Origin of the sequence: Pseudomonas sp. BBP2017, assembly GCF_003024385.1 — a bacterium.
Classification (GTDB): Bacteria; Pseudomonadota; Gammaproteobacteria; order Pseudomonadales; family Pseudomonadaceae; genus Aquipseudomonas.
In genome coordinates this window covers 284445-341623 of sequence record NZ_PVZN01000001.1, presented here as the reverse complement: position 1 = coordinate 341623, position 57179 = coordinate 284445, and the positions used below count along the sequence as shown (strand labels likewise).

Sequence of the window (57179 nt, the reverse complement as noted above, 5' to 3'; positions counted from 1 at the left end):
ATCGTGGCCGGCGGCGAGGAAGAAACTGGTCAGGTAGGTGGTGGGCAAATTCTGCAAAGTGCCGGGCTGGAAGATCATGTAGAAGTTCGGCTGGAAACTGTCCCAGTTGACGGTGCGCAGGCTGCTGACCACGGCCTGGCGTTGCTGGCCACCGATGCTGAAGGTGAGCTGGTCGCCAAGTTTCAGCTTGAGGCTCTGCGCCAGCTCGCTCTCTACCGACACGCCGGGCAGACCGTTGCCACCGCTCGGGCTGGTCTGCCACCACTGGCCCTCGTTCAGGGCATTGCCCAGAGGCAGGTCGGCGGCCCAGGTCAGGCTCAGGTCGCGTTGTACGGCGCGATCACCGGTAGATTCCTTGCTGACAATCTGCTGCACGGCCTGGCCGTTGATTTCGGTCAGGCGCCCGGGGATGACCGGGTAGAGCGGTGCGGCTTCGGCGGAAAATTCGTTCAGGCGTTGGGCGAAGGTGTTTTTGTCGTCGGGCAGAATGTTCAGTGCGAAGTAGTTCGGCGCGTCTTTGGGTAGCTGGTTTTGCCAGGTGTCGAGCAGTTCGGCACGCAGTAGGGCAATCAGTGCCATGGCCAACAGGATCAGGCCAAAGGCCAGGGATTGTCCGGCGGCTGCCAGCGGGTGGCGTAGCAGTTGGCCCAGGCCCAGGCGCCAGGCCAGTGGCGAACCAGCAAGCAAGCGCCGCAAGCTGCGCAGGCCGAGCAGCAGCAGGCCGCCGAGCAGCACCGCGGCAACCAGACCGCCGCCAAGCAGGGCAAAGGTCAACAGCAGGTCGAGGCTCAAGCGCCACATGATCAGGCCCAGGGTGAGCAAGGCGGCGCCATATACCAGCCAACTGCTTGGCGGTACCGGCAGCAAGTCGCGGCGCAGCACGCGCAGCGGTGGCACCCGGCCCAATGCGGCCAGTGGCGGGAGTGCAAAACCGGCCAGCGCTACCAGGCCGGTAGCGATCCCGGCCAGCGCTGGTGCCAGGCCACCGGGTGGGATCTGCGCGGGCATCAGGCCTTGTAGCAGTTTGAACAGGCCCAGTTGCGCCAGCCAGCCGAGCAGGGCGCCACCGAGAGCGGCCAAGCTGCCGAGTATGGCCAGCTGCAGGCAGAACAGGCTCAGCGCCTGGCGGCGCGACAAGCCCAGGCAACGCAGCAGGGCACTGGCATCGAAGCGACGGGTAGCAAAACGACTGGCCGACAAGGCTACGGCCACGCCAGCCAGCAGCACGGCAACCAGGCTGGCCATGTTCAGGTAGCGCTCGGCCTTGCCCAGAGCGCCGCCGATCTGGCGGTTGCCGTCGCGCGAATCCTGCAGGCGCTGGTTCGGTGCCAGGCCTTTGTTGACGCTGTCACGGTAATTGGCCAGGGCTTCGGCTTCACCGCGCCAAAGGTCGCGGTAACTGACCCGGCTGCCAGGTTGCACTACGCCAGTGGCGTCAAGGTCGGCAAGGTTGATCAGCACGCGAGGGGTCAGACTGTAGAAATTGCCCGCGCGGTCGGGTTCGTAGGTCAGCACCCGGCTCATGCGCAGGGACTTGCTGCCGACATCAATGCTGTCGCCGATCTTGAGGTCGAGGGCGGCCAGCAGTCGCGGTTCGACCCAGGCCTCACCCGGCGCCGGCCCGCTGCCGCTGGTTTCGCTGGCATAGGGTTCGGCAGCGCTGCGCAGCTCACCGCGTAGTGGATAGGCGTTGTCGGCAGCCTTGATGCTCGACAACTGGATGCCTTTATCGGTGGCAATCACGCTGGAGAATTCAACCACCTGGGCGTGCAGCAGCCCTGCGGACTTGCCACTGGCGATCTGTTCGGGCCGGGCTGGCGAGCTGCCTTGCAACACCAGGTCAGCGCCGAGGAACTCAGTGGCGCGCAGCAGCATGGCGCCGTTGAGGCGGGCCCCGAAATAACCGATGGCGGTACTGGCAGCTACCGCCACCAGCAGGGCAAAGAACAACACACGCAGCTCACCGGCACGGGCGTCGCGCAGCAACTGGCGCAGGGCCAGGGCGAACAGGCGGAAAAACGGCAGGCGGGCCATCAGGGCTCCAGCGGCGCGACCAGGTGGCCGGCGTCCAGGCGGATCAGACGACGGCAGCGTTGGGCCAGGCGTTCGTCATGGGTGACCAGTACCAGGGTGGTACCGCGTTCCTTGTTCAGCTCAAACAGCAGATCGCTGATGCGCTCGCCGGTGTGGCTGTCGAGGTTGCCGGTCGGCTCGTCGGCGAACAGCACCGCAGGTTCAGCGGCAAAGGCCCGGGCGATGGCCACACGTTGCTGCTCGCCACCGGACAATTGACGCGGCGAGTGGCTCAGGCGCTGGCCCAGGCCGACCCGCTCGAGCAGGCTGCGAGCATGTTCGCGAGCGTCGCGGCGACCGTCCAGTTCGAGGGGCAGCATGACGTTTTCCAGGGCATTGAGGCTGTCGAGCAATTGAAACGACTGGAACACAAAACCCACATGCTCGGCACGAACCCGTGCCCGTTGGTCTTCGTCCAGTGGACCGAGGTCATGGCCTGCCAGGGTCACCGAACCTGCACTGGGCAGATCCAGGCCGGCAAGCAGGCCGAGCAGGGTCGACTTGCCCGAGCCCGAGGCGCCGACAATGGCCAGACTGTCGCCCTGTTTCAATTCCAGTGAGAGTTGGTGCAGGATGGTCAGGTCGCCTTCCGCGCTGGGAACCACTTTGCTAAGGTTCCGCGCAGTGAGAATGCTGGGGCCCATGGAGAATCCGATGCGAGTGTGGTTATTGAGTGCTGGCCTGGCCTTGATGTGCATGGCCCAGGGCGCAGCTGCGGGTACCGTGCTGATTGTTGGCGATAGTATCAGTGCCGCTTTCGGCCTGGATACCCGCCACGGCTGGGTTGCCTTGCTGGAACAGCGCCTGAAAACCGAAGGATTTGACGCCAAAGTGGTCAATGCTTCGATCAGTGGCGACACCAGCGCAGGCGGTCAGGCGCGGCTGCCAGCGCTGCTCGCAGAGCATAAGCCGGAGTTGGTGGTGTTGGAACTGGGTGGCAATGATGGCCTGCGCGGGCAGCTTCCAACACAATTGCAACAAAATCTTGCCTCGATGATTGATCACTCCCGCGCAGCCGGTGCCAAGGTGCTGTTGCTGGGCATGCGTTTGCCGCCCAATTACGGCAAGCGTTACACCGAGGCGTTCGCCCAGGTATATGAAAATCTTGCGACGCAAAAGCAGGTGCCGCTGGTGCCGTTTTTCCTCGAAGGCGTGGGCGGCGTGCCCGGGCTGATGCAGGCCGACGGTATCCATCCGGGCCAGGACGCCCAGGCCCGCTTGCTGGAAAATGCCTGGCCGCAGCTAAAACCGCTGCTTTGATGCTTTTATACTGACCGGCTTTCGGCTAATGTGGCGCCCCCGATTTGGAGCCCTCGATGCCGCGTCCCGCCTGGTCCCTGTTTGCCTATCAATTGATCGAGCCTGACGAACAGCTTGACCTGTTCGCCTGCCAGGAGATCCGCGTCCATCTTGTGGCCCGTCAGCTTGAGCTGGGGGGCTCGGCCGACCGTACCCTGTGCGGTACCTTGTTGCCGGCGCAGCCGCGCTGGTCCACGGTCGAACGCGGTATCTACCGTGATCGGCGCCTGTGCACACTGTGCCGGGCCATTCTCGATGCCCAGCGCCGTGGTACGCGGCCTGTGTGGCCGGAACTGTAACGCGTCGATATAGCCTTTCATCCCCTGTAACGCCTTCCTCCGTCCGGATCACTCCCGATTGTGCTGGGGGCGGTGTACAATCGTTGTCTTGACCTCACTGAATTAGCGAAGGATTTCCCGGATGTTGCCGCGCTTTCCCGCCGTCACCCGTTGCCTGTCCCTTGCCGCCCTGCTGGCGGCAGGTCCTGCTGTTGCGCTGGAGTTTCCCCTGCCACCGCCCGGCGAAGATGTCATTGGTCAGGTTCAGGTGATCAAAGCCAAGTACGAAGACACCTTCGCCGATATCGGCACGGCCAACGACCTGGGCTATCTGGAAATGATCGCCGCCAACCCGGGCGTCGACCCCTGGCTGCCGGGCGCCGGCACCGAGATCATCCTGCCGACCCGTTTCATCCTGCCGCCTGGCCCGCGTGAAGGCATCGTCATCAACCTGGCTGAGTACCGCATGTACTACTACCCGAAAGGGCAGAACGTGGTGCACACCTATCCGCTGGGTATCGGCCGTGAAGGCTGGGGATCGCCGATCGCCAACACCAAGGTCACGGCCAAGACGCCGAACCCGACCTGGACCCCGCCGGCCTCGATCCGCAAGGAACACGCCGAAGACGGTGACATTCTGCCAGCCGTGGTGCCGGCCGGCCCGGATAACCCGTTGGGGCCGTACAAATTCACCCTCGGCGTGCCGGGTTACCTGATCCACGGCTCGAACAAAAAGTTCGGTATCGGCATGCGAACCAGCCATGGTTGCTTCCGCATGTTCAACAATAATGTGCTGGAACTGTCCAAGATGGCCCCTGTCGGTGTTGCGGTGCGCATCATCAACGAGCCATACAAGTTCGGTATCAGTGCAGGCAAGGTCTACCTCGAAGCGCATACGCCATTGGATGACAAGGGCGATCCGTCAGTGGTCGACAAGCACACCGCAGTGATCAACGCCTTGCTCAAGCGCGAAGACCTGGCCAACAACCTGCGCATGAACTGGGATATGGTGCGTGACGTGGTTGCCGCTGAAGACGGCATGCCGGTGGAAATCGCAGTGCCAACCACTGGCCAGCAGCCATTGGTTTCAAGCGTACCGCTAGACATGCAGTAACCGCTGGGGTTGTTGCATCCGAGGCCTGCCATTGTGCAGGCCTCGTCGTTTCTGCCGGTTACTTTCTTGCAGGCAATAAAAAAGCCGACCCACAAGTGGGTCGGCTCCAAATAAAAATCCCGAGGGATAATTACTTACGGCTGGCTTTGTCCAGCATACGCAGAGCGCGCTCGTTAGCTTCGTCAGCGGTCTGTTGTGCTTTTTGAGCAGCAGCCATAGCGTCGTCAGCTTTGCGGTAGGCTTCGTCAGCGCGAGCTTGTGCACGAGCAGCTGCGTCTTCAGTAGCAGTCAGGCGAGCTTCGGTTTCTTTGGATACGCTGCTGCAACCGGTGGCCAGAACTGCGGCCAGAGCCAGAGCAGAAAATTTCAGAACGTTGTTCATCGTGTTCCCCTTCAAGGACTTTCTATTAAATAGCCATCTCTCAGCAAAGAGAAACTAGCCGGTGTACATAGTACCCATTACTTGTAGTAAGTAAACTGACAGAGCGCAAGAACTGCAAAAAAATACGCCTGTCCCGGGGCCGCCACAGCCTTTGTAGAAAAACTGTGAAGGCGCCGCCGCGGCGGCTGTAGTCTAGTGTAGCAAGTGTGTTTTTTTGTTGAACTAACGGTGACTTAAAATGTCATCCAGCGTCTCAGCTCTACAACATCCGGCAAGTGTTCAGGCGCTGCCCGCTGCCTGGTTCGCTGGCTGCTAGTGCGCGATTTTTGCGACCAGACACCTTGAGCATTCGGGCTCAGGACGCCTACTATTTGTACGTGCTCTTTTGCCAGAGAACGACCAAGCTGTTCTTGCTGTCCAAACGGGCACGGGGTGGCGTAGAGGTTCCTTCGCCGGATAAACATCGGTAAGGTAGGGGTCAAATCATAAGACCCGCGAGGAGTAGTGATGAGCGAGGCGTTGTCCATCCACCATGACCAGGCTGGTCATCAATTCGAGACCAGTGTGGACGGTCATCGTGCCTACCTGACCTATATGGACCTGGGTAAGCAGACTCTGGATATCTACCGCACCTTTGTTCCCAATGCGTTGCGGGGCCGGGGTATTGCTGCGGCGCTGACCGAGAAGGCGTTGCAGTACGCAGAAGACATGGGCTACACCGTGATCCCGTCATGCTCGTACGTGGAACGTTACATGGAGCGCCAGCAGCGGCACTCCACCAAAGCCTGAGAATCGCGGAAGACAGCCTGCTGCTGCCATTCAACGCAGATACAAAAACGCCGGGCTATGCCCGGCGTTTTTGTATCTGCCGTCAGGCGCGGTTGCGCTTGGGCAGCACGTCCTTGAGTTTGGTGTGCATGCTGCGCAGGGTCTTCTCGGTGGCGTCCCAATCGATGCAGGCGTCGGTGATGGAGACACCGTACTGCAGGTCGTTGAGGTCCTTCGGAATCGCCTGACAGCCCCAGTTCAAGTGGCTTTCGACCATCAGGCCGATGATCGACTGGTTGCCTTCGAGGATCTGGTTGGCGACGTTCTCCATCACCAGCGGCTGCAGGGCTGGGTCCTTGTTGGAGTTGGCGTGGCTGCAGTCGACCATGATGTTCGGCTTGATCTTGGCCTTGGCCAGCGCCTGTTCGCACAGGGCGACACTGACGGAGTCGTAGTTCGGTTTGCCGTTGCCGCCGCGCAGTACCACGTGACCGTAGGCGTTACCTTTGGTGGTGACGATGGACACGCCGCCTTCCTGGTTGATACCGAGGAAGCGGTGAGGGCTGGAGACCGACTGCAGGGCATTGATTGCCACGGTCAGGCCGCCATCGGTGCCGTTCTTGAAGCCGACGGCCGAAGACAGGCCCGAAGCCATTTCGCGGTGGGTTTGCGATTCGGTGGTGCGCGCACCGATGGCCGACCAGCTGATCAGGTCCTGCAGGTACTGCGGCGAGATCGGGTCTAGCGCTTCGGTCGCGGTAGGTAGGCCCATTTCCGCCAGATCCAGCAGCAACTGGCGACCGATGTGCAGGCCGTCCTGAATCTTGAACGAGTCGTCCAGGTACGGGTCGTTGATCAGGCCTTTCCAGCCGACCGTGGTACGTGGCTTCTCGAAGTACACGCGCATGACCAGATACAGGGTATCGGACACTTCAGCAGCAAGGGCCTTGAGGCGCTCGGCATATTCGTGGGCCGCTTTGATGTCGTGGATCGAGCAGGGACCGATCACCACGAACAGGCGGTGATCCTTGCCGTCGAGGATGTTGCGCACCACTTCACGGCCCGCAGTCACGGTCTTGAGCGCGGTGGCGCTCAGGGGAATTTCCTTCTTGAGCTGATCGGGGGTGATCAAGGTCTCGTTGGAGGCAACGTTTAGGTCATCGATCGGTAAATCAGCCATCGTGTTACTCGTCAGGTCACGGGTGCCGGCCGCCAGCGATCCCCGTGCGGCGGAACAGCGAAAATTGTACGCAGCGGGGAGCTGAACCTTAGCGCGTTACACCGTGGCTCGACAATGGGTAGCGCCCGCTTTCCTGCGTGTGAAAGCCAGCTGGCGCAGGGTTTTTGCGGTTAAACGAGAATCTGGCGGGTATGGGTGGCCTCAAGGCTGGCTTCGGAGAATTCGCTGGCATGCAGGCTGACCCATTGCTCGGCAAGGGCATTGAGGTCGGGCGGGGTACTTTCGTTGAGCGTTTGCTGCTGGTAGAGGTGCTGGATCTGGCAAACCTGCTCACTCATTCTCGCCCCGAACAGTGCCTGTTCATCAACAAAGGCGATACCGACCCGGTAGCCGTCCTGCTGCTTTTGGCACCAGGCCACGTAGCCGGGGTAACGGGCCGACTCACCGAGAGAGGGGATGATCATTTCGATGGCCATGCCGCGGCGGTAGGCGCGGGGGTGGTTGCAAGCGATACCGCCCAGGCTGATAGTGTGCAGGCGCTGGCGAAACAGGCTGGGCGACCGACGCAGCGCCAGTTCGACCGGAACATCGTCCGGGTGAGGCAGGTATCCACGCATGATCGACTCCGTGTCGATTTTTTGACCTTGTTCGCCTCAGTATAGTGAAGGAGCGTAAAGCGGTTGATTTACGTGTAAAAATATTGAACAAAAGATCAGCGGTTGAGGAGCGTAGGATGAACACCAGCAGGAGCGCTGGGGTTTTTTGATCGGCATAATCATTGGTGAAGCAGAAAATGAGCAAGACTCTCGGCGATAAACTGGTCGTCGCCATCTCCTCGCGGGCGTTGTTCGATCTCAGCGAAAGCCATCGCCTCTACCTGGCGCAAGGCGTTGAGGCCTACCGCCAGTACCAGATCGAGCACGAGGACGAAGTGCTGGAGCCCGGTGACGCGTTCCCGCTGGTGCAAAAGCTGTTAAGGCTCAATGCCCACCTTGGGCAGCCGCGGGTCGAGGTGGTGCTGGTGTCGCGTAACAGCGCCGATACCGGTCTGCGGGTGTTCAATTCCATCGAGCATCATGGCCTGGGCATCTACCGCGCAGCTTTTGTTGGCGGGCGCAGTCCGTATCCGTATCTGGCAGCTTTCGGCTGCCATTTGTTTCTCTCCACCGATGCTGACGATGTGCGCAGCGCCCTTGAAGCCGGATTTGCCGCAGCGACCATTCTCTCCGGCGGTGCGCAGCGGGCCGCCAGCGACGAACTGCGTATAGCCTTTGATGGTGACGCCGTGCTGTTTTCCGACGAATCGGAACGGGTCTATCAACTGGGTGGGCTGGAGGCGTTCCAGGCCAGCGAGCGCCAATCGGCCCGCGAGCCGTTGCGGGGCGGGCCGTTCAAACCGTTCCTCGCCGCACTGAACCTGCTACAGAAGGAGTTCCCTGAGGGCGCCTGCCCGATTCGTACGGCCTTGGTGACCGCGCGCTCGGCGCCCGCGCACGAGCGGGTAATCCGCACTCTGCGCGAATGGGACATCCGCCTGGACGAGTCGCTGTTTCTTGGTGGCCTGGATAAATCGGCGTTCCTTGAAGCGTTCGCCGCCGATGTGTTTTTCGACGACCAGGCCGGCCATTGCGAGCGGGCGCGCACGGTGGTGGCAACCGGTCATGTTCCTCACGGCATCAGCAACGAACCGACCCTGGGCTAAGCCGCCGCTGCCGGGAGCCAGACGGAACGGCGCGTCATCGGTGCGCTGCTAAGCTGAAGCTTGGTCTGCCCACGTGGCAGTCGAGGAGGTCGAATGATCCATTCCATTCTGTACGCCACTGACCTCGGTGTGTACGCGCCTTTTGTCATGCAACACGCGCTGGCGTTGGCGCGCACTTTCAATGCAGAGCTGTATGTGATTCATGCTGTCGAGCCCATGGGGCAATTCGCCGAGTCGCTGCTGCAAAGCTACCTGGACGAGCAGACATTGGACCAACTGCACAGCCAGGGGGTCAACAATGTCATGGCTAATATCGAACGGCAGGTCTTGGAAAACTTCCGAGACGAATTAGGCGAAGAAGCCGATCTGGCGCTGATCAAGGCGGTACGTGTGCGCCAGGGTGATCCGGCCCAGGTGATTCTTGAGCAGGCGCAGCGTCTGAGTGTCGATCTGCTGATCTTTGGCAGCCATAGCCAGGGGGCGGGTGTTGATATCCCTATCGGCCGCACAGCGGTGCGATTGTTACAGCTTTCGCCAGTGCCGGTGTACATGGTGCCGTTAGCTCAGCACCTGGGGCGTCGGAAGGCTTAACACTGCGTTGTCGGAGGATTCCCACCAGACTGCTAAAATAGTTCTAGATTTATTCTTCAAACCACTAATATAGTTATAAATCGTCGCTGCTGCCGGTGGCGCCCCAGCTGATTTGAGGGATACCTATGAAGCTTCAACAATTGCGCTACATCTGGGAAGTGGCGCACCACGACCTCAACGTCTCCGCGACAGCGCAGAGTCTGTATACGTCTCAGCCGGGCATCAGCAAGCAGATCCGCCTACTCGAGGACGAATTGGGCGTTGAAGTGTTCGCCCGCAGCGGCAAGCACCTGACCCGCGTTACCCCGGCCGGTGAACGGATCATCACCACCGCTGGCGAAATCCTGCGCAAGGTCGAAAGCATCAAGCAGATTGCCCAGGAATTCTCCAACGAGAAGAAGGGCACCCTGTCGATTGCCACCACCCACACCCAGGCGCGCTATGCCCTGCCGCCGGTGATCAGCAGCTTCATCAAGCAGTACCCGGAAGTGGCCCTGCACATGCATCAGGGTTCGCCGATGCAGATCGCCGAAATGGCTGCCGATGGTACCGTGGATTTTGCCATTGCCACTGAAGCCCTGGAGCTGTTCGGTGACCTGGTAATGATGCCGTGCTATCGCTGGAACCGTTGTGTGGTGGTGCCGCAAGGCCACCCGCTGACCAAGTTGCCCAAGCTTACCCTCGAAGCCCTGGCCGAATACCCGATCGTTACTTATGTGTTCGGTTTCACCGGTCGTTCCAAGCTCGACGAAGCTTTCAGTCACCGCGGCCTGACCCCGAAAGTGGTGTTCACCGCCGCCGACGCCGACGTTATCAAAACCTATGTACGCCTGGGGCTGGGCGTGGGCATCGTGGCCAAGATGGCGGTCGACACCAAGCTCGATAATGACCTGGTAGTGCTCGATGCCAGTGAGCTGTTCGAGTCCAGCGTGACCAAAATCGGCTTCCGTCGCGGTACCTTCCTGCGGGGCTTCATGTGCGATTTCATCGAGAAGTTTGCCCCGCACCTGACCCGTGAAGTGATGGCCAAGGCTATCCAGTGCCACAACAAGCAAGAGCTTGAAGAACTGTTTGCAGATGTCGAGTTGCCAGTGCACTAACGCTTCAAGTTCCAAGCATTAAGCTGTAAGAGAAAGCAGTCCGCGTGCGGGCTGCTTTTTTCTTGTGGCTTGAAGCTTGCCGCTTGCAGCTCAATTTTTTGCGATCAGATTGCCAGCATGCAGGCCGCATTCCTTCTGGGTGGACTCTTCCCACCACCAGCGGCCTTCGCGTTCGTGCTGGTTCGGCAGCACCGGGCGGGTGCAGGGTTCGCAGCCGATGCTGATGAAACCGCGCTCGTGCAGGCTGTTGTACGGCAGCTCGAGCATGCGGATGTAGCCCCAGACCTCTTCGCTGCTCATTTGCGCGAGCGGGTTGAATTTGTACAGCGTGCGTTCCGGGGTAGAGAATGCACTGTCAATTTCCAGTGCCGCCACCTGGCTGCGGGTCCCCGGGCTCTGGTCGCGGCGCTGGCCGGTGGCCCAGGCGCTGACGGTGCTCAGCTTGCGGCGCAATGGCTCGATCTTGCGGATGCCGCAGCATTCGCTGTGGCCATCTTTGTAGAAGCTGAACAGGCCTTTCTCTTTGACAAAAGGATCAAGCTTGCTGCGATCGGGAGTGAGGATTTCGATCGGCAGGTTGTAGTGCTCGCGCACTTGGTCGATGAAGCGGTAGGTCTCCGGGTGCAGGCGGCCGGTGTCGAGGCTGAACACCTTGACGTTCTTGTTCAGCTTCCAGGCCATGTCCACCAGCACCACGTCTTCGGCGCCGCTGAAGGAGATCCACAGGTCATCACCAAAGTGCTCAAAGGCAAGCTTGAGGATGTCCTGCGGGGACTTGTTGGCATAAGTCGCGGCCAGGGCGGCGACGTCGAAGGGTTGGCTCATCAGGCGGCTTCCGGTCATTGAATGGCGCTTGGCGCTCGTAATACACCGATCTTAACAAAAATTGCCGGGGCAGACGCCGCGCATGTAGAGTGCGGCTTCCCATTTTTGGCGTTGTTCGAGGAGTGTGCTGTGGAAATTGCCTGTCTCGACCTGGAAGGCGTGCTGGTCCCGGAAATCTGGATCGCCTTTGCGGAAAAAACCGGAATCGAATCGTTGCGGGCCACCACCCGTGATATTCCCGATTACGATGTGCTGATGAAACAGCGCCTGCGCATTCTCGATGAGCATGGGTTGAAGCTTTCCGATATCCAGGCGGTAATTGCTACGCTCAAGCCGCTGGACGGCGCCATCGAGTTCGTTGACTGGTTGCGCGAGCGCTTCCAGGTGGTGATTCTCTCTGACACCTTCTACGAATTCTCTCAGCCGCTGATGCGCCAGCTGGGCTTCCCGACCTTGCTCTGCCATCGTCTGATCACTGATGCAACGGATCGGGTGACCGGGTACCAATTGCGCCAGAAAGATCCCAAGCGCCAGTCGGTGCTGGCGTTCAAGAGCCTGTACTACCGGGTGATTGCTGCCGGTGACTCGTACAACGACACCACCATGCTGGGTGAGGCTGACGCAGGGATTCTGTTCCATGCGCCGGAGAATGTGATCCGCGAGTTCCCGCAATTTCCGGCGGTGCATGATTTCGAGGCGTTGAAGCAGGAGTTTATCAAGGCTTCCAGTCGGTCGCTGAGCCTGTAAGGGCCTCATCGCGGGGCAAGCCCGCTCCCACCGGAGTTTGAATAGCCGGTGGGGGCGGGCTTGCCCCGCGATGCTTGTCAGAGGCTCTGCAAGGTCTCGAGCAGCACCTTCACCTTGGTAATCGACTCTTCATACTCAGCCTGCCAATCCGAATCGGCCACCACCGCACCACCACCCCAGCAGCACACCTGCCCATCCTTGACCAGCAAGCTGCGAATGGCGATCGAGCTGTCCATTTCGCCGCGCACGTCGATGTACAGTAATGAGCCGCAATACAGCGCCCGACGACTGGGTTCCAGCTCGTCGATGATCTGCATGGCGCGAATCTTCGGTGCACCGGTGATCGAGCCGCCGGGGAAGCTGCCGGCGATCAGGTCCAGGGCGTCCTTGTCGGCAGCCAGGTGGCCGGTGACGCTGCTGACCAGGTGGTGCACGTTGGGGTAGCTTTCCAGGCTGAACAGCTCTGGCACTTTCACTGAGCCGATCTCGCAGGTGCGGCCGAGGTCATTGCGCAGCAGGTCGACGATCATCAGGTTTTCCGCGCGGTCCTTGCTGCTGGCCAGCAGTTCTGCGCCGTTGCGTGCGTCTTGGGCCGGATCTGCGCTGCGTGGCCGGGTACCTTTGATCGGCCGGGTCTCGACCCGGCCCTCACTGACCTGAATGAAACGCTCTGGCGAGAAGCTCAGCAGGGTGCTGCCATCGGCCAGCGTCTGGAAGCCGGAATAGGGCGTAGGGCATGCTTGGCGCACCGCCAGGTAGGCATGCCAGGGATCGCCCTGGCACGGCGCGCGAAAACGCTGGGTGAGATTGATCTGGTAGCAGTCACCGGCATGGATGTATGCCTGCACCCGGTCAAAGGCCTGGTGATAATCCTCGGCGCTGATATCGCCGCGCATCGGTGCCAGCAGCGAGAAGTGCGTCTCGCTGTCCGGCACGGGGGTGTCGAACAGCGCAATCAGTCGTTGACGCTCGGCCTCGGCCAGGCTCGGGTGAAACAGCAATTGGCTGCACCCGAGCTGATGATCGCTGATCAGTGCCCAGGCATACAGTCCGAGACTGGCGTCGGCCAGGCCCAAATCGTCGGTGGCGTGGGTTGGCAGGTTCTCCAGGCGCCGCCCGAAGTCGTAACTGAGGTAACCGATCAGACCGCCGGCAAAGGGTAGTTCGACGCCCTCAGGCAGTGTTGCCCGTCCCAATTGCGCAAGGCTGGCGCGCAGGCGCTGCAGGTAGGCTTCACCGCTTTCGCTAGCCTGCGGTGCCAGGGTTTGTACTGGCCAGGCGCTGAGCAGGTCGAAACGGCCGCGCTCGGCGCTTGGGCGGGCGCTGTCAAGCAGCACGGCACCGGGTGCCTGGCGGATACGCGCAAAGTAGGCCGCAGGGTCGGCCAGGTAGGGCAGGGGATGGAGCGTACAGGTCGGCATGCAAGTAACAGCTATGAATGCGGGGGAGGCGATTGTAGTCCTGTGCAGGAAATGCGCCTAGCGCAGACTACGACCTTGAGTGCCTTGCCTGCGTCAGCCAGGGCTGGCTGACGCAGGCAAAGTGCTTGCACTCAGTTGGACGGTACGTGGCCGAACAGCTCCTGAGCGAAGCGTACGCGCTCTTCGACGGTCTCCTGGCGACCGTCTTTGGCCAGTTGCTCCAGGTGTGCTTCTACGGCATGAGTACGCTTGGTCAAGCCGCAGTCGTTGGCGATCTGGATGTTCAGGCCGGGGCGCGCATTGAGTTCGAGGATCAACGGGCCCTTGTCCTGGTCCAGGACCATATCGACACCGATGTAACCCAGCCCGCACAGCTCGTAGCAGCCGGCTGCCAGCTTCATGAAGCCGTCCCAGTTCGGTAGCTGCACGCCGTCCACCGCGTTGGTGGTGTCCGGGTGCTTGCTGATGATGTTGTTCAGCCAGGTGCCGCGCAGGGTCACGCCGGTCGCCAGGTCTACACCGACACCGATGGCGCCCTGGTGCAGGTTGGCCTTGCCGCCCGACTGGCGGGTCGGCAGGCGTAGCATGGCCATCACCGGGTAGCCCATCAACACGATGATGCGGATGTCCGGCACGCCTTCATAGCTGATGCTTTTGAAGATCTGGTCGGGGGTCACCCGGTACTCGATCAGGGCGCGGTCACGGTGACCGCCCAGCGAGTACAGGCCGGTGAGGATGCTGGAGATCTGGTGCTCGATCTCCTCGTGGCTGATGATCTTGCCCGAGACCGTGCGATAACGGTCCTCGAAGCGGTCGGCCACCACCAGGATGCCGTCGCCGCCGGCACCCTGAGCGGGTTTGACGACGAAGTCGTTGCGCTGGCCGATGATCTCGCCGAGTTTGTCGATCTCTTTCTCGGTGGAGATGATCCCGTACATTTCCGGCACGTGAATGCCGGCCTTGATCGCACGCTCCTTGGTGATGATCTTGTCGTCGACGATCGGGTACAGGTGGCGCTTGTTGTACTTGAGGACGTAGTCCGCATTGCGCCGGTTGATACCCATGATGCCCCGGGCCTCCAGGGCTTTCCAGGTTTTCCAGAGACCGAACATCAGGCGTCAGCCTTCACGAAAGCTTTGAAGCGCACCAGCTCCGTCAGGCGGTAGCCGCGGTAGCGACCCATCGCCAGCATGAAGCCCACCAGGATCAGCAGAACTGCCGGGAAGGTGAAGACGAAGTACACCAGCTCCGGCACGCTCATCAGCAGGTGCGCCAGGGTGGCGGCGAACAGGGTGCCGACGGCGACTTTCATCGCATGGCCGCCGCCACGCTCTTCCCAGGTGATCGACAGGCGTTCGATGGTCATGGTCAGGATCACCATCGGGAACAGCGCCACCGACAGACCGCGCTCCAGGCCCAGCTTGTGGCTGAACAGGCTGATCGCGGCGATCAGCACCACGACGAAGGTCAGCACCACCGACAGACGCGGCAGCATCTGCAGCTTCAGGTGTTCAAGGTAGGAACGGAGTGACAGGCCCAGTGCCGTGATCACCGTGAACAGGATGATACCGAAGCCCAGTTGGGTTTCACGGAAGGCCAGGGCGATCAGGACCGGGGTGAAGGTGCCCAGGGTCTGCAGGCCGATCAGGTTGCGCAACACCAGGATTACCAGCACGCCGATCGGGATCATGACCATGATCATGAAGGTTTGCTGGGTCTGCAGCGGCAGGCCGTAGAGCGAGTATTCGAGGAAGTCGGCGTCGGTGTTCTCGTCGGTCAGCTTGGCCAGGCGGATGGCATTCATCTCGCTGTTGTTCAGACTGAAGCTGACGTTGGCTTTTTTGCCGCCATCGACAGTGATCAGGTTGTCATCGCCGGTCCACCACAGCAGGCGGTCGGTGGGCAGGCCCTGTTCGCCGGTGTCCGGATTGAAGTACAGCCAGTCGGTGCCGTTGAAGCTGCGCAGCCACAGTTCAGGGGTTTGCGGCTGGTCGGCGATCAGGCGGATGGTGTGGACCTTTTCCACCGGTACGTGGGCGATCGACAGCAGCAGGTCAATAACCTTGGCTTTGTTCAGCGACGAGGCATCGCCAGCCAGCAGCAGCTTGACGTTATCGTCATTGAGGTTGTTGACCCGCTTGATGGTTTCGCTGACGAAGGTTTCGACGTCGGCCGAGTGCTGGCGGATCGGCGCCATCAGGGCTTCGGCGGCGATTTTTTCCGGGCCTTCTACGGCCAGGCTGTCGCGGAAGGTCGGGCCCTTGATCTTGGCTTTTTCGGTGCTGTAGCGCTTGGTCAGGACCAGGCGGTAGTACAAAGTCTGGTTGCCGCTGGCGCGACGGGCCGACCAGGTGACCTTGCGGTTGCCGTCGACGCGGTTGACGCTGACCCCGTAGTTGTTGGAAATGAAGCTCTCATTGAGGCTGACGTAATCGCGGTTCAGCGGCGGTACGAACATCTGGACCTTGATCGGGTCCTTGGGGTTGGCGACGAACTCGACTTTGGCGTCGATGTTCCACAGGTCGTCGGTCTCGTCTTCGGTCACCGGGATCCCGAGAAAGAAGATCTGATAGGCCGTGACGATGATGCCCAATAGCACCAGTACGGTGATCAGGACTTTCAGATGAAGGGTAAGAGAGCGCATCGGGATTACTCTGCGGTGTGAGCGTCAGGGGCGCAGGCAGGTTTGCCGGCCGCGTATTTAAGGCTTGGGTCGACCAGCGCATCAAAGTGCTTGAGTGCCTCGGAGCCGATCAGCAGTGGGTACTGGAACGCGCTGCGGTCGGTCAGGTTCACTTCGATCACGCGTTGGGCCGTGCCCATGCAGATGTTCAGTTCAATCACCGGGCGGGCAGTGTAGGCCTTGCCCTCATCCGGGTTGTAATCGCCGGCGCGCCGCTTGATTTTGCTGACACGGGCCAGCGGTCGTTCTATCGGATGCGCGTGGGCGGCGTCAATCGCCAGGTAGAAGCGTACCCATGACTCACCATTACGCTTGAAGCGCTTGATGTCGCGGGCGCTGAGCGAGGCAGTCTTGGCCCCGGTATCGAGCTTGGCGGCAACCTCCAGGTCGATATCGGCGAGGCGGGCGTATTCATTAAGGCCGTACACGGTCTTTTCCGCAGCCTGGCCAACGGCAGGCAACAAAAACAGGCTGAGCAACAGTAGAAGGGGCGTAAGTCTCATAAATCCTGGCGCGGTGCTGTGCGGTGTTCGGGTCAAGGCCACTGGCAGTACTGCGCAAGCTTCCTCGTTTATCTGTCATCACCACGAAATGATGACAAGCACACTGTTCATGCCCTGTGTGGGGCGCGGCATTCTATCACGCTGGTGTGCTGGCGCCAGCGGCTGCACTCAGACAACACCTTGGCATGTGAAGTTCGTTCTTAGACGATTGTCGACAATATTGATTTTGTCTTTGACTATGTCAGTCGATTTGGCTAGTTTTGGCCTCACTGGTTTACGAGGTGTCGACAATATGCTGGACGCAGCCCAAGCCCCCGGCGCAATCGCAGAGGATTCCGAAACCCTCTCGGAAAACGTCTTTCGGCGCATCCAGGCGGCTATCGTCAAGGGCGAAATCGCCCCAGGCAGCAAGATCTCCGAGCCTGAGCTGGCGCGCACCTACGGCATCAGCCGCGGGCCGCTGCGCGAGGCGATCCATCGCCTGGAAGGCCAGCGCCTGCTGGTGCGCGTGCCGCATGTCGGCGCGCGGGTGGTATCGCTGAGCCATGCCGAGCTGATCGAGTTGTACGAGATCCGCGAGTCCCTGGAGGGCATGGCCTGTCGCCTGGCTGCCGAGCGTATGAGCGTAGCCGAGATCGATGAGCTGCGCCGGGTCCTCGATACCCACGAGCGTGACGCCACCTTTCAGGCCGGCCTGGGTTACTACCAGCAGGAAGGTGACTACGACTTCCATTACCGGATTATCCAGGGTAGCGGCAACCGCACCCTGGTGCAGATGCTCTGCGGCGAGCTGTATCAACTGGTGCGCATGTACCGCATCCAGTTTTCCGCCACGCCCAACCGGCCACACCAGGCGTTCGCCGAGCACCACCGGATTCTCGATGCCATCGCCGACCGTGACGGCGAACTGGCCGAGCTCTTGATGCGCCGTCACATCGGCGCTTCCAAACGCAATATCGAGCGTCACTATCTGGACGCTACCAGCCCACGAGGTGAGTCATGAGTCAGAAAAGCAGTCCCGGCCAGCGCTTTCGCGATGCAGTTGCCGCCGAACACCCGTTGCAGGTGGTCGGTGCGATTAACGCCAACCATGCCCTGTTGGCCAAGCGTGCCGGCTTCAAAGCCATCTACCTTTCCGGTGGCGGCGTAGCTGCGGGCTCCCTGGGCCTGCCGGACCTGGGCATCACCGGGCTGGATGACGTGCTGACCGACGTCCGTCGTATCACCGACGTCTGCGACCTGCCGCTGCTGGTGGATGTCGACACCGGTTTCGGTTCCTCGGCGTTCAACGTCGCCCGTACCGTCAAGTCGATGATCAAGTTCGGCGCGGCGGCGATCCACATCGAGGACCAGGTCGGCGCCAAGCGATGCGGCCATCGTCCGAACAAGGAAATCGTCTCCCAGCAGGAAATGGTCGACCGCATCAAGGCGGCGGTGGACGCTCGTACCGACGACAGTTTCGTGATCATGGCGCGTACTGACGCCCTGGCCGTCGAAGGCCTGGAATCAGCTCTGGAGCGTGCTGCTGCGTGTATCGAAGCGGGTGCCGACATGGTCTTCCCGGAAGCGATTACTGAGCTTGCGATGTACAAGACCTTCGCCGACCGCATCAAAGCGCCGATCCTGGCCAACATCACCGAATTCGGTGCCACCCCGCTGTACACCACCGAAGAACTGGCTTCGGTCGACGTATCGCTGGTGCTCTACCCGCTGTCGGCGTTCCGCGCCATGAACAAGGCAGCCGAGAATGTCTACACCGCGCTGCGTCGCGATGGCACGCAGAAAAACGTCATCGACACCATGCAGACTCGGATGGAACTGTACGACGCCATCAACTACCACGCGTTCGAGCAAAGCCTCGACGCCCTGTTCGCCCAGAAAAAGGGCTGAACACCTGCTTCAACCCGTGATGAGTTGCCGTTTCCCATAACAAATTCAAGAGTGGAGAAAGACATGGCCGAAGCAAAAGTACTCAGTGGAGCCGGCCTGCGTGGTCAAGTGGCCGGGCAAACTGCACTGTCGACCGTAGGCCAGGCCGGGGCCGGCCTGACCTATCGTGGTTATGACGTCCGCGACCTGGCCGCTGGTGCCGAGTTCGAAGAAGTGGCCTACCTGCTGCTATACGGCGATCTGCCCAGTGCGGCCCAGCTGGCCGAGTACAAGGGCAGGCTCAAGACCCTGCGTGACTTGCCACAAGCGCTGAAGGAAGTGCTTGAGCGCATTCCGGCAGATGCCCATCCGATGGATGTGATGCGTACCGGTTGCTCGATGCTTGGCACCCTGGAGCCCGAGCTGACCTTCGAACAGCAGCGCGACAAGACCGATCGCCTGCTGGCACTGTTCCCGGCGGTGATGTGCTACTGGTACCGCTTCACCCACGATGGCGTACGTATCAACTGCACCAGCGATGAAGACACCATCGGCGGCCACTTCCTGCACCTGCTGCACGGCAAGAAGCCGAGCGAGCTGCATGTGAAAGTGATGAACGTCTCGCTGATCCTCTACGCCGAGCACGAATTCAACGCGTCGACCTTCACTGCCCGCGTGTGCGCATCGACCCTGTCGGACCTGTACTCGTGCATCACCGCAGCCATCGGTTCGCTGCGCGGCCCGCTGCATGGCGGTGCCAACGAAGCGGCGATGGAACTGATCGAGCGCTTCCAGAGCCCGCAGGACGCGGTGGCCGAGCTGCTGCAAATGCTTGAGCGCAAAGACAAGATCATGGGCTTCGGTCACGCGATCTACAAAGAGTCCGACCCGCGTAACGAAGTGATCAAGGGCTGGTCGAAGAAGCTCGCTGACGAAGTTGGTGACACGGTGCTGTATCCGGTGTCCGAAGCGATCGACAAGACCATGTGGGAACAGAAGAAGCTGTTCCCCAACGCCGACTTCTATCACGCCTCGGCGTATCACTTCATGGGCATCCCGACCAAGTTGTTCACCCCGATCTTCGTCTGCTCGCGCCTGACCGGCTGGGCGGCCCATGTGTTCGAACAGCGTGCCAACAACCGCATCATCCGTCCGAGCGCCGAGTACACCGGCGTTGAACAGCGCAAGTTCGTGCCAATCGAACAACGCTGAGCCTGGCCGCAAATTCCTGGCTTGCCCCCTGACCAAGGACAGGGCAAGCCAGGATTGCCAGATACCGACCTTACCGTGATCGAGTCCCTGTGCCATGAATACTGAATTTCGCAAGAACCTGCCGGGCACTGGCCTGGATTATTTCGACGCGCGTGCCGCTGTCGACGCGATCGAGCCCGGTGCTTATGACTGTCTTCCCTACACCTCGCGCGTGCTGGCGGAAAACCTCGTGCGCCGCTGCGATCCGGCCAGCCTCAATGCGTCGCTGCGCCAACTGATCGAGCGCAAGCGCGACCTCGACTTCCCGTGGTTTCCGGCGCGTGTGGTCTGCCACGATATCCTTGGCCAGACCGCGTTGGTCGACCTCGCCGGTCTGCGTGACGCCATCGCTGAAGGGGGTGGTGACCCGGCCCAGGTCAACCCGGTGGTGCCGGTGCAATTGATCGTTGACCACTCGCTGGCAGTGGAATGCGGTGGTTTTGACCCGCAAGCATTCGAGAAGAACCGTGCCATCGAGGACCGCCGCAACGAAGACCGCTTCCACTTTATCAACTGGACCAAGAAGGCGTTCAAAAACGTCGACGTGATCCAGCCGGGCAACGGCATCATGCACCAGATCAACCTGGAGAAGATGTCGCCAGTGATCCATGCTGAGCGTGGCGTGGCTTATCCTGATACCTGTGTCGGCACCGATAGCCACACCCCGCACGTCGATGCCCTGGGCGTGATCGCCATCGGCGTCGGCGGCCTGGAAGCCGAGAACGTCATGCTTGGCCGCGCCTCGTGGATGCGCCTGCCGGAAATCGTTGGCGTCGAGCTGTCGGGCAAGCCGCAGCCTGGCATCACTGCCACCGACGTGGTACTGGCCCTGACCGAGTTCCTGCGCAAGGAAAAAGTCGTCGGTGCCTACCTCGAATTCTACGGCGAAGGCGCCCGTGCCCTGACCCTGGGTGACCGCGCGACCATCTCCAACATGGCCCCGGAATACGGCGCCACCGCAGCGATGTTCTCCATCGACCAGCAGACCATCGACTATCTCAAGTTGACCGGCCGTGAAGACGAACAGGTCAAGCTGGTGGAAACCTATGCCAAGGTTGCCGGCCTGTGGTCCGACAGCCTGGTCAGCGCCGAGTACGAGCGGGTGTTGCGCTTCGACCTGTCCAGCGTTGTGCGTAACATGGCCGGCCCGTCCAACCCGCACGCCCGCGTGGCGACCAGCGACCTGGCCAGCAAAGGCATCGCCGGTCAGTGGGACGAAGTGCCGGGGCAGATGCCGGATGGCGCGGTGATCATTGCCGCCATCACCAGCTGCACCAACACCAGCAACCCACGCAACGTGATCGCCGCAGGCCTGTTGGCGCGCAACGCCAACAAACTGGGTCTGGTGCGTAAACCATGGGTCAAGTCGTCCCTGGCGCCCGGTTCCAAGACGGTGGCCCTGTACCTGAAAGAAGCGGGTCTTGATGAAGAGCTGGAGCAGCTTGGTTTCGGTATCGTGGCCTTTGCCTGCACCACCTGCAACGGCATGTCCGGCGCACTGGACCCGGTAATCCAGCAGGAAATCATCGACCGCGACCTGTACGCCACCGCCGTGCTTTCGGGTAACCGCAACTTCGATGGGCGTATTCACCCTTACGCCAAGCAGGCGTTCCTGGCTTCGCCGCCGTTGGTGGTGGCCTATGCCATTGCCGGTACCATCCGCTTCGACATCGAGAAAGATGTACTGGCGGTGGTCGACGGCAAGGAAATCCGCCTCAAGGACATCTGGCCGAGTGACGAAGAGATCGACGCCGTGGTCAAGGCAGCGGTCAAGCCGGAGCAGTTCCGTCAGGTCTACATCCCGATGTTCGCCATTCAGGAAGACACCGGGCCGAAAGTCACGCCGCTGTACGATTGGCGTCCGATGAGTACCTACATCCGTCGTCCACCGTACTGGGAAGGCGCCCTGGCCGGGGAGCGTACGCTCAAGGGCATGCGCCCGTTGGCAGTGCTGCCGGACAACATCACCACCGACCACCTGTCGCCGTCGAACGCGATCATGCTCGACAGCGCTGCTGGTGAATACCTGGCGAAAATGGGCCTGCCGGAAGAAGACTTCAACTCTTATGCAACCCATCGCGGTGATCACCTGACCGCGCAACGCGCCACGTTCGCCAACCCGAAACTGTTCAATGAAATGGTTCAGGAAGGCGGTAAGGTCAAGCAGGGCTCCCTGGCGCGGATCGAGCCGGAAGGCAAGGTCACTCGTATGTGGGAAGCTATCGAAACCTACATGGAACGCAAGCAGCCGCTGATCATCGTCGCCGGTGCCGACTACGGTCAGGGCTCGTCCCGTGACTGGGCGGCCAAGGGCGTGCGCCTGGCCGGTGTCGAGGCCATCGTCGCCGAAGGTTTCGAGCGTATCCACCGCACCAATCTGGTCGGTATGGGCGTGTTGCCGCTGGAATTCAAGCCGGGGGTGAACCGCAAGACTCTGGATATCGACGGTACCGAGACCTTCGATGTGGTCGGTGAGCGTACCCCGCGAGCCACCCTGACCCTGGTGATCACCCGTCACAATGGCGAGCGTATCGAAGTGCCAGTGACCTGCCGCCTGGATACCGCTGAAGAAGTGTCGATCTACGAAGCCGGCGGGGTGCTGCAGCGCTTTGCCCAGGACTTCCTCGAGTCGGCGACAGCCTGAGGTAAATCCAACCTGTAGGGGCCGGCCTTGCCGGCGATGAAAGCGATACGGTGCCAGCGGTTGCGCGGTGTCTGCATCGCTGGCAAGGCCAGCTCCTACAGGGTTGTTGTCAGCCTTAAGTTTGCGTGTTTTTTCACAGGACAAGATTCCCATGGCTCACGTACCCCAGATCAAAATCCCCGCCACCTACATTCGTGGCGGCACCAGCAAAGGCGTGTTCTTCCGCCTCCAGGACCTGCCTGAGCGCGCACAGGTGCCGGGCCCGGCCCGCGACGCATTGCTGCTGCGGGTGATTGGCAGCCCTGATCCCTATGGCAAGCAGATCGATGGCATGGGTGGCGCCACCTCCAGCACCAGCAAGACCGTGATCCTCTCGCGCAGCATCAAGGCCGATCACGATGTCGACTACCTGTTCGGTCAGGTATCGATCGACAAGGCTTTTGTCGACTGGAGCGGTAACTGCGGTAATCTCTCGGCAGCGGTTGGTTCCTTTGCCATCAGTGCCGGCCTGGTCGACAGCAGCCGTATACCGCAGAACGGTATCGCCACTGTGCGCATCTGGCAGGCCAACATCGGCAAGACCATCATCGCCCACGTGCCGGTCACCAATGGTGAAGTGCAGGAGACCGGTGATTTCGAGCTGGATGGCGTGACTTTCCCGGCGGCTGAAGTGCAACTCGAATTCATGGGTCCGGCTGCCGACGAAGACGGCGAGGGCGGCTCGATGTTCCCCACCGGCAACCTGATCGATGACCTGGAAGTGCCTGGCATCGGCACGCTCAAGGCCACCCTGATCAATGCCGGTATTGCGACCATCTTTATCCAGGCCGAAGCCATCGGCTACACCGGCACCGAGCTGCAGGACGCGATCAACAGCGATCCCGGGGCCCTGGCCCGGTTCGAAGCGATTCGTGCCTACGGTGCCGTGCGCATGGGCCTGATCAAGCACATCGATGAAGCCGCCAAGCGTCAGCACACGCCGAAAGTCGCCTTCGTCGCTCCGCCAACGGCTTACCAGTCGTCCAGCGGTAAAGCCGTGGCGGCATCAGACGTTGATCTATTGGTCCGTGCGCTGTCGATGGGCAAGCTGCACCACGCCATGATGGGCACTGCAGCTGTGGCTATCGGTACCGCTGCGGCGGTCCCTGGCACCCTGGTCAACCTTGCGGCCGGTGGTGGCGAGCGCAGCGCTGTTCGTTTCGGACACCCCTCGGGCACCCTGCGCGTTGGCGCCGAGGCTCGTCAGGTGAACGGTGAGTGGACTGTCACCAAAGCAATCATGAGCCGCAGTGCGCGGATACTGATGGAGGGCTGGGTGCGGGTGCCCGGTGATGCCTTCTAACCAGTAGCGGCGCTTGGCTCCCTGTTTACCTACAACAGAGAGACATCAGATGAGTGCCAACGTTGATCTGAACAATCGTCCTGACTACGACCGGGTACTGCAGGACATCGCTGACTATGCCCTGAATTACCAGGTCGGTTCCGCGCAGGCGCTGGACACCGCGCGCAACTGCCTGATGGATACCCTCGGCTGCGGCCTGCTGGCCTTGCGCTTCCCGGAATGCACCAAGCATCTGGGGCCGTTGGTGGAGGGTACGGTGGTGCCGTATGGTGCACGGGTGCCGGGCACCAGCTACCGCCTGGATCCGGTCAAGGCCGCTTGGGACATCGGTTGCATCGTCCGTTGGCTCGACTACAACGACACCTGGCTGGCCGCCGAGTGGGGGCATCCCTCGGACAACCTCGGCGGCATCCTGGCAGTGGCCGACCATCTCTCGCAAAAACGTGTGGCCAATGGTGAAGCGCCCTTGAGCATGCGTGTGGTGCTCGAAGCCATGGTCATGGCGCATGAGATCCAGGGGGTGATGGCCCTGGAAAACTCCTTCAACCGCGTTGGTCTCGATCATGTGCTGCTGGTCAAGGTCGCGTCCACGGCGGTCTGCGCCAGGCTCATGGGCGCCAGCCGCGAACAATTGCTGTCGGCGCTGTCCCATGCCTTTGTCGATGGTCAGGCCCTGCGTACTTACCGCCATGCACCGAATGCCGGTTCACGCAAATCCTGGGCGGCGGGGGATGCCTCGAGCCGCGGTGTACGCCTGGCGGATATTGCCCTGCGTGGCGAGATGGGTATTCCGGGCGTTCTGACTGCGCCGCAGTGGGGCTTCTACGATGTATTGTTCAGTCATACCAACAAGGACCTGGCGCTCAAGCCCGCAGACAAGCGCGCCTTCAGCTTCTCTCAAGGGTTCTCCAGCTACGTGATGGAGAACGTGCTGTTCAAGATCAGCTTCCCCGCCGAGTTCCATGCCCAGACCGCCTGTGAAGCGGCGGTGGCGCTACATCCCCAAGTACGTAACCGCCTGCATGAAATCGACCGGATCGTCATCACCACCCATGAATCGGCGATCCGCATCATCTCCAAGGTGGGCAAGCTGGCCAACGCTGCCGACCGAGATCATTGCCTCCAGTACATGACCGCGGTGCCGCTGATTTTTGGCAATCTGGTGGCTGAGCAATATGAGGATGAATTCCAAGCCGCCCACCCGATCATCGACCGCTTGCGCGAGAAGATGGAAATCGTCGAAGACCCGCGTTTTACCCGTGAGTACCTGGAGGCCGACAAACGCTCGATTGCCAATGCCGTGCAGGTGTTCTTCAACGACGGATCAAGCACCGGACAGGTAGTTGTGGAGTACCCGATTGGTCACCGCCGACGTCGCGCTGAGGGTATTCCGTTGCTGGAAGAGAAGTTCAGGGCCAACCTGGCGACGCGCTTTAGCGGGCAGCGGGTGGATGAGATTTTTGCCTTGTGCAAGGATCAGGCGGCGCTTGAGGCTACGGCGGTGCATCGGTTTGTCGATCTGTTTGTGATCTGAAGCGGGCAAATGCCTGTAGGAGCCTGCCAATAAAAAACCCCGCATATTGCGGGGTTTTTTACGCTAAGTCAGCTTACGCTTGAACAACCGGAATGTTGGCGCTCGCAGCGGCTTCACGGAACTCGGCGATCTGGTCGAAGCTCAGGTAGCGGTAAACGTCGGCAGCCATGCTGTCGATGTTCTTCGCGTACTCCATGTACTCTTCGACGGTTGGCAGCTTGCCCAGAATCGAGGCAACAGCGGCCAGCTCGGCCGAGGCCAGGTAGACGTTAGTGGCGTCGCCCAGGCGGTTCGGGAAGTTACGGGTCGAAGTGGACACCACGGTCGAACCGGTCTGCACACGTGCCTGGTTACCCATGCACAGCGAGCAGCCTGGCATTTCCATGCGTGCACCGGCTTTGCCGTAGATGCCGTAGTAGCCTTCTTCGGTCAGCTGGTGAGCGTCCATCTTGGTTGGCGGAGCCAGCCACAGACGGGTAGGGATGCCACCCTTGACCTTCTCCAGCAGCTTGCCGGCAGCGCGGAAGTGACCGATGTTGGTCATGCACGAACCGATGAACACTTCGTCGATTTTCTCGCCCTGAACGGTCGACAGCAGACGGGCATCGTCCGGGTCGTTCGGCGCGCAGAGCACAGGCTCTTTGACGTCGGCCAGGTCGATTTCGATGATCTCGGCGTATTCGGCGTCGGCGTCGGCTTCCAGCAGTACCGGGTTGGCCAGCCAGGCTTCCATCGCTTGGGCACGACGCTCCAGGGTGCGGGCATCGCCGTAGCCTTCGTTGATCATCCAGCGCAGCAGGGTGATGTTCGACTGCAGGTACTCGGCAATGGCCTTCTCTGGCAGCTTGATCGAGCAGCCGGCAGCGGAACGTTCAGCCGAGGCGTCGGACAGTTCGAACGCTTGCTCGACGGTCAGTTCGTCGAGGCCTTCGATTTCCAGGATGCGGCCGGAGAAGGCGTTGATCTTGCCTTTCTTCTCAACGGTCAGCAGGCCCTTCTGGATAGCGTAGTAAGGGATCGCGTGGACCAGGTCGCGCAGGGTGATGCCTGGTTGCAGTTTGCCCTTGAAGCGCACCAGTACCGACTCCGGCATGTCCAGCGGCATGACGCCGGTGGCAGCGGCGAAGGCGACCAGGCCAGAACCGGCCGGGAACGAGATGCCGATCGGGAAACGGGTGTGCGAGTCACCACCGGTACCGACGGTGTCCGGCAGCAGCATGCGGTTCAGCCAGCTGTGGATGATGCCGTCGCCTGGACGCAGGGACACGCCGCCACGGGTGCGGATGAAATCCGGCAGGGTGTGGTGGGTGGTGACGTCGATCGGCTTTGGATAGGCGGCGGTGTGGCAGAACGACTGCATGACCAGATCAGCGGAGAAGCCCAGGCACGCCAGGTCTTTCAGTTCGTCACGGGTCATTGGACCGGTGGTGTCCTGAGAACCGACGGTGGTCATCTTCGGCTCGCAGTAGGTGCCTGGACGAACGCCAGTCACGCCGCAGGCTTTACCGACCATTTTCTGTGCCAGGCTGTAGCCTTTGCCGGTGTCGACCGGGGCTTCAGGCAGCTTGAACAGATCGGTTGGGCCCAGACCCAGTTCGGCGCGCGCCTTCTCGGTCAGGCCACGGCCGACGATCAGCGGGATACGGCCACCAGCGCGGACTTCGTCGAGTAGCACCGGGGTCTTCAGTTCGAAGGTGGTGATGACGTCGTCGGTGCCGTGCTTGCAGACTTTACCGGCGTATGGGTAAACGTCGATGACGTCGCCCATGCCCAGGTTGGTGCAGTCGAATTCGATCGGCAGGGCGCCGGCGTCTTCCATGGTGTTGTAGAAGATCGGGGCGATCTTGGTGCCGAAGCAGAAACCACCGGCGCGCTTGTTCGGTACGTACGGGATGTCGTCGCCGAAGAACCACAGCACCGAGTTGGTGGCGGATTTACGCGAAGAACCGGTACCGACCACGTCACCGACGTAGGCAACCGGGAAGCCCTTGGCTTTGACTTCTTCGATCTGCTTGAGCGGACCAATGGCGCCTGGTTGCTCAGGATTGATGCCGTCACGGGCCATTTTCAGCATGGCCAGGGCGTGCAGCGGGATGTCAGGGCGCGACCAGGCGTCCGGGGCAGGGGACAGGTCGTCAGTGTTGGTTTCGCCTGGAACCTTGAACACCGTCAGGCTGTACTTCTGTTCGATCGCCGGGCGAGCGGTGAACCACTCACCGGCGGCCCAGGATTCCAGCACGGCTTTGGCGTGAGCGTTACCGGCCTTGGCTTTTTCGGCGACGTCGTGGAAGGCGTCGAACATCAGCAGGGTGTGCTTGAGCTGTTCGGCGGCAACGGCGGCCAGCTCAGCGTTGTCCAGCAGCTCGACCATGGTGGCGATGTTGTAACCGCCCTGCATGGTGCCCAGCAGCTCCACAGCACGCTTCTTGTCGATCAGTGGGGAAGTGGCTTCGCCCTTGGCGACAGCAGAGAGGAAACCGGCCTTGACGTAGGCGGCTTCGTCCACTCCTGGTGGAACGCGGTTGGTGATCAGGTCGACGAGGACTGCTTCTTCGCCAGCAGGGGGATTCTTCAGCAGCTCAACCAGGCCTGCGGTTTGTTCGGCGTTAAGCGGCTGGGGCACGATACCCTGGGCGGCACGCTCTTCGATGTGTTTGCGGTAGGCTTCAAGCACAGTTATTACCCTCATCAGTGGTCCCAAATGGGTGTCCGGGACGCTCATCCAGAAAGTCCGGCACCCGTGCGCAATACGGCTTCTTGGGCCGCGTAGCCAGGGTTGCAGGAAATCCTTACAGAAGCTGCTTTCAAAGTTTTACGCCTGTAGAACGGAGGCTGATGAGGGCTGGCGCGGGATATGCGATGAGGCGTATATCCCGGGCCAACGCCGTTCTACCGGATCAACTGTGCTCGTGACGCTTTGAAAACAGCTTCTAACGGACATTGGCGCCTTAAAAAGGCCGGATGATTCTACGGTAAAAACTCGATAAAGGTAAGGCGCGCGCGATGACTTTAGCGGGTGACCCCCGTTAGACAAAGGGCTAACATGGCGGCCTGTTCCACCGTCCAGTTGTAGATTATTTCATGCCCAATCAGTCAATCAAAACGCCTTGTGTCGGCCTCTGCTCCACGGTTTACGGGGATCTGGTGTGTCGTGGCTGCAAGCGTTTTCACCATGAAGTGATCAACTGGAACGGCTACAACGAAGATGAAAAACGAGCGGTCTGGCTGCGCCTGGAGCAGCTGCTGGTGCAGGTCATGGTGGCCAAACTTGAGGTCTTTGATGCCATGCGCCTGCGCCAGCAGTTGGAGCAGCGCAAGGTTCGTTTCGTGCCGCACCAATCCGAATATTGCTGGGCGTACCAGTTGATCGCCCGTGGCGCGCGGGTTATTCGTGATCTTGAGGCCTATGGCATGGTGTTGTTGCCGGAGTTTCGCGACTGGGAGCTGCCGCAGTTGCGTGATGCCATTGATCGGGAATTTTTCCTGCTGTCTGAAGCCCACTATCAACGCTATATCGCGCCGGGGTTTCTCAAGGGTGCTTTGGGTTGAAACGATCGCGAGGCAAGCCCCCAACTTGGGCTTGCCTCGCGATGAGGTCGTCAGCCTTGCGCCAGCTCGGTCAGGTGCACCTTCACTTCTTCAGTCTTGAGCACCAGCACATCGCATTCCAGCGAATCGAGCACCACCTCGGCGGTGTTGCCGATCAATGCCCCGGAAATCCCGGTGCGCGCCACCGTGCCGATCACGGTCACCACTGCATCATACTTCTTGGCGGTGTGGGGGATCAGCACATCGGCCGGGCCTTCGGCAACATGCAGGCGATCATCCTTGATGTCGAACTCAGCCTGGAACGCGCTGCACTCCTCGCGATAACGCTGTTCGATGGTTTCCTTCAATTGGTAGACCGGGTCAGCCGCCGACAGCATCGGTGACGGATGGGCGCTGATCACATGCAGGTCACCTTTGGCCAGGCTGGCGATCTCGTAGCCGTGGTCGATGATGTTCCTGTGCAGCAGGCGGTGTGCCTCGTCATGATTGCCGACATCCACTGCAGCGAGGATCACGCCGCCAGCCCACGGTCCCTCGGTCTTGACCATCAGCACCGCGCACGGGCACTGGCGCAATAGTTTCCAGTCGGATGGGGTGAGCAGGGCCTTTTTCAGCGGGTTGTCCGGCCGGTGCTCCTTGATCACCAGATCGCAGCCTTCGGCTTGCTGCACGGCAATGATCGATTCGTGCCGGCTGCCGTGCCAGGCCTCCTCGTAAGTCACATTGTCGAAACCGTCATCATGCAGCTGGCTGCTGAGCAGGCTGAGCAGGGCGCTGTGGTCGTGATTCTTGTCGCACATCAAAAGGTGCAGGCGTGCGCCGGTGGCACCGCCGATCAGTTTGGCCCGGGTCAGGGCGCGGCTGTGAGCGTGTTCGGGATCGAGGACCACCAGTATGCTGCGTACTTCTTGCATGAGCGTAAACTCCCTTCAGAAATGGCGACCGATGACTGACTATAGTCGGCGCCAAGTGTAATGGGCGTTGATATGTATCAAGCATAGTTCACTGGTGATCGCCGCCGCTGCCGGTATAATCGCCGGCCTTGCCGTTGCCCTGCCTGTTTTGTGAGCCTATGCACCTTATTCCCGAAATTGATGCGTTCCTTGGTTGCCGTACTCCTGATGCCTGGGTTCAGGCGGCACTTGCCGACCAGGAAACCCTGTTGATCGACCACAAGAACTGCGAGTTCAAGGCCGCCAGTACTGCGCTGAGCCTGATGGCCAAGTACAACACGCACCTGGATTTGATCAACATGATGTCGCGCCTGGCTCGCGAAGAGCTGGTGCACCATGAGCAGGTGCTGCGCCTGATGAAGCGCCGCAAGATTGCCTTGCGCCCGTTATCGGCCGGGCGCTATGCCTCGGGCCTGCGCCGGGTGGTGCGGACCCATGAGCCGGTGAAGCTGGTCGACACCTTGGTAGTCGGCGCCTTTATCGAAGCGCGTAGCTGCGAACGTTTTGCCGCGCTGGTGCCGCATCTGGACGAAGAACTGGGCAAGTTCTATCACGGCCTGCTCAACAGCGAGGCCCGTCACTATCAGGGTTATCTCAAGCTCGCCCATCAATACGGTGAGGCGGCGGATATCGAGCGGGTGGTGGAGAAGGTCAGGGCGGTTGAAGCCGAATTGATCAGCAGCGCGGATGAAGAGTTTCGCTTTCATAGCGGTGTTCCGGCCTGATTGATAGCGGGGCAATCCGCCCCCACTGGTGTTGTGGGGGCGGGCTTGCTCCGTGATCAGGTCTCAAGGAAAAGCAAAAGGCTGCAGCTGAAACCCTTGCTCATCCACCTGCAATGCCCAGCCTTGGCGGTCCCAATCCCCTAGCACGATGCGCCGTGCCGGTTGCTCATCGACCACCAGTTTGTGAATCGCCGGACGATGGGTATGGCCATGCACCAGCGTGCGTACGCCATACTGCGCCATGACCCGCGGTACTTCTTCCGGCGTCACGTCGACAATGTCGTTGGCCTTCATCCGCGTCTGCGCGCGGCTTTCGCTGCGCAGTTTGCGCGCCAGTTTCTGGCGGGTGCTCAGCGGCAGGTGCCGAAGGATCCACAAGCTCACTGGATTGCGCAGGTAGCGGCGCATTTTCATGTAGGCCAGGTCCAGGGTGCACAAACTGTCGCCGTGCATCAGCAGCACCGGTTCACCGCCCAGCTGCACGACACAGGGGTCGCTCAGCAGGGTGCAGCCGGCCGCCTGGCAGAAGGCTTCGCCGATCAGGAAATCACGGTTGCCATGCATCAGGCAGACCTGCGTGCCGCTGTCGCTCAAAGCGCGCAGGGCCTGGCAGATCGTGGACTGGAACGGTGTCATGGCGTCGTCGCCGATCCAGGCCTCGAAGAAGTCACCGAGGATGTACAGCGCCTCGGCGTGGCGCGCACGACCATCGAGCAGATCAAGAAACGCCCGGGTTATGTCCGGGCGTTCTTCTTGCAGGTGCAGATCAGAGATCAGCAGTATCACTCAACGATCTCGGCTTTCTCGATGATCACGTCTTCAACCGGTACGTCCTGGTGGCCGGACTTGGAGCCGGTGGCAACAGTCTTGATCTTGTCGACAACCTCGGTGCCTTCGGTGACTTTACCGAATACTGCGTAGCCCCAACCCTGGACGTTCTTGCCGCTGTGGTTGAGGAAGCTGTTGTCGGTGACGTTGATGAAGAACTGCGCCGACGCCGAATGCGGTTCCATGGTACGGGCCATGGCGATGGTGTACTTGTCGTTGCTCAGGCCGTTGTCGGCTTCGTTCTGAATGCTTGGACGCTTGTCTTTCTTCTCTTTCATGCCCGGCTCGAAACCGCCGCCCTGGATCATGAAGTTGCCGATGACGCGGTGGAATACGGTGTTGCTGTAGTGGCCGGCGTTCACGTACTCGATGAAGTTAGCCACGGTGATCGGGGCTTTCTCGGCATTCAGTTCGATGACGATGTCGCCATGATTGGTGCTCAGTTTGACTTTGGACATGCTGGAATTCGCTCTTTCAAGGCATTTGAAATAGGGTCGCGCGGGATCGCGATACAAACCTGACGCACAGTCTACAACCCACGATACGTGGCCTGCGGCAGTTTTTTTGCTGCCAGTACCGAATATAGGGCCAGTTTGTCGGTCGGACGCTGTCGGCAGCTCGACCGCTTCGGCTATGATAAGCGCTTTGATTCAGTCGGCCTACCCAGGCCGTGCACCCGTATTTCAAGGATCCTATGAGCAAGCCCACTGCCGACACCGCTCCCAACGCCGCTGCCAAAGGCGCTCCCGCCGTCCCTGCGAACTTCCTGCGCCCGATCGTGCAGGCCGACCTGGACTCGGGCAAGCACAACAGCATCGTCACCCGTTTCCCGCCAGAGCCTAACGGTTACCTGCATATCGGCCATGCCAAGTCGATCTGCGTGAACTTCGGCCTGGCCCAGGAATTCGGCGGAGCCTGTCACCTGCGTTTCGATGACACCAACCCGGCCAAAGAGGACCAGGAGTACATCGACGCCATCCAGAGCGATGTGCAGTGGCTAGGCTTCCAGTGGACCGGCCCGGTGCGCTACGCCTCCGAGTATTTCGACCAGTTGCATGACTGGGCCGTGGACCTGATCAAGTCGGGCAATGCCTACGTCTGCGACCTGACCCCGGAGCAGGCCAAGGAATACCGCGGCAACCTCACCGAGCCTGGTAAGAACAGCCCGTTCCGCGAGCGCAGCGTCGAAGAGAACCTCGACCTGTTCGCCCGGATGAAGGCCGGCGAGTTCAAAGACGGTGAACGTGTACTGCGGGCCAAGATCGACATGGCCTCGCCGAACATGAACCTGCGCGACCCGATCCTGTATCGCATCCGTCATGCCCACCACCACCAGACCGGTGACAAGTGGTGCATCTACCCCAACTACGACTTCACCCACGGTCAGTCGGACGCCATCGAAGGCATCACCCACTCCATCTGCACCCTGGAGTTCGAAGGCCATCGTCCGCTGTACGAGTGGTTCCTGGAGCACCTGCCGGTGCCGGCCAAGCCGCGCCAGTACGAGTTCAGCCGCCTGAACCTGAACTACACCATTACCAGCAAGCGCAAGCTCAAGCAGCTGGTCGACGAGCAGCACGTTCACGGTTGGGACGACCCGCGCATGTCGACCCTGTCCGGTTTCCGCCGCCGCGGCTACACCCCGGCCTCGATCCGCAATTTCTGCGAAATGATCGGCACCAACCGTTCCGACGGCGTGGTCGACATGTCGATGCTCGAGTTCAGCATTCGTGACGACCTCGATCGCACCGCACCACGCGCCATGTGCGTGCTGCGTCCATTGAAAGTGGTCATCACCAACTACCCGGAAGGTCAGGTCGAGAACCTCGAACTGCCTCGCCACCCGAAAGAAGACATGGGTGTGCGCGCACTGCCGTTCGCGCGCGAGATCTACATCGATCGCGACGACTTCATGGAGACGCCGCCAAAAGGCTACAAGCGCCTGGAGCCCGCCGGTGAAGTGCGCCTGCGCGGCAGCTACGTGATCCGCGCCGACGAGGCGATCAAGGACGCGGACGGCAATATCGTCGAACTGCGCTGCTCCTATGACCCCGACACCCTGGGCAAGAACCCCGAGGGTCGCAAGGTCAAGGGCGTGATCCACTGGGTGCCGGCTGCGGCCAGCGTCGAGTGCGAAGTGCGTCTGTACGACCGTCTGTTCCGCTCGGCCAACCCCGAGAAGACCGAAGATGGCGGCAGCTTCCTCGACAACATCAATCCCGATTCGCTGCAGGTACTCACCGGTTGTCGTGCGGAACCTTCCCTGGGCCAGGCCCAGCCAGAAGACCGCTTCCAGTTCGAGCGTGAAGGTTACTTCTGCGCCGACCTGAAAGACTCCCAGCCGGGTCGCCCGGTATTCAACCGGACTGTGACCCTGCGCGATTCGTGGGGCAGCTGAGGAACGCTCGTGCTTACCATCTACAACACGCTTAGCAAGACCAAGGAAGTTTTCAAGCCGCTCGAAGGCAACAAGGTGCGGATGTACGTCTGCGGCATGACCGTGTACGACTTCTGCCACCTGGGCCACGGCCGCAGCATGGTGGCCTTCGACCTGGTCACCCGTTGGCTGCGTTGCAGCGGCTACGACCTGACCTATGTGCGCAACATCACCGACATCGATGACAAGATCATCAACCGGGCCAATGAAAACGGCGAGTCGTTCGACGCGCTGACCGCCCGCATGATCGACGCGATGCACGAAGACGAGCGCCGCCTGAACATCCTGCCGCCGGACCAGGAGCCGCGTGCCACCGACCATATCGCCGGCATGCATGCGATGATCCAGACCCTGATCGACAAGGGCTACGCCTACGCGCCAGGCAATGGCGACGTGTACTACCGGGTCGGCAAGTTCGTCGGTTACGGCAAGCTGTCGCGCAAGAAGATCGAAGACCTGCGCATCGGTGCGCGGATCGAGGTCGACGAAGCCAAGCAGGACCCGCTCGACTTCGTTCTCTGGAAGGGTGTCAAACCGGGGGAGCCGAGTTGGGAATCGCCGTGGGGCCCGGGCCGTCCGGGCTGGCACATCGAGTGCTCGGTGATGTCCACCTGCTGCCTGGGTGAGAGCTTCGACATTCACGGCGGTGGCAACGACCTGGAGTTCCCGCACCACGAGAACGAGATCGCCCAGAGCGAGGCCGCCACTGGCAAACAGTACGCCAATTCGTGGATGCACTGCGGCATGATTCGCATCAACGGCGAGAAGATGTCCAAGTCCTTGAACAACTTCTTCACCATTCGCGACGTGCTCGACAAGTATCACCCGGAGGTGGTGCGCTACCTGCTGGTATCGAGCCACTACCGCAGCTCGATCAACTACTCCGAAGACAGCCTGCGTGAGGCCAAGGGCGCCCTGGAGCGCTTCTACCATGCGCTGCGTGGCTTGCCGCGGGTCGAGGCCAAAGGTGGCGAGGCATATGTCGAGCGCTTTACCATGGCGATGAACGACGACTTCGGCACCCCCGAAGCCTGCGCCGTTCTGTTCGACCTGGTGCGTGAGATCAACCGGCTGCGCGAGAGCGAGCCTGAAGTCGCTGCCGGCCTGGCCGGTCGCCTGCGTGAGCTGGCAGGGCTGCTCGGTGTGCTGCAGCTGGACGCCGATGACTTCCTGCGTGCCGGTGCTGAAGGCAAGGTCGATGCGGCTGAAGTTGAGGCCTTGATCCAGGCGCGCCTGCAAGCGCGTGCGGACAAAAACTGGGCAGAGTCGGATCGCATCCGTGACCAGATCACTGCCATGGGTGTAGTGCTGGAAGACAGCAAGGGTGCTACTACCTGGCGCTTGGCTGACTGACAATCGCGGGGCAAGCCCGCTCCCACAGTGTGGGGGCTTGCCCCGCGATGGCCCTAACTGACCGCCCCTGTCCGACAGAGCAACACTAACTTCGCCCCACCCAGTTCACTGGCCCCGACCTCAAGCGCAAAACCATGCAGGTCGACAATCGCCGCAACCACCGACAGTCCTAGCCCGAACCCCGGGTGACGATGTCCTTCCTCACTGCGATAAAAACGCTTCAACACCGCCTCGCGCTCATTCTCGGGAATTCCCGGGCCGCTATCTTCTACCTCAATCCTTATCGCACTGGCTTCAGTGCTGGCACTCATGCGCACCTGGCCGCCAGCCGGGGTGAACTTGATAGCGTTGCCCAGCAAATTGGCCAATGCTTCGAACAATAGTTCGCGGTCGCCATTGAGCGGCGGCAGCTGTGCCGGTATTTCAAGGCTCAGGCGAATATCGCCATCCTCGGCCAGCGGCAGATAAAAGTCGTGCATTTCCACCAGCAGGGCCCGCGGGTCGAGCTCGACGAAGCCTGCCCGGCGCTGGCGATCTTCCAGCTCACTGATGCGCAGCAAACCGCGAAAGCGCGCCATCAATGTGTCGGTTTCACTAATCGCCTGTTCCAGCGCATCGGCCTGGGACGAGTCATCACCGGCCTGCTGGCGAATCCGGTAGAGCTGGGCGCGCAGGCGGGTCAGCGGGGTGCGCAGATCGTGGGCGATGTTGTCGCAGACGCCCTTGACCTCGTGCATCAGGCGCTCGATGCGGTCGAGCATGGCGTTGACGATGGCGGCGAGCATGTCCAGCTCATCGCGGCGCTGAGACAGCGGCAGGCGCTGGGTGAGGTCGCCGGCGACGATCTGTTCGGCGCTGGCCTGGATGGCGCGGATGCGCTTGAGCGGCCGCCGACGCAGCAGGTACCAGCCGGCGATACCGGGGATGATGGTCAGCGACAGGCCCCAGAGCAGGGCGTGCAGAATGATGCGGGTGACCACGAACAGTGAGCCGTTGTCGCGCACCAGCACCAGCCAGCGGCCATCACGGACCTTGATCGCCACGGCGTCACAGCTGTCGCGCGGCAGGTGTGGATCATCGGCGTCGAGGCAGCGGCCTAGCTCGTGGATCTTGCCGTCCAGGCCCAGCTCGGTTGGCAGTTGGCGGATCTGTCCGCCCAAGGGGTTGAGCTGGGCGTCGAACAGGCCGTAGGCATCGAAACTGCGTTCTTCGAAGGTCTGGCTGGCGATCAGTGCGTCGTCCAGTTGCTTGCCGCTCATGTGCCCGAACAGGTGCTGGCGCTGCAGCAGCGAGTGACGGGTGAGCTTGTTCAGATAGCTTGATACCTCGAAGTACAGCACCCCCATAAGGATGCTGCTCCAGGCCACGAACAGAAAGCTGTACAGCGCCAGCAGGCGGCTGGTCGAGGAACTCCAGCCCTTAGACGGGTTCGGCAATGGCATAGCCCGAGCCCCGCACGGTCCGAATCAGCGGGGTCTGGCCAGCGGCGTCAATCTTCTTGCGCAAGCGTCCGATATGCACGTCGATCAGGTTGGTGCCGGGATCGAAGTGATACCCCCAGACTTCCTCGAAGATCATCATCCGGGTGATCACCTGGCCGGCGTGGCGCATGAGAAATTCCAGCAACTTGTACTCGGTGGGCAGCAGATTGAGGGGCTGCTCGCCGCGCCGGGCCTCGTGGCTGATCAGGTCCAGCTCCAGGTCGCCAACCTGCAAGCGGGTCTGCGCCATGGGCACGCTGTTGCGCCGCAGCAGCACTTCGACGCGGGCGGCCATTTCGTCGGAGGCGAAGGGCTTGGTCAGGTAGTCGTCGCCACCGGCACGCAGGCCGCGCACCCGTTCGTCGACATCGGACAGGGCGCTGATCATCAGGATCGGCGTGGCGATCTTCAGGTTGCGCAGGGTGGTGACGATGGTCAGGCCGTCGAGCTCGGGGAGCATGCGATCGAGGGTGATCAAGTCGTAACCGCCGGCAATGGCTTTGGCCAGGCCTTCACGGCCGTTGTCGGCCCAATCCACTTCCAGGCCATGGCTGGAAAGCTCGGCGACGATCTCCTGGGCGGTCACGGCGTCGTCTTCGATAGTCAGTACGCGGGGCATGCTAATACCTGGGCGGCGAGTAGAGACTTGATTGTGCCAAAGAATAGGTGGTGCCCGGGTTAAAGAAAAATTCATCTGCGCAGTGTTTTTGCCGCTTTGGTGGGTGGCTGGTCGCCGGGGGGCGCAGATGTACGCCGAAAGAGTAGTCCTTGGAGCAAGCCTACTCGATGCTCGGAAGGGTCCTACATCTTCGCATTGGGTGTTCTTGCTAGATTGCAGTCTTTACCACTTTACAAGCGTTCATAGGCGTATTTTGCGGTGCTTGTAAATGTTTTGGCTGCCACGTTCGGCGTTGGGATGGCCGACTGAAGATCTTGTAACTAACTCAGGGGATAGGTGAATTCATGAATGATATTTTCATACAAAATAGTTTCGAATCTTTTGAAAAGTCGACGTCGATGCAGGAGTTCGGTGAAGTGTTCATTGAGGCGCTGCCCAAGCACTTGGAAAGCTTGAAAATGCCTGGGCGATTGATGAAGGATAATTTCAGAAGTCCACCTCTACACGCTCAGGTGGAGCATGTGACTGAGCTCCAGGGTGCAATGCGTGAGGTGCTTTATCATCCGATTACGTACGACGCCCAGTCCTGTGCTGAGAAGGCGTTCAAGGTTTTCCTTGAGAGAGAGGTTGTTGATGTCGGTGTTTTGAAGTTTTTCAATGGCTGGAATGAAATACACAAAACAACCAGCCTCGTCTCTGCAAAGGTAATTATGCGGTTGTCAGCGGATGCACGCTTCGTCCCAGTTGGAAGGCAAGAAAATTATAATCATGTCATGGCGCACATGCATGAAGTTGCAAAGGACGATTTTGGTCTGGGGCACGAAGGGCATGATGGTATGTACGCCTATATGGCGGCCGCATTTGATGCCTCGGGCTGGGAGGGGAATCGGCATGCGGTTCGTGAGTGTTGTGAATTTTCTCGATTTTTGTACGGCATGGGCGTGGCGAAGCATAAATCTGCCATGGCTTCCTTCGAGCATAAAAACTCTATAATGAACGCCATGATGGTGTCTGTTGCATCTGAGCTCTGGAATGGGCGTGAGTACAACTTTATTGCTCAATTCATCGAAAAGAAGTTAATTTCCATCAGGCCGTCACTGCGCAGCGATGTTAAAAATCTGCGCGATGCAAAGGGCTATGTAATGGGGCATTCTGGTGAAGTAGAGAACAAGCACGGCCTGCATGCTTTAGCTGCGGCGCAAGCTTTTGGCCGCACCGTAGAGCTTGAGTTTGAGGTGGGCCGGCTCAAGGAAGTGATGCTGGATTATAACGCGCGTGTTGGAGCCGCCTTTCATTCTTTGTATGAAGCATTAAGTGAGTGATCAGTAGGTGTGGGCGAAGTCGTCTGAATTGCTTCTGCTGTTCGGTGTTTGTTTAAGGTGTTCTGGGACGAGCTAAAGCGGTTGTATGAGCATTGACCTTAATTTAAAGGCGTGCCGTAGATGTAAGTGTGCATGCCCTTGCTGGACGATTCTCATGGACTATGAATACACCTTGGTAGTACTAGGCTTCTTTGCATTTTGCGGTGGCTTAATAGATGCGGCGGTAGGTGGGGGAGGGCTCGTTCAAGTGCCGGCGCTCTTGCACGCTTTGCCGCAATATAGCTTGTCTACCGTTTTTGGAACTAACAAGCTGGCGGTTTTGGCAGGAAATCTTTCATCCGTTCTTAGCTACACAAAAAGAATAGAAATTGCATGGAGGCTTCTGCTTCCTACTCTGGTTTCTGCATTCATGTTCGCGTTACTAGGGGCTTTTTCCATCTCGCTCGTCCCGAAAGCGCTTATGGAGCCCGTTGTTTTTGTCGTTCTGATCGTGATGGCGGTTTATACCTTTGTAAGAAAGGATCTAGGGCGGGTTCATACGAAAATACAATGCGGGACCAAAGAAGTGCTGCAGGGGGTGTTTTTTGGAGGGTTGATTGGTTTCTATGACGGGGTTTTCGGGCCGGGGAGTGGGAGTCTGTTGCTTTTTTTCTTTGTGAAAATTTTTGGCTTCGACTTCTTGAATGCATCAGCTTCGGCAAAGCTGGTTAATCTAGGGACATTTAGCGCGGCGTTGCTCTTTTTTATTCCGTCGGGGAATGTGCTGTGGGCGATCGGTGGAGTAGTAGCTATCTGTAATATCGCAGGCTCTGTCACGGGGGTCTTTTTGGCATTGCGATATGGTAGTGGTTTTATTCGGGTGTTCTTTTTGATCTTGCTGTTATTTCTTATCGGTAGAATGGGTGTGTCTATGTGGATATGAAAAAGGGCATGCCATCGCTGGCATGCCCTTCTGTTATCGCTCAGTAGCGCCTCAGGCGACCTTGACGATCCAGTCCGCCGGGCCTTCGATGTCGCCGCTCTGGATGCCGGTCAGCTCGTTGTAGAGCTTCTGGGTCACCGGACCGACTTCGGTTTCGCTGTAGAACACATGCAGATTGCCGTCGTACTGGATACCGCCGATCGGCGTAATCACCGCCGCGGTGCCGCAGGCGCCTGCTTCTTTGAAGCGCTTCAGGTCGTTGATCAGCACGTCGCCTTCGATCACCTTCAAGCTCAGGCGCGATTGCGCCAGTTCCATCAGCGACAGGCGGGTGATCCCCGGCAGCACGGAGGCGGATTTTGGCGTGACGAATTCGTTATTGGCGGTGATCCCGAAGAAGTTCGCCGAACCGACTTCCTCGATCTTGGTGTGGGTCAGCGGATCGAGGTAGATGCAGTCGGCAAAACCGGCTTGCTTGGCCTTGTAGCCCGGTTGCAGGCTGGCCGCGTAGTTGCCGCCGACCTTGGCGGCGCCGGTGCCCTGAGGCGCGGCACGGTCGTAGTCGGAAATCAGGAACTTGTGCGGGGTCATGCCGCCCTTGAAGTACGAGCCGACCGGGATGGCGAAGATCGAGAAGATGAACTCCGGTGCGGTACGCACACCGATGTTGTCGCCGACGCCGATGACGAACGGACGCAAGTACAGCGCACCTTTGCCGTATGGCGGAATGAAGCGTTCGTTGGCCTTGACCACCTGCTTGCAGGCGTCGATGAACTGTTCGGTTGGCACCTGTGGCATCAGCAGGCGATCGCAGCTGCGCTGCATGCGCAGGGCGTTCTGGTCCGGGCGGAACAGGTTGATCGAGCCGTCCTTGCAGCGGTAGGCCTTCATGCCTTCGAAACATTGCTGGCCATAATGCAGCGCGGTCGAGCCTTCGCTGATGTGCAGCACGTTGTCTTCGGTCAGGGTGCCCTTGTCCCACTCGCCGTTACGGAAGTAGGACAGGTAGCGCTTGTCAGTCTTGATGTAGTCGAAGCCCAGCTTGTCCCAGTTAATGCTTTCGTTACTCATGGCACCCTCGAATCAGTTTGCATATGCCTGATTGCTCAGGCGTCTGTTATCGCGCACGCAGCCACGATAATACATCCCGTGCGGATCGGGAACGCCCAGTCATAGGATTGGACCATGGTCGCAGCGAAATTTTCAGCCCGCCAGCTCATGCAGTAGCACCAGGCGCGCGCCAAAGCCGATCAGCAGGGTGCCGAACAGGCGGTTTTGCAGCAACTTCGCCATCCAGATGGTCAAGCCCCATGAGCCCTTGCCGCTGACTCATCTGCAGGCTTGACCTACTGCAAAGGCAGGCGCACTATGAAGTCATGACGATTTGCCTGCTGACCTCGAAGCGTGCCACGACCACCGCCAATCGCGGGGCTGGTACCAATGCTTGAACCTTAGGCAGTAGGTAAAACAAGGCCCCGCCAGCAATGGACGGGGCCTTGTCTTTTCTCCGTCCGGGCTGGCTTTTCACGGAGAGATGACGATGAATGCACGACGTGCACTGCTGGTACTGGATATGCAAGTTGGCCTGTTTCAAGGGCCCGAGCGCCCCTGGCGTGGCGAGCAGGTGTTGGCCACCATTAATCAGCTGATCAGTGCGGCGCGCGATGCAGAGGTACCGATTTTCATGGCCCGTCACACCGGCCCGGAAGGCTCGCCAATTGCCGCAGGCAGCGCCGCCTGGCAGTTGCTCCCAGGGCTGAACGCCGATCCGCAGCGCGACCGCCTGTTCGACAAGACCCGCCCCAGTGCCTTCTTCGCCACCTCGCTGGCGGATGAGTTGCGGGCGGCTGACGTCGAGGAGCTGGTGATCGTCGGCATGAAGACCCAATACTGTGTCGATAGCAACTGCCGGGTGGCCGCTGAGCTTGGTTTCAAGCCCGTGCTGGTCAGTGATGCGCACACCTGCATGGACACGCCGGGGCTGTCTGCCGAGGCTATCATCGCCCACCACAATTTTACCCTCGCGGGCGCTTTTGCCCGGGTGTTGGCGGCAGCTGAGCTGAGTTTCTAACAGTTCTGTTGCCCGGAGGCGATGACGAAATGGGCATGCCATGAGGTGGGTGGGTCGAGCGGCAGTGTGGCAGGCGCTCGGATACCCAGCAATTACTCGCTTGACCTCTACTTAACTCGAGGTACGAAACTGTGCGCTCTTTCGTAATGGAGTGCACCATGACCCTTGCCAGCACCCCGTCAGCCTTCGAGCTGTCCAACCCTCAAGGCCTGTACGATCCCAGCACCAACGCCTATTCCCATGTCGCTGCGGTCAGCCCTCAGGCCCGGCTCTTGTATATTGCCGGGCAGGGTGGTGAGGATATCGAAGGGCGGCTTTCAGCCGTCTTTGCCGAGCAGGCCCGACAAGCCCTGATCAATCTGCAGACGGCTTTGCGCAGCAGAGGCGCAGCGCTTGAGGATGTGTTCAAGCTGACGCTGCTGATCGTCGATCATTCGGAAGAAAAGCTACGACAGTGGGTGGCCGAGGCGGATCGTGCCTGGGGGCTTCATATGAAGCCCACCTGCACCTTGATTCCTGTCCCGAGGTTGGCGCTGGACGGTATGCAGATCGAGATCGAAGCTACAGCAGCGCTCAGCACTTAACCTCTACATCAATCCTGCCCAAGCCATCGCTATGGCTACTCTGTTGCTTTAAAAGCAGCGTCAGGGTTTCATGGTGCTCAGTGCGCGGTATCGCGTAATGGCGTGCAATGAGACCCGATATGAAAACCTGTTTAGAGAAATGTGATGTGCCTGTGCCCAGTATCCACTGCGTCAACCTTCAGCTATTGGTGGTAAGCGCATGATCGAAGTGACCGAAGTTTCCATTGCCCAGCTGCGCGCGGCGCTCGAATCTGGCCAGACCACCGCGGTTGAGTTGGTTCAGGCTTATCTTGCCCGTATCGATACCTATGACGGTCCTGGCACGGCCACTGCGCTCAATGCTGTGGTAGTACGCAACCCCGAAGCACTCAAAGAAGCCCAGGCCTCTGATGCGCGCCGGGCCAGGGGCGAAACCCTCGGGCCGCTCGATGGCATCCCTTACACGGCCAAGGACAGCTATCTGGTCAAAGGGCTCACCGCCGCCTCCGGCAGCCCGGCGTTTGCCGACCTGGTTGCCTATCGCGATGCATTCACCATCGAACGTCTGCGTGCTGCCGGCGCTATCTGTCTGGGCAAGACCAACATGCCGCCGATGGCCAATGGCGGCATGCAGCGTGGGGTCTATGGCCGGGCCGAGAGCCCGTACAACGCCGACTACCTCACAGCACCGTTCGCCTCGGGCTCCTCCAATGGCGCAGGTACTGCCACTGCCGCCAGCTTCGCGGCATTCGGTCTGGCCGAAGAAACCTGGTCGAGCGGCCGTGGTCCTGCTTCCAACAACGGCCTGTGCGCTTACACGCCTTCGCGTGGGGTGATCTCGGTGCGCGGCAACTGGCCGCTGACGCCGACCATGGACGTGGTCGTGCCGTTTGCCCGGACCATGGCCGACCTGCTCGAAGTGCTCGACGTAGTGGTCGCCGAGGATCCCGACACCCGTGGCGACTTGTGGCGGATGCAGCCCTGGGTGCCGATTCCGAGCGTCGCTTCGGTGCGTCCGGCTTCGTACCTGGAGTTGGCAGTCGATGCCGCTGCGCTGGCAGGCAAGCGCCTGGGCATCCCGAAGATGTACATCAATGCCGATCCTGAGGCAGGCACCAGTGAAGTGCCGGGTATCGGCGGTCCGACCGGTCAGCGCATCAATACCCGCCCGACGGTGATTGCGCTCTGGGAGCAGGCGCGTAAGGCGCTGGAGGCCGCAGGTGCCGAAGTGATCGAGGTGGACTTCCCGCTGGTCTCCAATTGCGAGGGCGACCGTCCAGGCGCGCCGACCGTGTTCAACCGCGGCCTGGTGTCCAAGGAGTTTCTCCACCATGAGTTGTGGGACCTGAGCGCCTGGGCCTTCGATGATTTCCTCCAGGCCAACGGCGACCCGAAACTGAACCGCCTGGTCGATGTCGATGGTCCGAAGATCTTCCCTCACGATCCGGGCACGCTGCCAAACCGCGAAGGCGATCTAGCCGCGGGCATGGACGAGTACGTGCGCATGGCCGAGCGTGGCATCACCCCTTGGGATCAGATCAGCACTGTGCCTGACGGCCTGCGCGGGCTGGAGCAAACCCGTCGGATCGATCTGGAAGACTGGATGGATCGCCTGCAGCTTGATGCCGTGCTGTTCCCGACGGTCGCCGACGTTGCCCCGGCCAATTCAGATGTCGACCCGGTATCGGCGGACATTGCCTGGAGCAACGGCGTCTGGGTGGCCAACGGCAACCTGGCCATTCGCCATCTGGGCGTGCCGACGGTCACCGTACCGATGGGTGTGATGGCCGACATCGGCATGCCGGTCGGGCTGACCTTTGCCGGGCGGGCCTATGACGATTCGTCGTTGCTACGCCTGGCGTCGGCCTTTGAGTCGACAGGGTCCAGGCGATTGGTGCCGCCGCGCACACCGCCGTTGGTTGCTGGCAATTAAATAGAGAGGGCGGGGTTGGCGCTACGCGGCGTCAATCCCGGTCTTGATTTGACCGTGCATTGTGCTTGAAGTGCGCGCATGGCTACGACAGAGATGTCGTGAGATGGATTTGGATCAGAAGAAGAAAATGGCAGGGGCGGCTGGATTCGAACCAACGCATGGCAGGATCAAAACCTGCTGCCTTACCGCTTGGCGACGCCCCTGTAGCTGTTGCGACGAGTGTCTGGCACTCGTTTGAAGAGATAGCATTCGCTGCCGTTGCAGGAATGTGCGGAAATTTATCAACTTTTTTGCCGTCTGGGAAGAGCCAGAGCGAATAAATTGTTTTTAAAACAGCCGGTTACTGTTACGCCAGGTCAGGCATCATAGTGTTTATCCCATCCAGCAGGAAATTCTCCATGGCAAACCACGACATCACCTTCGTTCCCGACCCCGACCCGCAATCCATCTCCAGCGACGTTGCCGGTTTCGGCGGTGTGCTGGTTTCCACCCAGATCCCCACCCGTGCCGATGGCAGCCTGGAGCTGGGCGATATCACCTTGCAGAGCGAATGTACCCTGCAAGCGCTGAAGGTTGCGCTGGAACGCGCGGGCAGCTCGATGGAGCGGGTGCTGCACCTGACCATCTACCTCACCGACATGGCAGACCGCGCTGCTTTCAACGAAGTTTACCAGCGCTACTTCGCCAAGCCCTGGCCGGTGCGCGCCGCTGTCGGCGTGGCCTCGCTGGCGGTTGAAGGCATGCGTGTAGAAGTGACGGCGATGGCCGCCAAGGGCTGAGCCCACGGCACCACCTGGCAGTACAGGGGTGCCGGTCACGTGTTTCGCGCTACAATGCGCGCCTTGACCGTGACAAGCCTGACTAAAAAAACATGTCCTTACCCAAGCATCACCTGGAACTGCTCAGCCCCGCCCGCGATGTGGCTATCGCCCGTGAGGCCATCCTGCATGGCGCCGACGCCGTGTACCTCGGTGGCCCAAGCTTCGGCGCCCGCCACAACGCCTGTAACGAGGTGAGCGATATCGCTCAGTTGGTGGAGTTCGCCCATCGTTACCACGCGCGGGTGTTCACCACCATCAACACCATCCTTCACGACAACGAGCTGGAGCCGGCCCGCAAGCTGATCCACCAGCTGTACGATGCCGGTGTCGATGCACTGATCGTCCAGGACCTGGGGGTGATGGAGCTGGATATTCCGCCGATCGAGCTGCACGCCAGCACTCAGACCGACATCCGCACCCTGGCGCGGGCGAAGTTCCTCGATCAGGCCGGTTTCTCGCAACTGGTTCTGGCCCGCGAGCTGAACCTCAAGGAAATCCGTGCCATCGCCGACGAGACCGATGCGGCGATCGAGTTCTTCATTCACGGCGCGCTGTGCGTGGCCTTCTCCGGCCAGTGCAACATTTCCCATGCCCAGACCGGACGCAGCGCCAACCGCGGTGATTGCTCCCAGGCGTGCCGCCTGCCGTACACCTTGAAGGACGAAAAAGGCGGCGTGATCGCCTACGAAAAGCACCTGTTGTCGATGAAGGACAACAACCAGAGCGCCAACATCCGCGCCCTGGTCGAGGCCGGTGTGCGTTCGTTCAAGATCGAAGGGCGCTACAAGGACATGGGCTATGTGAAGAACATCACCGCCTATTATCGCCAGCGCCTGGACGACGTCCTCGAAGACCGCCCGGACCTGGCCCGCGCTTCCAGCGGTCGCACCGCGCACTTCTTCGTGCCCGATCCGGACAAGACCTTCCACCGTGGCAGCACCGACTACTTCGTCAGCGAGCGCAAGATCGACATCGGCGCCTTCGACTCGCCGACCTTTACCGGTCTGGCAGTGGGCGTGGTCGAGAAAGTCGGCAAGCGCGACCTGCAGGTCGTCACTCATGAGCCGCTGTCCAACGGCGATGGCCTCAATGTGCTGGTCAAGCGTGAAGTCGTCGGCTTCCGTGCCAACATCGCCGAGCCCAAGGGCGAGTTCGATGAAGACGGCGAAAAGCGCTACCGCTACCGCGTCGAACCGAACGAAATGCCCAAGGGCCTGCATCAATTGCGGCCAAACCATCCGCTGAGCCGTAACCTCGACCACAACTGGCAGCAAGCCCTGCAGAAAACCTCTGCCGAGCGTCGCATCGGCCTGGCCTGGGCGGCATGCCTGCGTGAAGAGCGCCTGCAACTGACCGCCACCAGCGAAGAGGGCGTCAGTGCCAGCGTCAGCCTGGACGGTCCGTTCGGTGCGGCCAACAAACCGGAACAGGCGCTGGAGCAACTGCACGACCTGCTCGGGCAATTGGGCACCACCCAATACCACGCCACCGTCATCGAGCTGGACGCGCCACAGGCGTATTTCATCCCCAACTCGCAGCTCAAGGCATTGCGCCGCGAAGTTATCGAAGCGCTGACTGAGGCGCGTATCAAGGCGCATCCACGCGGCGGGCGTAAAGCAGAAAGCAATCCGCCACCGGTGTACCCTGAGTCGCACCTGTCGTTCCTGGCCAACGTTTACAACCAGAAGGCGCGCGACTTCTACCACCGTCACGGCGTCAAGCTGATCGACGCGGCCTATGAGGCCCATGAAGAGAAGGGCGAAGTGCCGGTGATGATCACCAAGCACTGCCTGCGCTTCTCCTTCAACCTTTGCCCGAAGCAGGCCAAGGGCGTCACCGGCGTGCGTACCAAGGTTGCGCCGATGCAGCTGATTCACGGCGACGAAGTGCTGACCCTGAAGTTCGACTGCAAACCTTGCGAGATGCACGTTATCGGCAAGATGAAGGGGCACATCTTTGATCTGCCGCAACCGGGCAGCCAGCAAGTGGTCGGCCATATCAGCCCTGAAGACCTGCTGAAAACCATCCCCCGCGCCCCACACTGAGTGGATACGAGCGCGACGTCAGTGCGTCGCGCTCGTGCTCAACCGCGAAGTTCCATCCCCGCTTTGTCCAGCAGCCAGCTGCGAAACGCTTCCAGCGCCGGCAGCGCCTGATTGCGTGGCGGATACACCAGGTAATAGCTGCGCGCACTGGCAAAGGGCAGGGCGGGGCTGCTCAGCTCGCCACTGGCCAGTTCGTCACCGATCAGGATACGTGGCACCAGGCCGATACCGATATCGGCGCGCACCGCCTGGATCAAATGTGAAGTCAGTTCAAAGCTCGGTCCCAGGCGCATGGCCTGGTGCGCCAGGCCGTGGTGAGTGAACCATTCGCCCCAGGCATTGGCGTTGTTGGCGACGCTGAGCAGTACCTGCTGGCTGATGTCCTTGGGGCTCCAGGCGGGCTGGGTGGCCGCCAGGGTCGGTGACAGGATGACCATCAGTTCTTCGGCGTGCAGGCGATGGCAGATCAGCCCCGGCAGTTCGCTGGTGGCGACCACGATGGCGGCGTCGATGCCGCTGGTGGCGAAGTCCACCGGTTCAATCCGTGAATTGATATGCACCAGCACGTCGGGATGGCTGCGGTAGAACTCATGCAGGCGTGGCAGCAACCACTTCGAACCGAAGGTCGGCAGGGTGGCCAGGCGCAGGTTGCCGCCACCGGCCTGGTGGGCGATGGCGTGCAGGGTAGCGCTGCGTACACGACCCAGGGCCTCGCTGATTTCACGCTGGTACAGGCGGCCGACATCGGTGAGCTTGACCGTGCGGCCTTCGCGGCGGAACAACGTCACCCCCAGTTGCTGCTCCAGGGCCTGGACCTGACGGCTGACAGCGCTCTGGGTCAGCGCCAGCTCCACCGCCGCGCGGGTGTAGCTTTCGTGGCGCGCCGCGGCTTCAAATGCCAGCAGCAAGGACATCGACGGGGTGAGGTTGCGGTAATTCATTCGGAAAAGTCATCAAAGGCTGCGGGAATATCCGTTTGTGCCTGGCTCAAGGCTGCGGGATCATTGGCATCATCCACTACCTGGCGGTGTGCTGACCATACCGTTTCGGCAAGTATTCTCGATTAGCCTGACATAAATGAGGCCATCCCCCGATGATCGCCCGATTGACCGGCACTGCACCGGCCACGTTGTACCCTGAATTTCTCGACGCCCTGCGTGCTGCCGGTTTCCGTGGCCAGCTCAGTGCCGACTACGCTACCCGTACCGTGCTGGCGACCGACAATTCAATCTACCAGCGCCTGCCCCAGGCGGCGGTGTTCCCTGAGGACGCTGAGGACGTTGCGCGCATCGCCGCGCTGATGGCCGAGCCACGCTTCAAGGCGGTCAAGCTGACCCCGCGCGGTGGCGGCACCGGTACCAACGGCCAGTCGCTGACGGACGGCATTGTTGTCGACCTGTCGCGGCACATGAACAGCATCCTCGAAATCAACGTCGAGGAACGTTGGGTGCGGGTCCAGGCCGGTGTGGTCAAAGACCAGCTCAATGCTGCGCTCAAACCTCACGGGCTGTTTTTCGCCCCGGAACTCTCCACTTCCAACCGCGCCACCGTCGGCGGCATGATCAACACCGACGCCAGCGGCCAGGGCAGCTGCACCTACGGTAAAACCCGTGATCATGTGCTGGAGCTGCACAGCGTGCTGCTCGGCGGCCAACGTCTGCACACCCGCCCGTTAAGCGACGCGGAACTGGAGCAAGCCTGTGCCGAACCCGGGCGTGCCGGTGAGGTGTATCGCACTGCCCGGCAGATCCAGGAAACCCGGGCCGAGCTGATCGAGCAGATTTTCCCCAAGCTCAACCGCTGCCTGACCGGGTACGACCTGGCGCACCTGCGCGACGAGCAGGGCCGCTTCAACCTCAACAGCGTGCTGTGCGGCGCTGAAGGCTCGCTGGGCTATGTGGTCGAGGCCAAGCTCAATGTGCTGCCGATTCCCAAGTACGCGGTATTGGTCAACGTCCGCTACACCAGCTTCATGGACGCCCTGCGTGACGCCAACGCGTTGATGGCGCACAAGCCGCTGTCGATCGAGACGGTCGACTCCAAGGTGCTGATGCTGGCGATGAAAGACATCGTCTGGCACAGCGTCGCCGAATACTTCCCCGCCGATGCCGAGCGTCCGACCCTGGGCATCAACCTGGTGGAATTCTGTGGTGATGATCCGGCAGAAGTGAATACGCGGGTGCAGGCCTTTGTCGCCCACCTGCAAGCTGACCAAGGCGTCGAGCGCCTGGGCCACACCCTGGCTGAAGGCGCCGAGGCGGTGACGCGGGTCTACACCATGCGCAAGCGCTCGGTGGGCCTGCTCGGCAACGTCGAGGGCGAAGTACGTCCGCAGCCGTTCGTGGAAGACACGGCGGTGCCGCCGGAGCAACTGGCCGACTACATTGCCGAGTTTCGTGCTTTGCTCGACGGTTACGGCCTTGCTTACGGCATGTTCGGCCACGTCGATGCCGGCGTGCTCCACGTGCGCCCGGCGCTGGATATGAAAGACCCGGCCCAGGCGGCGCTGGTCAAACCGATTTCCGATGCCGTGGCGGCGCTGACCCTGCGCTATGGCGGCTTGCTCTGGGGTGAGCACGGCAAGGGCCTGCGTTCGGAATACGTACCGGAGTACTTCGGTGAACTGTACCCGTCGCTGCAAGCGCTCAAGGGCGCCTTCGACCCGCACAACCAGCTCAACCCCGGCAAGATCTGCACCCCGCCGGACAGTGCCCAGGGCCTGATCAAGGTCAACGAAGCACCGCTGCGGGGCGACTACGACCGGCAGATCGACGAGCGTGTGTGGCAAAGCTTCGGCAGTGCCGTGCACTGCAACGGCAACGGCGCCTGCTACAACTACGACCCTAACGACGCCATGTGCCCGTCGTGGAAAGCCACCCGCGAACGCCAGCACTCGCCCAAGGGCCGCGCCTCGCTGATCCGCGAATGGCTGCGCTTGCAGGGCGCCGCCAACATCGATGTGCTGGCCACTGCCCAGGGTAAAGTCGCCTGGCTCAAAGGCCTGCCGGCGCGTCTGCGCAATAACCTGTCGCGCAGCAAGGGCGAAGCGGACTTCTCCCATGAGGTCTACGACGCCATGGCCGGTTGCCTGGCCTGTAAGTCTTGCGCGGGGCAGTGCCCGATCAAGGTCAACGTGCCGGAGTTTCGCTCGCGCTTCCTGGAACTGTACCACGGGCGCTACCAGCGGCCGCTGCGCGACTACCTGATTGGCTCGCTGGAATTCAGCATCCCGTACCTGGCGCATGCGCCTGGGTTGTACAACGCGGTGATGGGCTCGAAGTGGGTCGGCAAACTGTTGGAACGGCATGTCGGCATGCTCGACAGCCCGTTGATCAGCCGTTACAACCTGCAAGCCACGTTGACCCGCTGCAACGTACGCGTGGCCAGCATCCCGGCCCTGCGCGAACTGACCCCGGCCCAGCGCGAGCGCAGCATCGTGCTGGTTCAGGATGCGTTTACCCGCTATTTCGAAACCCCGGTGCTGGCAGCCTTTATCGATTTGGCTTACCGCCTCGGCCAGCGCATCTACCTGGCGCCATACAGCGCCAACGGCAAGCCTCTGCACGTCCAGGGTTTCCTCGCTGCCTTCAACAAAGCGGCCATTCGCAACGCCCGTCAGCTCAGTACCCTGGCAGATTGCGGTGTGCCTTTGGTGGGCCTGGATCCGGCCATGACCCTGGTCTACCGCCAGGAGTACCAGAAGGTTCCGGGCCTGGGCGATTGCCCGAAAGTGTTGCTGCCACAGGAGTGGCTGATGGATGTGCTGCCCGAGCAGCCGACCCGGGCAACCACCACTTATCGCCTGATGGCGCACTGCACCGAGAAGACCAACGTCCCGGCCAGTACCCGCCAGTGGGAGCAGGTGTTCGCCCGTCTGGGCCTGAAGCTGTCCACTGAAGCCACCGGTTGCTGCGGCATGTCTGGCACCTACGGCCACGAAGCGCGCAACCAGGACACCTCGAAGGTCATCTTCGAGCAGTCCTGGGCGGGCAAGCTGGACAAGGAGGGGGAGGCGCTGGCGACGGGGTATTCTTGCCGTAGTCAGGTCAAGCGTCAGGCTGATCGTACATTGCGCCATCCGCTGGAGGTGTTGTTGCAGCAGTTGGCGTAGCCGCGTGATGGCTTCAGTCGCGCTGCTCGGCCACCAGCAGCAGCGACTGCGGCACAAGGCTTTGCGGGTGCTGCGGCTCCTGCAGGCCAACCAGGCGAAAACCGGCCATGTCCAGTGCATTGAACCAACTGGACAAGGTGCGCATGTACCACGGCATGGGTTGCCACTGGCCCTGGAAGTCGGCAAAGGTCTCCACGCGCCAACCATCCTGATAGTCGCCCGCCGCCGCAGTCCAGGGATGAAGCGTCTGGATCACCAGCGCACCGCCAGGGACGAGCAGGGCGTTCATCGCCGCGAGCAGCGGGATGATGTCCTGATGCAGCAGGGCGAAGTTGGCGCAGATCAGGTCGTAGTTGCTGCCGATGTTTACCTGGGCATCTACCAACGCATCGTAATTGGCCTGATGCACCGGCGAACTGCCTGCTGCCCGCGCTGCTTCGACCAGGGTTGCATCGCCATCGACCCCGACCGCCTTGATGCCGCGTTCGGCCAGGGCACGCAGCAGCCAGCCCTCACCACAGCCGAGGTCAAGCACATGCTCGGGCTGGCGCCCCAGCACCGCCAGGAGGATGGCCTGATCGGTGACCTTCAGGCGGCTTTCGATGGCGCCGCTACGGATGGCTTCGATCCAGGCGCGGGCGTTATGGTGCCAGCTCTGCAGGAGGCTGACTTCGGGCGCGGGCATTGTTATATCCACTGTGGCGGGTCGCATAGAAGGATAGGCCAAATGTCGAGGGTGCGGAGTTTGGCCCGCGAGCCCATCCCGCCAGTGTGCTCAAGTTACGCGCGGTTAAGCATCAACCCATGCAGCACGCCAAACCGCAACCCAGGCTCTGACGGCATCATCTCGGTAATCCCGAAGGCTTTGAACGCCGCCAACATGATCGCCAGTCCACCCGGCAGGGCGCTCTGGCGATGGGGGTGCAGGCCGCCCAGGCGGGTGCTGTTGACGTGCCCCGCTTCCAGTAGCAGCACTGACAGGCGCAACAGGCCGCGGTAGGTGATACCGCCTTCGCCACAGTCGTTCAAGGCATTGGCCCTGAGCACTTTGGCCAGCATTCGCGCAGTGCCGGAAGAGCCAATTGCCTGCTGCCAACCCACGTGACGATAGCGCCGGGCGACTTTCTCGAATTGCAAGGTAGCGGTGCGCTCAGCGTCCAGCAGAGCCTGAGCGCGAACCTCACCGCCGGGAAAAAAACGCGTACTCCAGATGCCGCTGCCGATGCTCAGGCTTTCGCTCAGCAGTGCCTGCTGACCCCGGCCCAGGATCAACTCGGTGGAGCCACCACCGATGTCCACCACCAGGCGCAGCGTATCGGCAGCAGGGATGCGATGGCTGACCCCGGCATACACCAGCTGGGCTTCTTCCTGGCCGGAAATGACGTCGATGGGAAAGCCCAGGTGGCGCTGGGCATCGCTCAAGAAGAGTTTGGCATTGACGGCTTCACGCACGGCGCTGGTAGCCACTGCGCGTACACGTCCAGGCTCGAAACCGCGCAGTTTTTTGCCAAAGCGGGCGAGTGCTTGCCAGCCTCGGTCCAGCGCCAGCTCGTCCAGGGCGCCATTGTGCAGACCTTCGGCCAGGCGAACCGGTTCGCGCAAGGATTTCACTTCTTCGATAATCCATTGGCGGTTCCGTTTGACCGGCTGGCCGATCATCATGCGAAACGCATTGGACCCCAGGTCAATCGCCGCAAACAGGGAGGTATCGCTTTTCATCGAGCGTTCCTTGCAGGTTCATCAGTCAACGCTCAAAAGCGTTTGCGATGATCTTGCCAGCCGATCGATGACGCGAAGATGACAGCCCCTACAACGGCGAAATCGTCCCTAATGCGCCAATCCCAATAGCCAGCACCAGAAAACCAACGACAAAAAGCGCAAGCTTGCCCATATGAACTCCGAATTGAACAGGAAAGAGGCAACAGGCGCTGCAGATCACCCAGCCACCTGATCAGGCACACTGTGAAAGGTGCCTTGTAGGGGCTTCATTGTCGGCGTGTCAGGGTTTTCATTACAGATTCAGATGGCGCAGAAAAATACGGATCAGAATGAAAGCGCCCCAACCTGAAGGTCCAGGTCGGGGCGTTTTTTGTGGCCTTGTCAGACTGCGGCGTTGCGCTTACACCAGGTCAAATCGATCCAGGTTCATGACTTTGGTCCAGGCAGCAATGAAGTCCCTGACGAACTTGTCCTTGCCATCGTCGCTGCCATACACCTCAGCCAGCGCGCGCAGTTGGGCATGCGAGCCGAACACCAGGTCGACGCGGCTGCCAGTCCATTTCAGCTCGCCGGTTTTGCGGTCGCGGGCTTCATAGCTGTCGTTGGCGCTGGAGGTCGGCTTCCATTCCACGCTCATGTCCAGCAGGTTCTGGAAGAAGTCGTTGGTCAACTGCCCAGGCCGTTTGGTGAACACACCCTGTGCGTTTTGCCCGACATTGTTGCCCAACACCCGCAGGCCGCCGATCAATACGGTCATCTCCGGCGCGCTGAGGTCCAACAGTTGCGCCTTGTCGACCAGCAGCGCTTCGGGTTTGACCTTGACCCCGGTTTTGATGAAGTTGCGAAAACCATCGGCAATCGGCTCGAGCAAACCGAAAGACTCAACATCGGTCTGCGCTTGCGAGGCGTCGGTACGGCCTGGAGAGAAGGGCACAGTGAGGTTGTGGCCAGCGTTTTTCGCCGCTTGCTCCACACCCGCGTTACCCGCCAGAACGATCAGGTCGGCGAGGGAAATTTTCTTGCCACCCCCCTGGGCGTTGAAGTCGTTCTGAATGCCTTGCAGCTTGCCGAGCACTTCGGCCAGTTGCACAGGCTGGTTGGCTTCCCAGTCTTTCTGCGGTGCCAGGCGCAGGCGGCCACCGTTGGCCCCGCCGCGTTTGTCCGAACCGCGAAAGCATGAGGCCGCTGCCCAGGCGGTGGACACCAGTTGCGCTACCGAAAGGCCCGAAGCCAGTACCTTGGCCTTGAGCGCGGCGACGTCGGCGTCGTTGACCAGGGCGTGGTCTACTGCCGGGATCGGGTCTTGCCAGAGCAATTCTTCATTGGGCATTTCCGGGCCGAGGTAGCGCGACAGCGGGCCCATGTCGCGATGAATGAGCTTGTACCAGGCGCGGGCGAAGGCGTCGGCCAGTTGCTCGGGGTTGTCCTTGAAGCGTCTGGCGATCGGCTCGTAGATTGGATCGAAGCGCAGCGCCAGGTCCGAGGTCAGCATTCTCGGTTCCTGTTTTTTCGCCGGGTCGAAAGCGTGGGGGATGCGGTCTGCGCCTGCACCGCCTTTTGGCCGCCACTGGTGGGCACCTGCAGGGCTCTTGGTCAGCTCCCAGTCGAAGCCGAAGAGGTTTTCCAGGTACTCGTTGCTCCACTTTGTGGGGGTCGAGGTCCAGGTCACTTCCAGGCCGCTGGTGATGGCGTCGGCGCCTTTGCCGCTGCCGAATTTGTTGCGCCAGCCCAGGCCCTGTTCCTCAAGACCGGCGGCCTCGGGTTCAGGGCCGACGTTGTCGGCCGGCCCGGCACCGTGAGTCTTGCCGAAGGCGTGACCGCCGGCGATCAGGGCCACGGTTTCTTCATCGTTCATGGCCATGCGACCGAAGGTGTCGCGGATGTCCTTGGCCGAGGCGAGCGGGTCAGGGTTACCTTCGGGGCCTTCCGGGTTTACGTAGATCAGGCCCATCTGCACTGCGGCCAGCGGATTATCGAGGTTGCGCTCTGAAGGGGCAGCACGGCCTGCTTCCTTGCCATAGCGGATGTCGCCCCCCAGCCAGACGCTCTCGGCACCCCAGTTCACCGCTTCATCCGGCTCCCAGACGTCGGCGCGGCCACCGGAGAATCCGAAGGTCTTGAAGCCCATCGATTCCAGGGCGACGTTGCCGGCAAGCACGATCAGGTCGGCCCAGGAGATGTTCTTGCCGTACTTCTGTTTGATCGGCCAGAGCAGGCGCCGGGCCTTGTCCAGGCTGACGTTGTCGGGCCAGCTGTTGAGCGGGGCGAAGCGCTGCTGGCCGGAGCCGGCGCCACCGCGACCATCACCGATACGGTAGGTGCCGGCACTGTGCCAGGCCATGCGGATGAACAGCGGGCCATAGTGGCCGAAGTCGGCAGGCCACCAATCCTGGGAATCGGTCATCAACGCCCTTAGGTCTTGTTTGAGGGCGGCAAAGTCCAGGCTTTTGAACGCGTCGGCGTAATTGAAGTCCTCATCCATTGGATCGGAGAGGTTCGAATGCTGATGCAGGATCTTCAGGTTCAGCTGGTCGGGCCACCAATCGCGGTTGCTGGTACCCCCGCCAGCGGCAGGATTGAACGGGCATTTTGACTCGTTTGACATGACTGTTTCACCTCTGGATGGACTCACCCCACAATCCGACTCGTTCTATCAACCGAGTAGAGATGAGTGAAATCAATGGCATAGGTTCAAGGCCAGCGGTTCGAACAACGAATCGGTGATGGCCATCACGGACAGTTCAGCGTAGCGGCAATCTCGTTATCGGTAAGATGAGTCACTGCGGGAAGTGCAGCTGTAGCCGCTTTGTTACTGCCTTCCCAGAAGCCATCCGGCCGGATCAGTGCAGCGATAAATATAGGCTAGACGTGGGGAAGAGCGAGGGCTAATAGCGGGAGTATTGGAGGTTGATAGAGTGGCTCTCTCAGCAATGGCCGATGTAGTTCAACCGCTGCACGTGATCACTCAGGGTTGTCCCTGTAACATGCAAAGCCTTCCTATCCCTGCGAGTCTGAAAAATGGATGTTCACTCGATTCTTGCTTATGTGCTGGTTGCTGCGATCGCCATCGCCAGCCCAGGTCCTGCCACTCTGATGGCGATCAACAACAGCCTGGCCTATGGTCCGCGAGCTGCACTGTGGTCTTCGCTGGGCAATGCGTGCGGACTGTTCTGCCTGTCGGCAGCGGCAATGCTGGGGTTGGGCGCTTTGCTTGCCAGTTCTGAGTGGATGTTCAACGTTGTGAAGATTGCCGGGGCTGGCTATCTGTTTTATCTGGGCGCCAAGCAGTTGTTCAAGAAGACGCCAATGCTGGCGGCCGATGTTGCGGGCAATCAGCACGTCAGCAAACCATCGCGCCTGAAGCTGTTCAAATCGGCCTTCCTGACCGCTGCCACCAACCCCAAGGCGACCATGTTTTTCTCGGCGCTGTTCCCACAGTTCATTGACCAGAGTGGCGCATTGCTGCCGCAATTTCTGCTGCTCACGTCGATCTTCATGGCCTTGTCGCTGACCTCCCTGACCCTGTATGCAGCGTTGGCTTCCCGGGCCAAGGGGGTACTGACCCGGCCGCGGTTTTCACTGTGGGTGAGCAGGGCGGTTGGTTCAACGTTCATCTTCTTCGGCGCAGCCATTCTCACTATGCGCAGGCAAGCTGCGTAGTGGGGGTATCAATGGGCAAAGCCTGAGAACACTGCTATTCCTATTGCTTGGAGCTTTCGGGTAGCCGTTGATGCTGGTCGTCGAACAGTTGCGCAAGTCGTTCATTACCGCCCAGGGTACGTTGCCGGTGCTGCAGGGCGTCGACTTGCGTCTGGCGCGGGGCAGCAGCCTGGCGTTGATGGGCGAGTCGGGCAGCGGTAAAAGTACCTTGCTGCACCTGCTCGCGGGGCTCGACCGCGCTGACAGCGGGTGCATCCTGATCGACGATCAGCCTCTGGGCGGTCGTTCGGAGTCTGCCCTGGCGCGCTGGCGCCGGGAAGGCATCGGCCTGGTGTTCCAGCAATACAACCTGATCAGCAGCCTGGATGTGGCTGCCAACCTGGCGTTTCAGGCAAGGCTGGCCGGACGCCACGATCAGCAATGGCTGGACTATCTGAGCGAACGCCTGGGGCTGACAGAGTTGTTGCAACGCTACCCGGAGCAGCTGTCCGGTGGCCAGCAACAGCGCGTCGCCATCGGTCGGGCGCTGGCGGGGCGACCTGGGTTGTTGCTGGCCGACGAACCCACCGGCAGCCTCGATGAGGCCAGCAGCGATCAAGTGCTGGGCCTGATGTTGCAACTGGTCGCCGAGGCCGGCAGTAGCGTATTGATGGTGACCCACAGCCAGCGCTTGGCCGCGCGTCTGGAGCAAAGGTGTTTCCTGCATGCCGGCCGGGTGCAGGTCGAGAAGCCCTGATGAACGCCTTATTGATAGCCCTGCA

The 57179-nt window shown here is 60.8% G+C and carries 50 protein-coding genes and 1 tRNA gene (2 of these 51 cut by a window edge); 29 read left to right on the top strand and 22 right to left on the bottom strand.

Going from position 1 to position 57179, the window contains the following annotated elements:
* Window positions 1-2034: the 5' portion of an ABC transporter permease gene (locus C6382_RS01560; RefSeq protein ID WP_107022790.1), read on the bottom strand. The gene continues 477 nt to the left of window position 1, outside the view; the window shows 2034 of its 2511 coding nt (coding positions 1-2034); it begins with the start codon at window positions 2032-2034; its stop codon lies beyond the left edge, outside the window.
* Window positions 2034-2717: an ABC transporter ATP-binding protein gene (locus C6382_RS01555; protein ID WP_107022789.1), complete on the bottom strand. Its 684-nt coding sequence runs from the start codon at window positions 2715-2717 to the stop codon at window positions 2034-2036. The genes C6382_RS01560 and C6382_RS01555 overlap by 1 nt, the downstream gene beginning before the upstream one ends.
* Before the next feature lie 10 nt (window positions 2718-2727).
* On the opposite strand from C6382_RS01555, the gene C6382_RS01550 reads away from it, so the two are divergent.
* From C6382_RS01550 to C6382_RS01540, 3 genes are all read left to right on the top strand, one after another.
* Window positions 2728-3333 (top strand): arylesterase, encoded by a 606-nt coding sequence (locus C6382_RS01550; protein WP_107022788.1) that lies wholly within the window; start codon window positions 2728-2730, stop codon window positions 3331-3333.
* A gap of 56 nt (window positions 3334-3389) precedes the next feature.
* A complete protein-coding gene (locus tag C6382_RS01545; RefSeq protein WP_038609179.1) occupies window positions 3390-3671 on the top strand; it encodes a hypothetical protein in 282 nt (93 codons plus the stop codon).
* Between the two features lie 121 nt (window positions 3672-3792).
* Complete coding sequence (locus C6382_RS01540; protein ID WP_107022787.1) at window positions 3793-4764, top strand: L,D-transpeptidase family protein; 972 nt, start codon at window positions 3793-3795, stop codon at window positions 4762-4764.
* Window positions 4765-4894: 130 nt separating this feature from the next.
* On the opposite strand, the gene C6382_RS01535 is transcribed toward C6382_RS01540, so the two are convergent.
* Window positions 4895-5146 (bottom strand): Lpp/OprI family alanine-zipper lipoprotein, encoded by a 252-nt coding sequence (locus C6382_RS01535; protein ID WP_003250288.1) that lies wholly within the window; start codon window positions 5144-5146, stop codon window positions 4895-4897.
* 507 nt (window positions 5147-5653) lie between these two features.
* On the opposite strand from C6382_RS01535, the gene C6382_RS01530 reads away from it, so the two are divergent.
* A complete protein-coding gene (locus C6382_RS01530) occupies window positions 5654-5935 on the top strand; it encodes a GNAT family N-acetyltransferase (RefSeq protein ID WP_028941432.1) in 282 nt (93 codons plus the stop codon).
* 82 nt (window positions 5936-6017) lie between these two features.
* Here C6382_RS01530 and C6382_RS01525 read toward each other — a convergent pair whose 3' ends face one another.
* A complete protein-coding gene (locus C6382_RS01525) occupies window positions 6018-7094 on the bottom strand; it encodes a 3-deoxy-7-phosphoheptulonate synthase (RefSeq protein ID WP_107022786.1) in 1077 nt (358 codons plus the stop codon).
* A gap of 170 nt (window positions 7095-7264) precedes the next feature.
* A complete protein-coding gene (locus C6382_RS01520; protein WP_107022785.1) occupies window positions 7265-7711 on the bottom strand; it encodes a PilZ domain-containing protein in 447 nt (148 codons plus the stop codon).
* Between the two features lie 176 nt (window positions 7712-7887).
* Between C6382_RS01520 and C6382_RS01515 the strand changes: the two genes are divergently transcribed.
* The 3 genes from C6382_RS01515 (at window position 7888) to cysB (ending at window position 10487) form a co-directional block, all read left to right on the top strand.
* Window positions 7888-8796, top strand: coding sequence for a 5'-nucleotidase (locus C6382_RS01515; protein WP_107023013.1), 909 nt, complete (start codon window positions 7888-7890; stop codon window positions 8794-8796).
* Between the two features lie 93 nt (window positions 8797-8889).
* Entirely contained in the window at window positions 8890-9387 is a 498-nt protein-coding gene (locus C6382_RS01510) for a universal stress protein (RefSeq protein ID WP_107022784.1), read from the top strand.
* Between the two features lie 125 nt (window positions 9388-9512).
* Window positions 9513-10487 (top strand): HTH-type transcriptional regulator CysB, encoded by a 975-nt coding sequence (gene cysB / locus C6382_RS01505; protein WP_038609205.1) that lies wholly within the window; start codon window positions 9513-9515, stop codon window positions 10485-10487.
* 90 nt (window positions 10488-10577) lie between these two features.
* Here cysB and C6382_RS01500 read toward each other — a convergent pair whose 3' ends face one another.
* Window positions 10578-11312 (bottom strand): phosphoadenylyl-sulfate reductase, encoded by a 735-nt coding sequence (locus C6382_RS01500; protein WP_107022783.1) that lies wholly within the window; start codon window positions 11310-11312, stop codon window positions 10578-10580.
* 129 nt (window positions 11313-11441) lie between these two features.
* Between C6382_RS01500 and thrH the strand changes: the two genes are divergently transcribed.
* Window positions 11442-12059 (top strand): bifunctional phosphoserine phosphatase/homoserine phosphotransferase ThrH, encoded by a 618-nt coding sequence (gene thrH, locus C6382_RS01495; protein WP_107022782.1) that lies wholly within the window; start codon window positions 11442-11444, stop codon window positions 12057-12059.
* A gap of 77 nt (window positions 12060-12136) precedes the next feature.
* Here thrH and pabB read toward each other — a convergent pair whose 3' ends face one another.
* The 4 genes from pabB to C6382_RS01475 all read right to left on the bottom strand — a co-directional run bounded on the left by pabB (window position 12137) and on the right by C6382_RS01475 (window position 16666).
* Entirely contained in the window at window positions 12137-13480 is a 1344-nt protein-coding gene (pabB, locus tag C6382_RS01490) for an aminodeoxychorismate synthase component I (RefSeq protein WP_107022781.1), read from the bottom strand.
* A gap of 131 nt (window positions 13481-13611) precedes the next feature.
* Window positions 13612-14592, bottom strand: a complete 981-nt coding sequence (locus C6382_RS01485; protein WP_107022780.1) for an alpha-L-glutamate ligase-like protein — start codon at window positions 14590-14592, stop codon at window positions 13612-13614.
* Window positions 14592-16124, bottom strand: a complete 1533-nt coding sequence (locus tag C6382_RS01480) for an inactive transglutaminase family protein (protein WP_107022779.1) — start codon at window positions 16122-16124, stop codon at window positions 14592-14594. Before C6382_RS01480 ends, C6382_RS01485 begins: the two co-directional genes overlap by 1 nt.
* 5 nt (window positions 16125-16129) lie before the next feature.
* Window positions 16130-16666, bottom strand: a complete 537-nt coding sequence (locus C6382_RS01475; protein ID WP_107022778.1) for an ATP-dependent zinc protease — start codon at window positions 16664-16666, stop codon at window positions 16130-16132.
* 292 nt (window positions 16667-16958) lie between these two features.
* Here C6382_RS01475 and C6382_RS01470 point away from each other — a divergent pair, with 292 nt between their 5' ends.
* The 6 genes from C6382_RS01470 to prpD all read left to right on the top strand — a co-directional run bounded on the left by C6382_RS01470 (window position 16959) and on the right by prpD (window position 25306).
* Window positions 16959-17669, top strand: a complete 711-nt coding sequence (locus C6382_RS01470; protein ID WP_107022777.1) for a GntR family transcriptional regulator — start codon at window positions 16959-16961, stop codon at window positions 17667-17669.
* On the top strand, window positions 17666-18556 hold the full coding sequence (prpB, locus tag C6382_RS01465; RefSeq protein ID WP_038609228.1) for a methylisocitrate lyase: 891 nt from the start codon (window positions 17666-17668) through the stop codon (window positions 18554-18556). The genes C6382_RS01470 and prpB overlap by 4 nt, the downstream gene beginning before the upstream one ends.
* 63 nt (window positions 18557-18619) lie before the next feature.
* On the top strand, window positions 18620-19747 hold the full coding sequence (prpC, locus tag C6382_RS01460; RefSeq protein WP_107022776.1) for a 2-methylcitrate synthase: 1128 nt from the start codon (window positions 18620-18622) through the stop codon (window positions 19745-19747).
* 94 nt (window positions 19748-19841) lie between these two features.
* The gene (acnD, locus tag C6382_RS01455; RefSeq protein WP_107022775.1) at window positions 19842-22430 is read left to right on the top strand and encodes a Fe/S-dependent 2-methylisocitrate dehydratase AcnD; all 2589 of its coding nucleotides are present in this window, start codon (window positions 19842-19844) and stop codon (window positions 22428-22430) included.
* 151 nt (window positions 22431-22581) lie between these two features.
* Window positions 22582-23772, top strand: a complete 1191-nt coding sequence (gene prpF, locus C6382_RS01450) for a 2-methylaconitate cis-trans isomerase PrpF (RefSeq protein ID WP_107022774.1) — start codon at window positions 22582-22584, stop codon at window positions 23770-23772.
* Between the two features lie 49 nt (window positions 23773-23821).
* Window positions 23822-25306, top strand: a complete 1485-nt coding sequence (gene prpD / locus C6382_RS01445) for a 2-methylcitrate dehydratase (RefSeq protein WP_107022773.1) — start codon at window positions 23822-23824, stop codon at window positions 25304-25306.
* 73 nt (window positions 25307-25379) lie between these two features.
* Here prpD and acnB read toward each other — a convergent pair whose 3' ends face one another.
* A complete protein-coding gene (gene acnB, locus C6382_RS01440) occupies window positions 25380-27980 on the bottom strand; it encodes a bifunctional aconitate hydratase 2/2-methylisocitrate dehydratase (protein ID WP_107022772.1) in 2601 nt (866 codons plus the stop codon).
* A gap of 407 nt (window positions 27981-28387) precedes the next feature.
* On the opposite strand from acnB, the gene C6382_RS01435 reads away from it, so the two are divergent.
* Window positions 28388-28855, top strand: coding sequence for a DUF1289 domain-containing protein (locus tag C6382_RS01435; RefSeq protein WP_107022771.1), 468 nt, complete (start codon window positions 28388-28390; stop codon window positions 28853-28855).
* 50 nt (window positions 28856-28905) lie between these two features.
* Here the strand turns inward: C6382_RS01435 and C6382_RS01430 are convergent, their stop codons facing one another.
* A complete protein-coding gene (locus C6382_RS01430) occupies window positions 28906-29769 on the bottom strand; it encodes a universal stress protein (protein WP_107022770.1) in 864 nt (287 codons plus the stop codon).
* A gap of 158 nt (window positions 29770-29927) precedes the next feature.
* Here C6382_RS01430 and C6382_RS01425 point away from each other — a divergent pair, with 158 nt between their 5' ends.
* Complete coding sequence (locus C6382_RS01425) at window positions 29928-30533, top strand: tRNA-(ms[2]io[6]A)-hydroxylase (protein ID WP_107022769.1); 606 nt, start codon at window positions 29928-29930, stop codon at window positions 30531-30533.
* 63 nt (window positions 30534-30596) lie between these two features.
* Here the strand turns inward: C6382_RS01425 and C6382_RS01420 are convergent, their stop codons facing one another.
* Window positions 30597-31319 carry a UDP-2,3-diacylglucosamine diphosphatase gene (locus tag C6382_RS01420; protein WP_107022768.1) on the bottom strand — a complete coding sequence of 241 codons (723 nt, stop codon included), beginning with the start codon at window positions 31317-31319 and terminating at the stop codon, window positions 30597-30599.
* Entirely contained in the window at window positions 31316-31819 is a 504-nt protein-coding gene (locus tag C6382_RS01415) for a peptidylprolyl isomerase (RefSeq protein WP_107022767.1), read from the bottom strand. The genes C6382_RS01420 and C6382_RS01415 overlap by 4 nt, the downstream gene beginning before the upstream one ends.
* 236 nt (window positions 31820-32055) lie before the next feature.
* On the opposite strand from C6382_RS01415, the gene C6382_RS01410 reads away from it, so the two are divergent.
* Together C6382_RS01410 and cysS are read left to right on the top strand one after the other, a co-directional pair.
* On the top strand, window positions 32056-33759 hold the full coding sequence (locus tag C6382_RS01410) for a glutamine--tRNA ligase/YqeY domain fusion protein (RefSeq protein ID WP_107022766.1): 1704 nt from the start codon (window positions 32056-32058) through the stop codon (window positions 33757-33759).
* Window positions 33760-33768: 9 nt separating this feature from the next.
* Window positions 33769-35151, top strand: a complete 1383-nt coding sequence (gene cysS, locus C6382_RS01405) for a cysteine--tRNA ligase (RefSeq protein WP_107022765.1) — start codon at window positions 33769-33771, stop codon at window positions 35149-35151.
* A gap of 53 nt (window positions 35152-35204) precedes the next feature.
* Here cysS and C6382_RS01400 read toward each other — a convergent pair whose 3' ends face one another.
* Together C6382_RS01400 and C6382_RS01395 are read right to left on the bottom strand one after the other, a co-directional pair.
* The gene (locus C6382_RS01400) at window positions 35205-36593 is read right to left on the bottom strand and encodes a HAMP domain-containing sensor histidine kinase (protein ID WP_107022764.1); all 1389 of its coding nucleotides are present in this window, start codon (window positions 36591-36593) and stop codon (window positions 35205-35207) included.
* Window positions 36571-37251 (bottom strand): response regulator transcription factor, encoded by a 681-nt coding sequence (locus C6382_RS01395; RefSeq protein WP_107022763.1) that lies wholly within the window; start codon window positions 37249-37251, stop codon window positions 36571-36573. Before C6382_RS01395 ends, C6382_RS01400 begins: the two co-directional genes overlap by 23 nt.
* Before the next feature lie 344 nt (window positions 37252-37595).
* Here C6382_RS01395 and C6382_RS01390 point away from each other — a divergent pair, with 344 nt between their 5' ends.
* Window positions 37596-38573 (top strand): hypothetical protein, encoded by a 978-nt coding sequence (locus tag C6382_RS01390; RefSeq protein ID WP_256588897.1) that lies wholly within the window; start codon window positions 37596-37598, stop codon window positions 38571-38573.
* 154 nt (window positions 38574-38727) lie between these two features.
* Entirely contained in the window at window positions 38728-39495 is a 768-nt protein-coding gene (locus tag C6382_RS01385) for a TSUP family transporter (RefSeq protein ID WP_107022762.1), read from the top strand.
* Between the two features lie 51 nt (window positions 39496-39546).
* Here C6382_RS01385 and C6382_RS01380 read toward each other — a convergent pair whose 3' ends face one another.
* A complete protein-coding gene (locus C6382_RS01380) occupies window positions 39547-40566 on the bottom strand; it encodes a branched-chain amino acid aminotransferase (protein ID WP_107022761.1) in 1020 nt (339 codons plus the stop codon).
* Between the two features lie 469 nt (window positions 40567-41035).
* On the opposite strand from C6382_RS01380, the gene C6382_RS01375 reads away from it, so the two are divergent.
* The 3 genes from C6382_RS01375 to C6382_RS01365 all read left to right on the top strand — a co-directional run bounded on the left by C6382_RS01375 (window position 41036) and on the right by C6382_RS01365 (window position 44062).
* A complete protein-coding gene (locus C6382_RS01375) occupies window positions 41036-41566 on the top strand; it encodes a cysteine hydrolase family protein (RefSeq protein ID WP_371919543.1) in 531 nt (176 codons plus the stop codon).
* A gap of 158 nt (window positions 41567-41724) precedes the next feature.
* Window positions 41725-42150, top strand: coding sequence for a RidA family protein (locus tag C6382_RS01370; RefSeq protein ID WP_107022759.1), 426 nt, complete (start codon window positions 41725-41727; stop codon window positions 42148-42150).
* A gap of 199 nt (window positions 42151-42349) precedes the next feature.
* Window positions 42350-44062 (top strand): amidase, encoded by a 1713-nt coding sequence (locus C6382_RS01365; protein ID WP_107022758.1) that lies wholly within the window; start codon window positions 42350-42352, stop codon window positions 44060-44062.
* Window positions 44063-44190: 128 nt separating this feature from the next.
* Here C6382_RS01365 and C6382_RS01360 read toward each other — a convergent pair.
* Window positions 44191-44265 (bottom strand) — tRNA-Gln (locus C6382_RS01360).
* A gap of 195 nt (window positions 44266-44460) precedes the next feature.
* Between C6382_RS01360 and C6382_RS01355 the strand changes: the two genes are divergently transcribed.
* Together C6382_RS01355 and C6382_RS01350 are read left to right on the top strand one after the other, a co-directional pair.
* A complete protein-coding gene (locus C6382_RS01355) occupies window positions 44461-44841 on the top strand; it encodes a RidA family protein (RefSeq protein ID WP_107022757.1) in 381 nt (126 codons plus the stop codon).
* 92 nt (window positions 44842-44933) lie between these two features.
* Window positions 44934-46928 carry a U32 family peptidase gene (locus C6382_RS01350; RefSeq protein WP_107022756.1) on the top strand — a complete coding sequence of 665 codons (1995 nt, stop codon included), beginning with the start codon at window positions 44934-44936 and terminating at the stop codon, window positions 46926-46928.
* Window positions 46929-46966: 38 nt separating this feature from the next.
* Here the strand turns inward: C6382_RS01350 and C6382_RS01345 are convergent, their stop codons facing one another.
* Entirely contained in the window at window positions 46967-47869 is a 903-nt protein-coding gene (locus C6382_RS01345; RefSeq protein WP_107022755.1) for a LysR substrate-binding domain-containing protein, read from the bottom strand.
* Window positions 47870-48021: 152 nt separating this feature from the next.
* Between C6382_RS01345 and C6382_RS01340 the strand changes: the two genes are divergently transcribed.
* Complete coding sequence (locus C6382_RS01340; RefSeq protein WP_107022754.1) at window positions 48022-51039, top strand: FAD-binding and (Fe-S)-binding domain-containing protein; 3018 nt, start codon at window positions 48022-48024, stop codon at window positions 51037-51039.
* 13 nt (window positions 51040-51052) lie between these two features.
* On the opposite strand, the gene C6382_RS01335 is transcribed toward C6382_RS01340, so the two are convergent.
* From C6382_RS01335 to katG, 3 genes are all read right to left on the bottom strand, one after another.
* On the bottom strand, window positions 51053-51724 hold the full coding sequence (locus tag C6382_RS01335; protein ID WP_107022753.1) for a bifunctional 2-polyprenyl-6-hydroxyphenol methylase/3-demethylubiquinol 3-O-methyltransferase UbiG: 672 nt from the start codon (window positions 51722-51724) through the stop codon (window positions 51053-51055).
* A 95-nt stretch (window positions 51725-51819) separates the two neighbouring features.
* Entirely contained in the window at window positions 51820-52758 is a 939-nt protein-coding gene (locus tag C6382_RS01330) for a phosphatase (protein WP_107022752.1), read from the bottom strand.
* 400 nt (window positions 52759-53158) lie between these two features.
* Entirely contained in the window at window positions 53159-55363 is a 2205-nt protein-coding gene (gene katG, locus C6382_RS01325; RefSeq protein WP_107022751.1) for a catalase/peroxidase HPI, read from the bottom strand.
* 413 nt (window positions 55364-55776) lie between these two features.
* Between katG and C6382_RS01320 the strand changes: the two genes are divergently transcribed.
* The 3 genes from C6382_RS01320 to C6382_RS01310 all read left to right on the top strand — a co-directional run.
* A complete protein-coding gene (locus C6382_RS01320) occupies window positions 55777-56418 on the top strand; it encodes a LysE family translocator (protein WP_107022750.1) in 642 nt (213 codons plus the stop codon).
* A gap of 70 nt (window positions 56419-56488) precedes the next feature.
* On the top strand, window positions 56489-57154 hold the full coding sequence (locus C6382_RS01315; protein ID WP_107022749.1) for an ABC transporter ATP-binding protein: 666 nt from the start codon (window positions 56489-56491) through the stop codon (window positions 57152-57154).
* A protein-coding gene (locus C6382_RS01310; protein WP_107022748.1) for an ABC transporter permease crosses the window boundary here: on the top strand, window positions 57154-57179 show its 5' end (the start). The gene runs 2437 nt beyond the window's last position; only the first 26 of its 2463 coding nucleotides appear in the window; its start codon is at window positions 57154-57156; the stop codon falls past the right edge of the window. The genes C6382_RS01315 and C6382_RS01310 overlap by 1 nt, the downstream gene beginning before the upstream one ends.

What these genes read in the sequence shown, in the direction of transcription:
- C6382_RS01555 (WP_107022789.1), bottom strand. Translation starts at nt 2,717, where the DNA reads ATGGGCCCCAGCATTCTCACTGCGCGGAACCTTAGCAAAGTGGTTCCC.
- C6382_RS01550 (WP_107022788.1), top strand. Translation starts at nt 2,728, where the DNA reads ATGCGAGTGTGGTTATTGAGTGCTGGCCTGGCCTTGATGTGCATGGCC.
- C6382_RS01545 (WP_038609179.1), top strand. Translation starts at nt 3,390, where the DNA reads ATGCCGCGTCCCGCCTGGTCCCTGTTTGCCTATCAATTGATCGAGCCT.
- C6382_RS01540 (WP_107022787.1), top strand. Translation starts at nt 3,793, where the DNA reads ATGTTGCCGCGCTTTCCCGCCGTCACCCGTTGCCTGTCCCTTGCCGCC.
- C6382_RS01535 (WP_003250288.1), bottom strand. Translation starts at nt 5,146, where the DNA reads ATGAACAACGTTCTGAAATTTTCTGCTCTGGCTCTGGCCGCAGTTCTG.
- C6382_RS01530 (WP_028941432.1), top strand. Translation starts at nt 5,654, where the DNA reads ATGAGCGAGGCGTTGTCCATCCACCATGACCAGGCTGGTCATCAATTC.
- C6382_RS01525 (WP_107022786.1), bottom strand. Translation starts at nt 7,094, where the DNA reads ATGGCTGATTTACCGATCGATGACCTAAACGTTGCCTCCAACGAGACC.
- C6382_RS01520 (WP_107022785.1), bottom strand. Translation starts at nt 7,711, where the DNA reads ATGCGTGGATACCTGCCTCACCCGGACGATGTTCCGGTCGAACTGGCG.
- C6382_RS01515 (WP_107023013.1), top strand. Translation starts at nt 7,888, where the DNA reads ATGAGCAAGACTCTCGGCGATAAACTGGTCGTCGCCATCTCCTCGCGG.
- C6382_RS01510 (WP_107022784.1), top strand. Translation starts at nt 8,890, where the DNA reads ATGATCCATTCCATTCTGTACGCCACTGACCTCGGTGTGTACGCGCCT.
- cysB (WP_038609205.1), top strand. Translation starts at nt 9,513, where the DNA reads ATGAAGCTTCAACAATTGCGCTACATCTGGGAAGTGGCGCACCACGAC.
- C6382_RS01500 (WP_107022783.1), bottom strand. Translation starts at nt 11,312, where the DNA reads ATGAGCCAACCCTTCGACGTCGCCGCCCTGGCCGCGACTTATGCCAAC.
- pabB (WP_107022781.1), bottom strand. Translation starts at nt 13,480, where the DNA reads ATGCCGACCTGTACGCTCCATCCCCTGCCCTACCTGGCCGACCCTGCG.
- C6382_RS01485 (WP_107022780.1), bottom strand. Translation starts at nt 14,592, where the DNA reads ATGTTCGGTCTCTGGAAAACCTGGAAAGCCCTGGAGGCCCGGGGCATC.
- C6382_RS01480 (WP_107022779.1), bottom strand. Translation starts at nt 16,124, where the DNA reads ATGCGCTCTCTTACCCTTCATCTGAAAGTCCTGATCACCGTACTGGTG.
- C6382_RS01475 (WP_107022778.1), bottom strand. Translation starts at nt 16,666, where the DNA reads ATGAGACTTACGCCCCTTCTACTGTTGCTCAGCCTGTTTTTGTTGCCT.
- C6382_RS01470 (WP_107022777.1), top strand. Translation starts at nt 16,959, where the DNA reads ATGCTGGACGCAGCCCAAGCCCCCGGCGCAATCGCAGAGGATTCCGAA.
- prpB (WP_038609228.1), top strand. Translation starts at nt 17,666, where the DNA reads ATGAGTCAGAAAAGCAGTCCCGGCCAGCGCTTTCGCGATGCAGTTGCC.
- prpC (WP_107022776.1), top strand. Translation starts at nt 18,620, where the DNA reads ATGGCCGAAGCAAAAGTACTCAGTGGAGCCGGCCTGCGTGGTCAAGTG.
- acnD (WP_107022775.1), top strand. Translation starts at nt 19,842, where the DNA reads ATGAATACTGAATTTCGCAAGAACCTGCCGGGCACTGGCCTGGATTAT.
- prpF (WP_107022774.1), top strand. Translation starts at nt 22,582, where the DNA reads ATGGCTCACGTACCCCAGATCAAAATCCCCGCCACCTACATTCGTGGC.
- prpD (WP_107022773.1), top strand. Translation starts at nt 23,822, where the DNA reads ATGAGTGCCAACGTTGATCTGAACAATCGTCCTGACTACGACCGGGTA.
- C6382_RS01435 (WP_107022771.1), top strand. Translation starts at nt 28,388, where the DNA reads ATGCCCAATCAGTCAATCAAAACGCCTTGTGTCGGCCTCTGCTCCACG.
- C6382_RS01430 (WP_107022770.1), bottom strand. Translation starts at nt 29,769, where the DNA reads ATGCAAGAAGTACGCAGCATACTGGTGGTCCTCGATCCCGAACACGCT.
- C6382_RS01425 (WP_107022769.1), top strand. Translation starts at nt 29,928, where the DNA reads ATGCACCTTATTCCCGAAATTGATGCGTTCCTTGGTTGCCGTACTCCT.
- C6382_RS01415 (WP_107022767.1), bottom strand. Translation starts at nt 31,819, where the DNA reads ATGTCCAAAGTCAAACTGAGCACCAATCATGGCGACATCGTCATCGAA.
- C6382_RS01410 (WP_107022766.1), top strand. Translation starts at nt 32,056, where the DNA reads ATGAGCAAGCCCACTGCCGACACCGCTCCCAACGCCGCTGCCAAAGGC.
- C6382_RS01400 (WP_107022764.1), bottom strand. Translation starts at nt 36,593, where the DNA reads ATGCCATTGCCGAACCCGTCTAAGGGCTGGAGTTCCTCGACCAGCCGC.
- C6382_RS01395 (WP_107022763.1), bottom strand. Translation starts at nt 37,251, where the DNA reads ATGCCCCGCGTACTGACTATCGAAGACGACGCCGTGACCGCCCAGGAG.
- C6382_RS01390 (WP_256588897.1), top strand. Translation starts at nt 37,596, where the DNA reads ATGAATGATATTTTCATACAAAATAGTTTCGAATCTTTTGAAAAGTCG.
- C6382_RS01385 (WP_107022762.1), top strand. Translation starts at nt 38,728, where the DNA reads ATGGACTATGAATACACCTTGGTAGTACTAGGCTTCTTTGCATTTTGC.
- C6382_RS01380 (WP_107022761.1), bottom strand. Translation starts at nt 40,566, where the DNA reads ATGAGTAACGAAAGCATTAACTGGGACAAGCTGGGCTTCGACTACATC.
- C6382_RS01375 (WP_371919543.1), top strand. Translation starts at nt 41,036, where the DNA reads ATGAATGCACGACGTGCACTGCTGGTACTGGATATGCAAGTTGGCCTG.
- C6382_RS01370 (WP_107022759.1), top strand. Translation starts at nt 41,725, where the DNA reads ATGACCCTTGCCAGCACCCCGTCAGCCTTCGAGCTGTCCAACCCTCAA.
- C6382_RS01365 (WP_107022758.1), top strand. Translation starts at nt 42,350, where the DNA reads ATGATCGAAGTGACCGAAGTTTCCATTGCCCAGCTGCGCGCGGCGCTC.
- C6382_RS01355 (WP_107022757.1), top strand. Translation starts at nt 44,461, where the DNA reads ATGGCAAACCACGACATCACCTTCGTTCCCGACCCCGACCCGCAATCC.
- C6382_RS01350 (WP_107022756.1), top strand. Translation starts at nt 44,934, where the DNA reads ATGTCCTTACCCAAGCATCACCTGGAACTGCTCAGCCCCGCCCGCGAT.
- C6382_RS01345 (WP_107022755.1), bottom strand. Translation starts at nt 47,869, where the DNA reads ATGAATTACCGCAACCTCACCCCGTCGATGTCCTTGCTGCTGGCATTT.
- C6382_RS01340 (WP_107022754.1), top strand. Translation starts at nt 48,022, where the DNA reads ATGATCGCCCGATTGACCGGCACTGCACCGGCCACGTTGTACCCTGAA.
- C6382_RS01335 (WP_107022753.1), bottom strand. Translation starts at nt 51,724, where the DNA reads ATGCCCGCGCCCGAAGTCAGCCTCCTGCAGAGCTGGCACCATAACGCC.
- C6382_RS01330 (WP_107022752.1), bottom strand. Translation starts at nt 52,758, where the DNA reads ATGAAAAGCGATACCTCCCTGTTTGCGGCGATTGACCTGGGGTCCAAT.
- katG (WP_107022751.1), bottom strand. Translation starts at nt 55,363, where the DNA reads ATGTCAAACGAGTCAAAATGCCCGTTCAATCCTGCCGCTGGCGGGGGT.
- C6382_RS01320 (WP_107022750.1), top strand. Translation starts at nt 55,777, where the DNA reads ATGGATGTTCACTCGATTCTTGCTTATGTGCTGGTTGCTGCGATCGCC.
- C6382_RS01315 (WP_107022749.1), top strand. Translation starts at nt 56,489, where the DNA reads ATGCTGGTCGTCGAACAGTTGCGCAAGTCGTTCATTACCGCCCAGGGT.